The organism is Bradyrhizobium sp. SZCCHNR1002 (assembly GCF_032381435.1).
Classification (GTDB): Bacteria; Pseudomonadota; Alphaproteobacteria; order Rhizobiales; family Xanthobacteraceae; genus Bradyrhizobium; species Bradyrhizobium aeschynomenes.
This window is the reverse complement of record NZ_JAUHIS010000001.1, coordinates 1,377,334-1,433,154: the sequence shown is the minus strand read 5'-3', so window position 1 is coordinate 1,433,154 and position 55,821 is coordinate 1,377,334. Positions and strand designations below refer to the sequence as shown.

The window sequence follows — 55,821 nt, the reverse complement described above, 5'->3', positions numbered from 1 at the left end:
CAAAGACCTGGCCCAAAGACCTGGCCCGAGCGGCTGCGCCGCTCATTGAAGCTGCCGGGACGCCTGCCCACATCATGCGCATCCAAGCAGGTGCGTGCGCATGGTCCAGGGGCCTTTCAAATCCAGTTCCGGCTCGATCACCTCGCCGGATGATGGAACCGACAGCCAGCGGTTGCCTGAAACCGAGCGGTCCAGCGCCGCCGCGATCGCAGATTTCGTTGCACAGGCCCGCGCCGTGGCTGCGTCCGGAAGCCGGGGCCGCCTGGTCTTTGCCCTCGATGCGACCCTGAGCCGGCAGCCCACCTGGGACATGGCTTGTGCGCTGCAAGCCGAGATGTTCCGCGAGGCCGCGGCTCTGGGCAGTCTCGATGTGCGGCTGGTCTACTACCGGGGCTTCAACGAGTGTCGTGCGACGGGCTGGATCTCAGACAGTGCCGAGCTCGCCCGCCTGATGGGCAAGATCGATTGCCGGGGCGGCAAGACCCAGATCGGCAAGGTTCTCGCCGAGGCCCGCCGCCACGCCACCTCGGCGCGGATCCGCGCCGTCGTCTTCGTGGGCGATGCCATGGAGGAAAACGTCGACGAGCTCTGTGCGCGGGCCGGCGAGCTCGGGCTGTTGAAGGTCCCGCTCTTCCTGTTCCAGGAAGGCAACGACCCCGTTGCCGAACAGGCGTTTCGCGAGATGGCCCGGCTGTCCGGCGGGGCGTGGTGCCGGTTCGATCCGGGCGCCGCCGCTCAATTGCGGGATCTGCTGCGCGCGGCCGCAGCCTACGCCGCGGGCGGCCGTGACGCGCTGCTCCGCCTGGCGGCGTCGGAGGGCGGGGCGGCACGCCTGATCGGGCAGATGAGATGAGCATGGTATCGGACGAGCGCGGTCGGCTGGCGCGACACGCCTGTTGAAGCCATCAGCGTCACACCGGGCCGGTCATGCTTTTTGTCGCGACAGGCCCTATATTCCGCCGATGACACTGATCGCGGGCGCCGTCGCCGTCATCACCCTCTATTTGTTGCTGCAGATGTTCCGGAACGCCAATCCGGCGGCCCTGGCGCGCGCGATCAAGTTCGCCGGAGGCATCGCTTGCCTCGCAGTGGCGGCCTTCACCGGCCTTCGCGGCGAGCTGGTCGTGGCGATTCCGATCGGGTTGTTCGGGGCAGGGCTGCTGGGCTGGTCGCCGGGCGGTCTCGGCAATGTCGGCAGCATGTTCGGGCTGGGCGGAGCGCGCTCCTCCGGTCAGAGCTCGCGGGTGCGCTCGCCCGCGATCGAGATGATGCTCGACCATGACAGCGGCCAGCTGCAGGGCCGCTTCGTCGCCGGCGCTCATGCCGGCCGTGCGCTGGACGAGTTCGATCTGCCGCAGCTCGCAGCGATGCTGCCAAGCCTCGACGCCGACAGCGTCTCGCTACTTGAAACTTATCTGGACCGCCGGTTTCCCGCTTGGCGTCAGCACGCGCAGCGCGACGCGGCAGGGGGGCAGCGCCGCGCGGCGTCGAGCTCCAAAATGACGGCGGAGGAGGCCTATCAGATCCTTGGCCTGCAGCCGGGCGCGGGGCGTGACGAGATCGGGCGTGCCCACCGTGCGCTCATGAAGAAACTGCATCCCGACCAAGGGGGGTCGACGTATCTCGCCGCCCGGGTGAACGAGGCCAAGGATACTCTGCTTCGTACGCATCACGGCTAACTCCGGCAACGCCACCAACGCCACAACACCGAACCCGCTTCCACCGCAGTGAAACGACGCCTGCTGCTCTCGACTTCGTCAGGCGCGATCATTCGTCATGGTGAAAAAGTTCTAGCGGCAATTCCTTGACGAGTGGTTTTCACCGGTTGGGCCGACGCACTGCCGGGGCTGTCCGCAAAAGAAAAGGCCCGCGCGTGTGTCGCGCGGGCCTCATCGGCAGCTATGGTGATGTGCGCTAGTTGTGCACGGTCATGCAGGAGATGTCGGCGCGCTTCAGCTTCTTGCACACCGCTTCGGCCTGATCGCGATCGAGACCGGCGAAGCGGGCGCGGATCAGCGTCTTGTCACCTTTCGAGATGGTCTCGGTGAACGGATCCGCCTTGCTCAGCAGGCCCTGCGCCGAGCTGCGCGCGGCCTCGATCCGCTTCTGCGCCTCGGCCTCGCTGTCGAGCGCGCCGACCTGGATGATCCAGCCGCTACGTGCCACGGCGGAGCGAACCGGAACCTCTGCAGCAGGGCTGGCGGACGCCAACTGCGTCGGCGGCTGCGACGGCGGGGCGGGAGGCGCAGCATAGGCCATGGCCTGCGACGAGGCGGGCGGCAGGCTGGAGGCCGGCAGCACGCCGAGAATGCCGTTGCCGGTGCCGTGACCCGCAGGCTGCGGCGGCAGCTCGGGACGCGGGGCCTCGGCGCGGACGATCGGCGGCGCCGGTTCGATGGCCTCGACGCGCTGCGCGAACGGCGCGGGAGCAGGGGCAACCGGCTGCGGCGCGGCGGTGGCGAGCTTCACGGCGCCAGCCTTGACCTGAACCGTCCGGACCTTGACCGGCTTCATCGGCTCGGTCGAGCCGGGAACGAGCGACATCGGCTGGTTCTGGATCACCCCGGAGGTCATCGGGGCGGGCTCGACCCTGGCCTCCTTCGGCGCCGACGGCGGCAGCGCCGCGGTCGCTTCCGAGAGGGTCGACATCAGCTTGGCGGCGCGGCTCGGCGCCGGCGTCTCCGGCGCAGCCGAGGCGAGCTGGACGGTGCCCTGGTCGGCGCTGTCGCCGGCATCTGATCCGCCGCGCTCGCCGATCGCCGCCACGGTGCGGCGGGTCGCGCCCTTGTCGAGATTCTCGGCCAGCAGGTTGCGCATGATCGCGTCGCGCGAGCCGCCGCTGCGGCCGCCGAGCACGACGCCGACCAGATGGCGGTTGCCGCGACGGAGCGAGGTCACGATGTTGAAGCCGGAGGCGCGGGTATAGCCGGTCTTGATGCCGTCGATGCCCTCGACGCTGCCGAGCAGGTGGTTGTGGTTGCGGATCGACTGGCCGCGATAATTGAACACCACCGTCGAGAAATAGCGATAGTAGCGCGGGAAGCGGTCCTGGATCGCGCGGCCGAGGATCGACTGGTCGCGTGCCGTCGTGATCTGGGCGTCGGCCGGAAGACCGGAGGCGTTGACATAGGTGGTGCGGCTCATGCCGAGCGAGCGCGCCTTGCGCGTCATCATCTTGGCGAACTCGTCCTCGTCGCCGCCGATCGCTTCCGCGATGACCACGGCGGCGTCGTTGGCCGAGCGCGTCACCAGGCCCTTGATCGCATCCTCGACGCGGATGCTCTGTCCGGGGCGCAGGCCGAGCTTGGTCGGCGACTGCTCGGAGGCGTGCTCCGACACCGGCATCTCGGTATCGAGCTTCATCTTGCCGGACTCGAGGCGCTCGAACAGCAGATAGAGCGTCATGATCTTGGTGAGCGAGGCGGGGTGCCGCAGCGCGTCCGGATTGGTCGCGGTCAGCGTCGCGCCGGAATTGCCGTCGACGACGATCGAGGCGAATGCCGGGCTGTAGCTGCCCTCGTCATTGTGGGGGGAGTGGCGCGCATGGTGGTGCCGATGGCGCCGGCGCGCTTCCGCGCTGTCGACCGTGACCACTGCCGCCACCGTGAGCGTGAGCAGCCCGTAGACGCCAACCCGCAGCAGGCGCGAGGAAGCCAAGTTTTTGCGAAGCATGAAATCCCCGTCCAATTTCTGACGTGATCACCGGCCCGTAAGGCGAAATTGTGCCAAAACGCTCCCGTGATCTTGCCTGTCGGACCTCCAGTTTGCGCCTCGACGCGGTCATGCATCGAAGGGCCCGAACTGAGGTTTTGTTAAGACGCTGTTTTAGAACAGCTTTACGGTTCGGCCGACGCTGGCCGGGACCACAGGAGAGGTTAGGACGGTCGAGTTGCCAAAGGATTAAAGAAACCTTGCGCCGAACCCGGGGATTTCGGTCGAACTGGCCCGACGTGAAGCATCTGAGCCATTAGCAGACTTCGGCGTGAAGCAATGCCCATCATGGTGCATTGCACAAGATTCTTGCTTTCTATTGTGCGGTGCACTATATTGGGACTGCGTCAGGGAGCCGGGGCCTCCCTGCGGGCGCTAAAGTCAGGGAAAGGAATGCCACATGTTTAAGGTTGAAGACATTCAGAACTACGGCAAAGAGCAGTTCGAGACGGTCGTGAACTCCGCGACCACGGTCCAGAACGGCCTGCATGCGATCGCCACGGCCTATGGCGACTACACCAAGAAGTCGTTCGAGGACACCAAGTCGTTCGTCGAGAAGCTCTCGGGCGTGAAGTCGCTCGACAAGGTGCTCGAGGTCCAGACCGAATACGCCAAGTCGGCCTACGAGACCTTCGTCGCCGATTCGCAGAAGATCGCCGGCCTGTATTCGGACCTCGCCAAGCAGGCGTTCAAGCCGCTCGAAGGTTTCGCTGCCAAGTTCACTCCGCCGGCCGCGCATTGATCGCAGCCGTCGCGAGGTGACAGCTGAAAGCCCGGCTCGCGCCGGGCTTTTTTGTTGCTTGATGCGATCGGTGTTCCAGGCGGCGGCAGCTGCTATTTGGCGACACGCAGCTTCGACAGCGCGGTTCCGATCGAATTGAAGGTCGCCACGATCTGGCTCGAGCTCGTCAGCATGTAGAACTTGTCCGGGCTGCTGGCGCAGTTCTGCAGCACGGTCGAGGTCGCATCGGCGGGCGAGCTCGTGTTCACCTGGATCGTGTAGATCGTGTACATCGAATTGCCTTTGGCATCCTTGCTGTTCTTGAGGTTCGAGCAGAGCAGGGCCTGGCGCGCATCGATCGGATTGCCCGAGGCCTGGCTCGAGCCGTTGCCGTATTCCGGCCAGCGGTCCTCGGTGTTCAGGCCGTCCGACAGCAGGATGATGACCCGGTTGTAGGTGGTGTTGGCGTCCTCGGCAGGCGCCCCGAGCACGCCGTTCGGGATTAGCGATTGCACCGCCCAGGCCATGCCGATCGCCTGGTTGGTGCCGCCGGTCGGCTCCATGGCGTTGACGGCGCTCTTCAGCGAGCTCCAATTGTAGCTGAGCGGCACGATCTGGGCGAGCTTCGTTGAGGCGCTGCTGCTGCAGTACTGGGTGCTGTTCTCCATGTGCTGGTTGGCCGGAAACAGCGTCGTGACATCGGATGTCGCGGGCGAGACGGCGTTCGCGTCATTCGGCTGGGTGCGGTCGGCGACGCAGCCGGTCCAGGTGCTCTTGGCGTTGGCAACCCAGGTATGCGTGAAGGTGTTGACCTTGCAGACGGTGCTGGAATAGCTGCCGGTGCAGCTACAGGTGTTGTTCGGAATGTTGCTGCCGCTGGTCTGACAGCTGCAGTTGCTGCCGGTGCACCAGTTCACCCGGGTGCTGGTCTGCACGCTGGTCCAGCAGCCGTTATAGTAGCTGTGCGAGGCGGAATCGTAGCCGGGGCAGATGTACCCGTTGTAAGTCCCGCTCGATGGGATTCGGGAGGCACTGGAGCTTCCCGTTGTCGGCTCGCTGGCGCAGGAGAAGTAGGAGAAGCCGTTGCTGGACCTGAACGGACAGGACGATCCCGGTCCCACCATGTCCCACTGCGCCTGGGTGTAGCTCCCGTTCGGGATTGCGGCCTGATAGGAGCCGTTATTGGGCTGGATCGTGGGCGGATTCTGCCAATCGGTCCAGTCGATCCAGTCCTGGGCGTAGTTGTTGGCGCCGACGTTGACGACCTTGGCGAACGGAATGACGGAGATGTAGACGTCGCCCGGGGTCTTGGCGAGCGCGCTGAGCTGATCGATCAGGCCGCCGCTGCCGGCGACCGCGTTCTGCAGCGCCGTCATCTTGTTGCTGGAGGCCATCGAGCCGGTATTGTCGAGCGCGAGCGCGACGCGCATCTTCACGTCACCCCAGGTCGTGGTCGCCTTGGTGCTGAAGTCCATCGTCGGGAAGCCTGCGAGCTTCATGAACTGGGTGATGATCTGGCCGGAGGCGGTGAGCTGGATGTTGGACGCCGAGGAGCTGCTCGAAGCGGTATAGTTGGCGGTCACCGCGACGCTCTTGGCGTCCGCGCTGGTGTAGAGCGCCTTGAAATAGGCGGATGCCTTCGTTCCGATGTCGGCCGAGGTGATCGTTCCCTGGGCCAGATCGCGCGACAGCATCAGCGCGGTCGAATCCAGCGCGGCCTGCATCGACGATTTTGCGGCATTGGCGCGGCTGTAGTCGACGCCGGCGCCGACGAAGGCCAGGATCGGCAACAGTGCGATGGCAAAGGTCACCGCAATGTTGCCCCGGTTGTCGCGGGCGAAGCGTCGCACAATACGGCGGCAGAAGCGGACGAGGGTCGCAGCGGTCATGTCGCTCACCAATGATGATGTCTGCGAGCGATCTGGCGCCCCGATCCTCAAGGGTCGGTGAATCGAATCCTCGAAAAACGCTGCAAATCCCGCAGCATGGCGGCTCGTTCGCACGGCGCGCGGGTTCCCTGTCAACGCCCGGTGAATCGGCTTTGTAAAATGCCACCGGTTTGATTAACCTTTGGACTCATCGCCGGGGCAGGGAATCGGTCCTGCCGGAGCGTCGCTCCATCCATGGGGACGCGCTTGCGGCAAACCGGCCGCTGACCCATATTCCTGGGGTCGGTCCGATCGGGCCGGTCGGCAGGGACAGGCGATCTGGAACGCAGGACCGGGTGGCGGAAGCGGCCCGGAGGGGACAGTGCGGGAAACCCTTTATTGGTGTCCTCGCAACATTATCTAACGCGTGCAAGATGTCGCAGCCAAATTCCAGATTGAACCGATCCGCACCTAGGATGAGCAATAACGACAACAAGTCCGGTGGCACCGGGGGTCCGGTCACGTCCGTGATCACCAAGGTGAAACCGAAGACCAAACGCCCCAATCTCTATCGCGTTCTGATTTTGAACGACGATTACACGCCGATGGAATTCGTCGTTCACGTCCTGGAGAAGTTCTTCAACAAGGACGTCGAGGCCGCGACCAAGATCATGCTCCATGTGCACCATCATGGCATCGGGGAGTGCGGCGTTTTCACTTACGAGATCGCCGAGACCAAGGTGACGCAGGTGATGGATTTCGCCCGCAAGCACCAGCACCCGTTGCAGTGTGTGATGGAGAAAAAATAGGGCGGGTCTGCGCGGGGAGATCCGCCTGGCGCGAGCGCTCAATGGGCCGTCGCAGGTCCCTGCGGTCAGTGCCGCGAGATGGTCTGGTCCGGGGAATTACGGCCGGTGTGGCGTCTCGGTCCAAGCCGGATCCTTGCCCGGAGATCGCTCGCTGCGGCTGTCGCAGCCGGACGCGTCACAATCGGATGCGTCACAATCGGAACGGGTTTTGCATTGACGATCGAGTGAACGCGTAATCGAGCCGCCCGACCGGTCTTTTGTCGCACTCGGTTATAACTATATTTGACAAAGGTTGTTGTTGCCTGACCGGGCGGCGGCGATCATGATGGCAGGGGGCCACAGAGGACGCGCATGCCGACTTTTTCTCAAAGCCTTGAACAATCCCTGCATCGTGCGCTGGCGATTGCCAACGAGCGTCATCATCAATACGCGACATTGGAACATCTCCTCTTGTCCTTGATCGATGACAGCGATGCAGCGGCCGTGATGCGCGCGTGCAGCGTCGACCTCGACAAGCTGCGCGGCAGTCTCGTCAATTATCTCGAAACCGAGTTCGAAAATCTGGTCACGGACGGCAGCGACGACGCCAAGCCGACCGCCGGCTTCCAGCGTGTGATCCAGCGCGCGGTGATCCACGTTCAGTCGTCGGGCCGTGAAGAGGTGACCGGCGCCAATGTGCTGATCGCGATCTTCGCCGAGCGTGAGAGCCACGCCGCCTACTTCCTGCAAGAGCAGGACATGACGCGCTACGACGCCGTGAACTACATCAGCCACGGCATCGCCAAGCGCCCCGGCGTCTCCGAAGCGCGCCCCGTGCGCGGCGTCGACGAGGAGACCGAGACCAAGGGCAGTGAGGACTCCAAGAAAAAGGGCGAGGCGCTGGAAACCTATTGCGTCAATCTCAACAAGAAGGCCCGCGACGGCAAGATCGACCCGGTGATCGGCCGCAACTCCGAGATCAACCGCGCCATCCAGGTGCTCTGCCGACGCCAGAAGAACAACCCGCTGTTCGTCGGTGAAGCCGGCGTCGGCAAGACCGCGATTGCCGAAGGCCTCGCCAAGCGCATCGTCGACAGCGAGGTTCCGGAGGTGCTGTCGGCGGCAACCGTGTTCTCGCTGGACATGGGGACGCTGCTGGCCGGCACGCGCTATCGCGGCGACTTCGAGGAGCGGCTGAAGCAGGTCCTCAAGGAACTCGAGGCGCATCCGAACGCGATCCTGTTCATCGACGAGATCCACACCGTGATCGGTGCGGGTGCGACGTCGGGCGGCGCCATGGACGCCTCGAACCTGTTGAAGCCGGCGCTGGCCTCGGGCTCGATCCGCTGCATGGGATCGACGACCTACAAGGAATATCGCCAGCACTTCGAGAAGGACCGCGCGCTGGTGCGCCGGTTCCAGAAGATCGACGTCAATGAGCCCTCGGTCGAGGATGCGATTGCGATCCTCAAGGGCCTGAAGCCGTATTTCGAGGACTATCACCGCCTGAAGTACACCAACGAGGCCATCGAGGCCGCGGTGCAACTGTCGTCGCGCTACATCCACGACCGCAAGCTGCCGGACAAGGCGATCGACGTGATCGACGAGTCCGGTGCGGCGCAGATGCTGCTCGCCGAGAACAAGCGCAAGAAGACGATCGGCATCAAGGAGATCGAGACCACGATCGCCACCATGGCGCGGATCCCGCCGAAGAGCGTGTCGAAGGACGATGCCGAGGTGCTCAAGCATCTCGAGCAGACGCTCAAGCGCGTCGTATTCGGCCAGGACAAGGCGATCGAATCGCTGTCGGCCTCGATCAAGCTGGCGCGGGCCGGCCTGCGCGAGCCGGAGAAGCCGATCGGCTGCTATCTGTTCTCGGGTCCGACCGGTGTCGGCAAGACCGAGGTCGCCAAGCAGCTCGCTGCGACCTTGGGCGTCGAGCTGCTGCGTTTCGACATGTCCGAGTACATGGAGCGGCACACCGTGTCGCGTCTGATCGGCGCGCCTCCCGGCTATGTCGGCTTCGACCAGGGCGGTCTGCTGACCGATGGCGTCGACCAGCATCCGCATTGCGTGGTGCTGTTGGACGAGATCGAGAAGGCGCATCCGGATCTGTACAACGTGCTGTTGCAGATCATGGACCATGGCCGGCTCACCGACCACAACGGCAAGCAGGTCAACTTCCGCAACGTGATCCTGATCATGACCACGAATGCGGGCGCTGCCGACATGGCCAAGCAGGCCTTCGGCTTCCACCGCGCCAAGCGGGAAGGCGACGACCACGAGGCGATCAACCGGCAGTTCGCGCCGGAATTCCGCAACCGTCTCGACTCCATCGTCTCGTTCGCACACCTCAACGTCGAGGTGATCGGCATGGTCGTTGAGAAGTTCGTGCTGCAGCTCGAGGCCCAGCTGGCCGATCGCGACGTCACGATCGAGCTGTCGGAGCCGGCCAAGGCGTGGCTCATCCAGCACGGCTATGACGAGCAGATGGGCGCGCGTCCGATGGGCCGCGTGATCCAGGAGCACATCAAGAAGCCGCTGGCCGACGAGGTGCTGTTCGGCCAGCTGAAGGGCGGCGGCCATGTCCGTGTCGTCCTCGTCAAGGACGAGTCCGGCGTGGACGAGAAAATCGGCTTCGAGTTCGTCGAGGGGCCGGTCACGCCGAAGTCGGAGGTGCCGGCCGCGCGCAAGCGCAAGCCGAAGTCCGGCGGCGGCGGCCCGAAGGGGCCCGCGCCGAAGGGACCGCTGGTGAAGGCGTAACGCCCTGACGATACCATTGAATGAAAAGGCCGGCGTCTCGCCGGCCTTTTTGTTGGGCCTCTTCTCTTCAGCACTCGTCTATTTGGTCGGGAAAGCTTGGTCGAGACGCTCTCTCCCTTGGGCCGCGCCTCCGCCACGTCGTGTCGGCTTTGTTTTTCCGATCCTCGATCTGGAGGGGTGGACCGGGGCTCACGCCGCCGAATTGAGCGGCTTCGCGCGGTCGATCCGCTTGCGGTCACGTGGCGAATGCAGCGCGTTCCAAAGGTCTGTGCGGCGCTGGACGTTGAGCCAAAACTCCGCGCTGTTGCCGAACACGCGGGCGAGGATGAGGGCGGTGGCGGCGGTGACGTTGCGCTTGCCGTTGCAGAGCTCGTTGACGTGCTTGCGCTGCACACCCATCGCTGCCGCCAGCGCGGTCTGCGTCAGCCCGAGCGGCTGCATGAACTCCTCGACAATGATCTCGGCCACCGTCGCCGGCTTGCGTTTGGTCATCAGCATGGATGGGGCTCACTCGTAGCTGTGGTCATCAAGATAGAGATCGGTCGCCTCGCCGCGGCCGCCGTGCCAGCGAAACACCAGCCGCCAGCGCTTGTTGACGCGGATGCAATGAAAGCCGTCGAGATGGCCGCGCAGCTTCTCGAAATGATTGCTCGGCGGGGACCGCAAATCGCCGTCGGTGGCGGCATCGTCGATCAACTGGAGCTTCCGGAACAGCCTGTCTTCCAGATCCGCCGGGATTTTCTTGGACCTGACGTCGTCGACGAAGAACCGATGCAGCCAGTCATCCCGAAAGCTCACGATCATCGTGCCGCCCCGTTTGAGGCAATGTACCACCCTATGACACAGCCCGCAATGCTCCTCCATCTTTGCGAGGCTGAGGTGACGAACTGCGGAATGCATCTGATCCAGGATCACCCCGGCGCTGAGCATCAGGGGTGATAAGGGGCTCGCGCCTCAGGCCGGCTTGACGAAAAAGTAGACCGTCAGGCCGCAGCCGACCGCGATGACGAAGCGGCGCACGTAAGCCGGCGGGATGATCTGGCCGAGGCGTGCGCCGACGAAGCCGCCAAGCATGCCCGTGCACATCATCGTCAGCGTCTCCAGCCAATGCACGCGGCCGGAGAATGCGAAGATCGCCGAGGCCATGATGTTCATCAGCGCCGCCAACCAGATCTTCAGGCCGTTCATGGCGCGGATGTCGCGCATCCCGTAGAACACCAGAGCGGCCAGCATCAGGATGCCGATGCCGCCGCCGAAATAGCCGCCATAGATCGCGATCACGAACTGGACGGCCTGGATGGTCACCGGCCCGATCCAGCGCGCGCCGTCCTTCGGCGTGAAACGCATGCCGAATGCGAACACGGTGGTTGCGAACAGAAGCAGCCACGGCACCAGCCGGCTGAACGCATCCGATGGCGTCACCAGCAACAGCACCGCTCCCAACGTGCCGCCGATCAGGCTGATGATCGACAGCCGGACGAGGTCGCCACGCCACGATGCCTTGGGATCGTTCAGGATCTCGCGCGAGGCGAAGGCGCTGACGAACTGACCGGGGCAGAGCGCGACCGTACTCGAGGCGTTGGCGTCGATCGCGGGAATGCCGGCCGCGAGCAGGGTGGGGAAGGTCAGGAAGGCGCCGCCGCCGGCCAGCGCATTGACGATGCCCGAGCCGAACGCGGCGAGCGCGAGCAAAGCGAGCATCATCCAATCGGCCATGGCCTATTCGCCCTTCAACCGCTGGCCGTCCTGGACCCGCACATGCTCGGCGCCGCGCGCGCCGGCCGGCGAGAGGCGCAGCATGCTCAGGAATGCGCCGACCAGGGCGAAGCCGACCCCGGTCAGGAGCGACAGCCGGGTGCCGTCGACTGGATCAATCGCGAGGAACATGGCGACCAGCGCGGCGCCCGTCGTTTGACCCAGCAGGCGCGCAGTGCCGAGCATGCCGCTGGCGCCGCCGGCGCGCTCGCGCGGCGCGGCCGCGATCATGGTGCGGTTGTTCGGGGTCTGAAACAGGCCGAAGCCGCAGCCGGCCAGCGCCATCCGCCAGACGACGTCCCATGACGACGGCTCGCGCGGCAGCAGGCCGAGCGCGCCGAGCCCCAGCGCAAAGATGACGAGGCCGACGCCGCCGAGCAGGCCGGCCGGCACCCGCTCCACCAGCCGGCCGGCGATGGGGGCGGTCAGGCCGACCGCGATCGGCCAGGGCGTGATCAAGAGGCCCATCTGCACCGGCGAATAGCCGAAATGGCTTTCGAGATAGAAGGGAATGGCAACGAAGGCGAGCATCTGGCCGCAGAACGACGAGATCGAGGTCGCGATCGACAGCGCGAACACCGGGATGCGCAGCAGATCGAGCGGCAGCAGCGGCGAGGCCATGTGCGTCTGCCGGTACACCAGCCAGACGCCGGCCGTGACGGCGACGACGAACTCGATGGCGCAGGTGACCAGGGCCTCGCCGTGACCGAGGCTGTCGACGGCGGCGATGAGGAAACCGAAGGTCACCGCGCTGAGCGCCGCGCTCTGCCAGTCGAACATGTGCGACGCGCGCGGCGTGTGCGGCAGGAAGCGGAAGCCGAAGACGAAGGTGACGATGCCGAGCGGCACGTTGATCGCGAACAGCCAGGGCCAGCTGCCGACCGCGAGGATGCCGGCGGCAATGGTCGGTCCGACCGCAGCCGAGACGGCGACGACCATCGCGTTGATGCCGATGCCCCGACCGAGCAGCGCCTGCGGATAGGTGAAGCGCACCAGCGCCGAGTTGACGCTCAGGATGCCGGCGGCGCCAAACCCCTGCAGGATGCGGGCGAGCGTCAGCAGCAGCAGGTTGTCAGCCAATGCACAGAAGGCGGACGCAGCCGTGAACAGCACGAGGCCGGCGAGATAGACCCGGCGATAGCCGATGATCTCGCCGAGCGAGGCGAGCGGCAGCAGCGAGATCGTGACCGCGAGCTGATAGCCATTGACGATCCAGATCGAGAAGGCGGGGCTCGCATTGAGGTCGCGGGCAATCGTCGGCAACGCCACATTGGCAATCGCGCCGTCGACGACCGCGAGCACGATGCCGAGGGCGATGGTCACGATCGCCCAGGTCCGCTGCGGCAGCGGCAGGCCGTCGGCGTGCAGGACCCTGATCGGCGATGTCATGGCGCGGGCTCCGGCGGCAGCCGGGCCGCGGAAAGGGGACGGGAACGGGCAACCGCAACGCACAAGTCCCGTTCCAGACCGGCGGATGGCGCCGACGCGTCACCGCCGCCTGGGGCGGACCTGGATGGCCTTGAGATAATTGACGGCGGCTTCCGCGTCGGCCCGATCGAACCGGAAGCTCGGCATGTCCTTGTGGATGGTCGAGAGGCCGCTCTGCAGTCGCTGGGCAAAATCGTCGTCGTAGAGTTTGCTGTCACCAAAGGTCCGGAACGGTGGCGCGTCGGGATGCGGGCTCGCGCCGGCGGGACCTATCGCATGACATCGGCTGCAAAGGCTTTGCAAGAGCGCTTTTCCTCGCCTCTGCTCGCTGTCCAGTGCATGGCTGGCCGTGGAGGTCATGAGCAGCAGCAGGCACGCGGAGCCAATTCGTCGCATCATCAGGAACTCGTCTCAGGTCTCGGTTGCATCGGGCTACCAGCGGCCCTCCGCCTTGCCGTAGGCATAGAGCGCGATCAGCCCCAATGTCACCAGCGTCGAGCCGATCAGCACGATGCGATCCCAGCGCAGCTGCGTTTCGTCGTCCCGCTGCAGCGTCAGCAGCGAGAACAGAGCCTTCATGGCGAAGCGGCGCATCCAAGCAATCCCGGCACGGGCCGCCGCATCGCGGAGTCGGCCTTTCCGCGAGCTTAGCGCGAAGCGCTGCTGCGCCGCCACTCGCGCGGCGACACGCCGAACTGCTCGCGGAACACGCGGCCGAAATGCGAGAGGTCGTTGAAGCCCCAGGAAAACGCGATCTCGCCGATCTGACGATGCCCCAACGCCGGCGAGCCGATGTCGCGCCGGCAGTGCTTGAGGCGCTCGGCCAGAACGAAGCGTTGAAACGACAGCTGCTCGTCCGAGAACAGGTCGCTGACGTAGCGCGCCGACAGGCCGACCTCGCGCGCGATGGCCTGCAGCGACAGCTCCGAATCCGACAGCCGCGTCCGGATATGCGCCTTGATGCGATAGAGCAGGGCCGCGCGATGGCTGGAAGACGGCAAGGGCTGCGAGCTGAGCCGCTCCGTCAGAGTCATGGCCAGGAGGTCGGCGGCCTGATCCGCGAGGTGCTCGGCATGCTCGACGCCGATGTGATCGGCGCGCTCGCACAGCTTGATGATGAAGTCATAGGCGAGCGGCTGCAGCGGACTGTCGCTGCCGAAAGTGATGGCCGTGACAGCCTCGGTTGCGCCAATCCTGCGCTGCAGCATCTCGCGCGGCAGCTTGAACACGGTCTGCCGGAAGGCCGCGTCGAATTGCAGCTCATAAGGCCGCGTCGTGTCGTAGATCGCGAACTCGCCGGGACGGATCACCGTGTCGCGGCCGTCCTGGGTGACGCCGCCGGTGCCCTCGCGCCCGAGCGCGATCAGCACGTAGTCGGCATCGGCACGCGCGATGCGCTGTGTTGTCCGGCGGACGCGCTGCTGGTCCGAGGCAACCTCGGAGCAGACGGCCCGGCCCAAGGTCGTGTGCGTCACCGCACCGCGAAACGCGCTGCCGAGATCGGACGTGCAGTCGAGGCCGACATAGACGTCGCAGACGATATCCTGCCACAGCGCCAGCCGGCGGTGGCCCGGGCTTCCATCCGTCGTGAACAGCACCGGCATCGCTCCGTTTCCCTCCGCTTTCGTGTCGCGTGGATGGTCGGATCTGCAGCAAGTTCTGGGCCGGCTCGTCTGACTGGCGGCCGCAGTCGAGTTTTCGTTCCCACCAAGACGAGCGCGAATGACGGCCGAGGTCAATACTCCCCGGCGAGGCGCGGCGCCTTGCGCCGCCGATCCGGACGAGGGGAGACGAGCGATGGGACTGGCACATCCGAAATACAAGGTCGCGGTGGTGCAGGCGGCGCCTGCCTGGCTCGACCTGGACGGTTCGATCAAGAAGACGATCGCGCTGATCGAGGAGGCCGCCGACAAGGGCGCCAAGCTGATCGCATTCCCGGAGGTGTTCATCCCCGGCTATCCCTGGCACATCTGGATGGATTCGCCGGCCTGGTGCATCGGCCGCGGCTTCGTGCAGCGCTATTTCGACAATTCGCTGGCTTATGACAGCCCGCGGGCCGACGCGCTGCGCGCCGCGGTGCGCAAGGCGAAGCTGACGGCCGTGCTCGGCCTGTCCGAGCGCGACGGCGGCAGCCTCTACATCGCGCAATGGCTGATCGGTCCGGACGGCGAGACCATCGGCAAGCGCCGCAAGCTGCGGCCGACCCATGCCGAGCGCACCGTTTACGGCGAGGGCGACGGCAGCGATCTCGCCGTGCATGACCGCGCGGATATCGGCCGGATCGGCGCGCTGTGCTGTTGGGAGCATCTGCAGCCGCTGTCGAAATACGCGATGTATGCCCAAAACGAGCAAGTGCACGTCGCGTCCTGGCCGAGCTTCTCGCTGTACGATCCGTTCGCGCCGGCGCTCGGCGCCGAGGTCAACAACGCTGCCTCGCGCGTCTATGCCGTGGAGGGCTCGTGCTTCGTGCTGGCGCCCTGTGCCACGGTCTCGCAGGCGATGATCGACGAACTCTGCGACCGCCCCGACAAGCACGCGCTGCTGCATGTCGGCGGCGGCCATGCCGCGATCTTCGGGCCCGACGGCTCGATGCTGGTCGAGAAGCTGCCGCCCGAGCAGGAGGGCCTGCTGATCGCCGAGATCGATCTCGGCATGATCGGAATCGCCAAGAACGCCGCCGATCCCGCCGGGCACTATTCGCGGCCCGACGTCACGCGGCTGCTGCTCAACAAGAAGCCGTTCAATCGGGTGGAAACGTTTGCGCTTCCCGTCGACACCGTCGCGCCGGGGGAGGCCCAGGCGGCCGGGTGACCGGCCGGGGGCAACGCGGCCGCCATCGACGGATACATTGGCAAACCGTGTCACCCTGATGATGGAGATATTCAGGCTCAATTGCGTCGGTGACGGCTCAAACGGCTTGCGTTCGCCCCCAGATTGCTTCACGATTTCGTGGGCACGGGGGGAATCTATGTTCGTAGAGTGGCGCAATATCGGCCTTTTGGGCGCTCTTTTTCTTGGCGCTTTTCTTCTTGGCGCTTGTGCGTCGAGTTCGGCTGACATTACGCCGACCTACGTTTCTCCCATGATCTATCAGTCCTACAACTGCCAGCAGCTTGCAATGGAGGCTCAGAGCGTCTCTTCGCGCGCCGCTGTTCTCTCCGGGGCTCAAGACAAGCAGCGGACGAATGATACGATTGCGACCACGGCAGCCGTCGTGATCTTCTGGCCGGCAGCATTTCTCGTCGGAGGAGATAAGCAGACTGCCGCCGAGCTGGGCAACATGAAGGGGCAGATGGTGGCCATCGAGCAGGCCTCGATCGCGAAGAAGTGCAATATTCAATTTCAAAGGCCGGAGCCAAAGGCCGAAGAAAAGTAGGTCGTCGGTTTCTCGATCCTTCGATCTTTTCAGATGAGGGCGAACGAGTTCGGCGACATCTAGGTCGATGTCTCGCGAACGCCCCGTGCGATCGCCTTCTGCGCATCGAATTCGGCCCGCCGCCGCGCGAGCTCTTCGGGAGCGAGCATGGCGGTTGCTGTAGTCGCGCTTCCAGCCGTGATCGGCGCTCCACTGCAATGGTGATTGCACGGTCGTCCGTGCGGCTGGTGAACTTTCCAGAACACGCAGCGCGAGCTCGAGCGTGAAGGCTTGCGACGCGGTGTCGTGCGGCTTGCCGGCGGAATTGCCGAGCGGGAAGTCCGAGAACAGAAAGCGCGGCGCGGCCGCATGCTCGACGATGTCCTTGGCGCAGCCCATCACCACGGTGGCAATGCCATTGGCTTCGAGATGCCGTGCCACGAGGCTGACGGTCTGATGGCACACCGGGCAGTTTGGCACCAGCACGACGGCGTCGATGTCGTCGGCGCGGCAGCGCGCGAGAATCTCAGGCGCATCGGTCTCGATCGTCACACGCTGGCTGCGATTCGTCGGCGCGCCGAAGAAGCGCGGTCCGATGGCGCCGATGCGGCCCTCGCGTGCGAGCCGTATCAGTTGCGGCAGCGGAAACCAGGTGCCGGAATCGTCGGCCGAGGTGTGCGCGCGATCATAGGCGATGTGGGAGATGCGCAGATCATGCTGCGCCGAGGTGTCTCCGTCATAGACCCGGTAGAACTTGGCTGCGCCATTATAGGCCGCGCCGGGCCCCTGATCGCCTTTCGCCGGATCGTAGGGCGCGGCCGTGGTGATGAGGGTGACACGGGACTGCGCGAGCGGCTTGCGCAGTGGCTGGAACGGGGCCGACGTGTAGTGCGCCCAGCGGTAGGGCGTGTCATAGCCGATCGCGAGATAATAGTCGCGCGTCCGCGCCATGTAGGACAGCGGGGCGGCCTCCTCGGGAGCGAAACCGAGCTTGTCGTCGGTGGTTGCGGTCATTGGTTTGCGTTCCTGAAGCGATCGCCCGATTGCTAGCGGCGCGGCGGTGCGTGTCAAGGCGTCGCGTGTTGGAACCCGGGCGGCCCTGAAGCTTTGTCTGTCGGCAATTGGGCTCGCCGGCAATCGGTCCGACCGTTCTTCATCGTCTTCATGCATATTTCGATCTCGGCAGCTCTTGGTGTCGTTGTCTGCCTCATGGTCGCGACGACCGGTCACGTCGCCGCCAACGAGGGCGAGACCGTTTGGCCCTTGGCGGACGGGGCGCCGGCAGGGTCGGGGGACGGAGGCGCGACGTCCGCGGGCGCGAAGGAAGACGACAAACCGGCCGAGCCGAAGGAGAGCGGGACGCGCGAGGCGATCTGCCTGATGATCGAAGCCGCCGCCAAGGCGAACGACCTGCCGCTCGAATTCTTTGCACGGGTGATCTGGCAGGAGAGCCGCTTCCAGACCGATGCCGTCGGGCCGGTGACGCGCAATGGCCAGCGTGCCCAGGGCATTGCGCAATTCATGCCGGGCACGGCGAGCGAGCGCGAGCTGCTCGATCCGTTCGACCCGGTGCAGGCCCTGCCGAAGTCGGCGGAGTTTCTGGCCGAGCTGCGCAATCAGTTCGGTAATCTCGGTCTTGCCGCCGCGGCCTACAATGCCGGTCCCCGCCGGGTGCAGGACTGGCTTGCCGGCAAGGGACAGATGCCCTGGGAGACGCGCAACTACGTCTCGGCCATCACCGGCGCGTCGGTCGACGATTGGGCTGCCGCGGGGAAGGGCGGCAAGGCGCGACCGAACCCGCCGCCGACATCGTGTCGTCAGCTGATGGCGCTGTTGAAGCGCGCACCCAACCCGTTCGTCAGAGAGCTCGAGCAGCACGTCGCGCTGTCGGCCGCGAAGCCTTGGGGCGTGCAACTCGCCGCCGGCTTCGACCGCAACCGGGCACTCTCGATGTATTCGCGCGCCATCAAGGGGCTGGGCGCGGTGATCGGCGATCGCGACCCGAGCCTGCTTTCGTCGGTGATGCGCTCACGCGGCAACCGCGCCTTCTACCAGGTGCGGATCGGCGCCGAGACCCGGCCCGAGGCGGACGCGCTCTGCAACCGCATCCGCCGCGCCGGCGGCGCCTGCTTCGTGCTGCGCAACCGGGCCTGAGGCGGACGGCTTGCGCCGCGTGCAGAGCCGCGCGCGCGTGGTGGTGGTTGACGCGGAGCGGTTTCGCCAGCCTTATCGCGGTCCGTTCCGCTGGGCCGCCCGTGACACTTCCTCCACTCGATTCTCCGCAATGGCAAGGCTCGCTCAAGGCGTTCGGCTGGGGCCTGCGCGCGACGTCGGCCACCATCCTGTCGCTGGTGCTGTTCGTCACCTTCATCGGCATCGGCGCGCTCGCGCACGACACGCATTTCAGCATGCTCTGGGCGATCCTGAGCACGGTGCTGGTGTGGGCCGGCCCGGCGCAGATCATCCTGGTCTCGACGCTCGGCTCCGGCCAGACCATCCTGCAGTCGGCGATCGCAGTCACCATGAGCGCGATCCGGCTGTTTCCGATGGTGGTGGCGGTGCTGCCGCTGATCCGCTCGCCTGACACCAGGCGGCGGCATCTGGTGCTGATCGCGCATTTCACCGCGGTCACCTTGTGGGTCGAATGCTATCGCTTCCTGCCGCATGTGCCGCGCGAGCGCCGCATCGCTTTCGTGCATGGGCTCGGCTCCGGGCTGATGGGGGTGGCGCTGGTCGCCACCATCATCGGCTATCTCCTGGCCGCCAACCTCTCGCAGACCTTCGGCGCCGCCGTGCTGCTGCTGACGCCGCTGGCGTTCCTGTTCTCGACCTTGCGCAATGCCAAGGAGCTCGCCGACGTGCTCGCGCTCGGTCTCGGACTCGTGCTCTATCCATTGGCCGCGCAGCTCAACAGCGGCGTCGACATCCTGGTCAGCGGCGTCGTCGCGGGCACGCTCGCCTTCGGCGTCCACAAATGGCGCGAGCGACGGGAGGCGGCATGAGCGACTTCATCGGCGACTGGCACGCGCTCCTCGTGCTGCTGGTAGCGGGCGTGATCCCGAACCAGATCTGGCGCCTGCTCGGCCTGTGGTTCGGCAGCGGCCTCGACGAGGGCTCGGACCTGCTGATGTGGGTCAAAGCGGTCGCCACCGCGATCCTCGCCGGCGTCATCGCCCAGATCCTGGTGCAGCCGCCCGGCGCGCTCGCCAGCGTGCCCTGGGGCCTGCGCTATGGCGCCGTCGTCGCCGGCCTCGCCGCCTTCCTGGCGATGCGCCGCTCGATCTTCGCCGGCGTCGTCTGCGGCGAGGCGGTCATGCTGGCCGGCAAATGGTGGCTCGGCTGAATTGCGCGGCCGCAATTGCGGCGCCACCGCGTTCGGCTAGATTGCCGGAAGGCCTGAGGATTCCGGAATGACCACAGACACTGATCTACGCCCGGGCGAAGTCGCCGTCGACGTGCCGCTGCCGCGCGATGCCTCGCTGTATTTCATCGGCCGCATCCGCACGCCCTGGACCTCGCGGCTGGAGACGCCGCGTCAGGGCAGCTTCGAGGGGCCGGTGTGCCGGCTGGAGATCTTCGAGCCGTGGGTCCCGGCGCTGCAGGGCATCGACGCCTTCAGCCATCTGCAGGTGCTGTATTGGCTCAACCGCGCCCGCCGCGATCTCGTCAGGCAGAGCCCGCGCCATCACGATGGCGAGACCCGCGGCACCTTCGCGCTGCGCTCGCCGGTGCGGCCCAATCCGATCGGCGTGTCGACCGTCCGCTTCGTCGCGCTGGAGGAAAGCACCGTGCTGGTGCGCGGGCTCGATTGCCTCGACGAGACGCCGCTGATCGACCTCAAGCCGGACCATTGCGTGTTCACGCAGGCGCCGGGTTCTGGCGACAACGACAATGGCGGAGCTCGATAGCCAACGTGAACAAGCGGCCGCAGAAGACCGTGACTCCGCTGGATGCGATCACTGCTGATCTCGTTGCCGTGCTGGTCGCGGTGACCGACGGCGATCCCCGGATCATGACGATCGAGCACGCTGCGGCGCTGCCGAGCGGGCCGTTTCAGTTTGCGCACCGCTCGCTGCAGATGGGGCTGCGTGCCTGGGTCGAGGCGCAGACCGGCCATCCCCTCGGCTATGTCGAGCAGCTCTACACCTTCGCCGATCGTGGCCGCTCGGGAGATCCCGAGGCGCCGCATCGCATCTCCATCAGCTATCTCGGCCTGACGCGCGAGGAGGAGGGGCGAGAGAGCGGCGATGCGCAATGGTCGTCTTGGTACGACTACTTCCCCTGGGAGGATCATCGCGACGGACCGCCGGCTATCCTGGCGAAGATCATCGCGCCGAAGCTGAAGGCCTGGGCGCGCTCAGCCGATGAGCCGGCGCTGCAGAAGACGCGATGGCGCCGTGCCGCCATCACCTTCGGCCTCGATGGCCGCGAATGGAACGAGGAGCTGGCGCTGCAGCGCTACGAGTTGTTGTACGAGGCGGCGCTGATCCCCGAGAGCGTGCGCGAGCAGGGCGGCGAGGCTGCCGTTCCCGGCCTCGCGATGACGGGGGATCATCGCCGTATTCTCGCCACCGGCATCGCCCGGCTGCGCGCCAAGATCAAATATCGTCCGGTCGTGTTCGAGCTGATGCCGGACGAATTCACGCTGCTGCAATTGCAACGCAGCGTCGAGGCGCTGGCCGGACGGCTGGTGCACAAACAGAACTTCCGCCGCCTCATCGAGCAGCAGGAACTCGTTGAAGAAACGGGCGCAATGGCGGCCGACACGATCGGCCGACCGGCCAAGCTGTTTCGTTTCCGGCAGGGCGTGCTGGCAGAACGCGCCGTGGTCGGAACCAAGCTGCCGCTCTCGCGGTCGTGATCTCCAGCTCTTGACATGACTTATGCTCAGGATAAGTATAAGCCATCTTATGCTCATGGAGAGTATAAATGGCCGAGCTTATTCTGCCCGCGATCGCGCCGCAGTCGTCTTTCCCTGACCGCCTGCGGCGAGTGATCCCTCCGCCCGAATGGGCCGTCTTTGAAGAGGATGTCGAAGCCATCCTGGCGCTCAAGCGGCGGCGCAACGCCGTGGTGCTCGCGCACAACTATCAGACACCCGAGATCTTCCACGGCGTCGCCGACATCGTCGGCGACAGCCTGCTGCTGGCGCGCGAGGCCACCAAGATCGATGCCGAGGTGATCGTGCTCGCCGGCGTACACTTCATGGCGGAGACGGCGAAGCTGCTCAATCCCGGGAAGACGGTGCTGATTCCGGACCTCGATGCGGGCTGCTCGCTCGCGGAATCCATTACCGCCGCCGACGTCCGGCTGATGCGCGCGCGCCATCCCGGCGTGCCGGTGGTCGCCTATGTCAACACGTCGGTCGCGGTGAAGGCGGAGTCCGATGTCTGCTGCACGTCGGGGAATGCCCTGGAGATCGTGGAGTCGCTCGGCACGGATCACGTCATCATGCTGCCGGATGAGTATCTGGCCCGCAATGTCGCGGTGCAGACGAAGGTGAGGATCACGGCCTGGAACGGCCATTGCGAAGTGCATGAGCGCTTCACCGCCGAGGACGTCCGCACCTTGCGTGACGATCATCCCGGCGTCACCGTGCTCGCCCATCCGGAATGCCCGCCGGAGGTGGTGGCGGAAGCCGACTTCGCCGGCTCGACCGCGGCGATGTCCGACTATGTCGGCGCGAAGCGGCCGGCGCGGGTGGTGCTGCTGACCGAATGCTCGATGAGCGACAACGTTGCGGTCTCGTATCCGGACATCGCGTTCATCCGGCCCTGCAATCTGTGCCCGCACATGAAGCGGATCACGTTGAAGAACATCCGTCATGCGCTTGAGACCAACACGCACGAGGTGACGATCGATCCCGCGATGGCCGAGCGCGCGCGGCGCTCGGTGGAAAGGATGCTGGCGGTATGAGCATCGATCTCTCGCAACTCATGGGTTGTCCCGTGATCATCGGCGGCGGTGCCGCCGGACTGATGACCGCGCTGCAGCTCGCGCCAGAGCCCGTCGTGTTGCTGTCGAAGTCGCCGCTCGGCGCCGAGGCGTCGAGCATGTGGGCGCAGGGCGGCCTCGCCGCCGCTGTCGGCGGTGACGATGAGCCGGCGCTGCATCTGCAGGACACCCTCCTTGCCGGCGCGGGCCTGTGCGATGAAGCCGCGGCACGCCGCATCATCGAAGCGGCGCCGGCGGCGGTTGAGCGCCTTGCACAGCTCGGTGTTGCATTCGATCGCGACGCGAGCGGGCGCTGGCGCCTCGGCCTGGAGGCTGCGCACAGCCGCAACCGTATCGTCCACGCCACCGGCGACGGAACGGGGCGCGAGATCATGCGTGCGCTGATCGGGGCCGTCCGGCGCTGTCCGTCGGTGACGCTGCTGGAAGGCGTCGAAGCGCGCCGGCTGATCGTCGCTGACAATGCCATTCAGGGCGTGCTCGCGGTGCGCGGCGAGGAGCCGCTCGTGCTCGCCACGGCGCGCGTCGTGATCGCGACCGGCGGCATCGGTGGTCTCTTCCTCGACAGTACCAATCCCTCCGGCTGTTTCGGCCAGGGACTGGCGCTGGCGGCGCGGGCAGGGGCGGTGCTGTCCGATCTCGAATTCGTGCAGTTTCACCCCACCGCCTTCGACGGACCGTCGCGGCCGCTGCCGCTGCTGACCGAGGCGATCCGCGGCGATGGCGCGGTGCTGATCGACGAGACCGGCACGCGCTTCATGGCCGACGAGCCCGGCGCGGAACTCGCGCCGCGTGACGTCGTGGCGCGGGCGGTCTGGCGTCGTCGCGCGGCGGGCCATCGCACATTCCTCGATGCAAGGCAGAAGCCGGGCAGCGCCTTCGCGGCGCGCTATCCCGTGATCACCGCGTTCTGCCGCATGGCCGGGATTGATCCGGCCGTCGATCCGATCCCGGTGCGGCCGGCCGTGCACTACCATATGGGCGGCGTCGCCGTGGATGCGATGGGGCGCAGCACCGTCGATGGTCTCTGGGCCTGCGGCGAGGTCAGCCGCACCGGTTTGCACGGCGCCAACCGCCTCGCCAGCAACTCGCTGATGGAAGCCATCGTCTGCGCGCAATGGGTGGCCGAGAGCGTGGCCGGCTCGCCGTCACGCGCAGCCAAGCCCGGAGAGGCCGCAGCAATCCCCGCCGCATCCGATCCCGCAGCGGTACGCCCGCTGCTGTCGAATGCGCTCGGCGTGCTGCGCGACCGCGATCGGATGACAGTCGCGATCCGGAGCCTGCTCCCGCTGGCGCTGGGAGCAGAGGCTGCGGCCGATCCTGCCGTGGTCGGCCTGATGATGTCGGTTGCGGCCCTGGCGCGGGCGGAGAGCCGCGGCGGGCATTGCCGCACCGATTGTTCGGACACACTGCCTGTTGCGCAGCCGTCCCGCTTCACATGGGCGTCCGCGATCGCCGCCGCGCGGGAGATCGCCGAGACCGAGCGTCCCTCGTTCAGGAGCGTCGCATCATGACCCTCAATCCACTCTCGCCTTTGCTCTACGAGCCCCTGGTGCGGATGGCGCTGCTGGAGGATCTCGGGCGCGCCGGCGACGTCACCACGGATGCGATCGTGCCCGCCGAGCAGCGCGCCTCCCTGAAGCTGCGGGCGCGCCAGCAAGGCGTGATCGCCGGGCTCGAGGTTGCGCGCTGCGCGTTCCAGGCGGTCTCGCCCGAGGTCCGCATGGAGATCGTTCGGCCCGACGGCAGCGCCGTGACGGCCGGCGACGCGATCGCCACCATCAGCGGCCCGGCGCGGGCGCTGCTGACCGGTGAGCGCGTCGCGCTGAACTTCCTCTGCCACCTGAGTGGCGTCGCCACCGCGACTGCCTCGCTGGTCGCGGCGGTGAAGTGCACGCGGGCGCAGATCGTGTGCACACGCAAGACCACGCCGGGGCTGCGCGCGCTGGAGAAGTATGCGGTGCGCGCCGGCGGCGGCGGCAATCACCGGTTCGGGCTCGATGACGCGGTGCTGATCAAGGACAATCACATCGCGATTGCCGGCGGCATCGAGGCGGCGATCACGAGGGCCAAGGCTCATGCCGGCCATCTCGTGAAGATCGAGGTGGAGGTCGACAACCTCGCGCAGCTCGAGGAGGCGCTGGCGCTGGGCGTCGACGCTGTCCTGCTCGACAACATGACGCCGGCGGAGCTCGAACGCGCGGTCGCCATGGTCCGGGGCAAGGCGATCACCGAGGCGTCGGGCCGGATCACCGTCGACACCGCGCCGGCGATCGCGGCGGCCGGTGTCGACCTGATCTCGGCCGGCTGGATCACGCATTCCTCGGCCGCGCTCGACATCGGCCTCGACGACGCCTGATCAGCCCTTCAGTGCCGCGATCAGCTTCGCGGCGTTGTCCTCCAGCACCTTCGGATCCTCCTTGCGGCTCGCCGGCGGCAGCAGGGAATCCCCGTTGTGGCGCGGCATGATGTGGACGTGGAGGTGGAACACCATCTGGCCGCCGGCATGCTCGTTGAACTGCTGCACGGTGATGCCGTCGGCAGCGAACGCGGTCTTGGCGGCGCGGGCGATGGTCCGCACGGCGCGGCCGACGTGGAGGTAATCCTCCTCGGTGATATCCAGGATGTTGCGGGCCGCCGCCTTCGGGATCACCAGCGTATGGCCGGGGACGCGCGGCATGATGTCGAGGAAGGCCAGCACGTGGTCGTTCTCGTAGACCTTCACGCAGGGGAATTCGCCGCGCAGGATCTTTGCGAACGGGTTGTTGGGATCGTAGGCGGTCATCGGCAGGTCCTTGTGCGGTTCCTCGTGGTGCGCCTTACTTCCATCCGGACGCGCCGCCGGTCAAGGCTGCTCGTCCGCCTCCTTCCGGAACGGGGCCGATTCAGCCAGCTCGCGCCCGGCCTCCTCGATGTAGGCGCGCTCGCGCTTGAGGTAGTCGTCGATGGCCCGGCGCAGACCGCGGTCGGCGATGTAGTGGGCGGAGTAGGTGGTCTGCGGCAGGTAGCCGCGCGCGATCTTGTGCTCGCCCTGCGCGCCGGCCTCGACGACGGCCAGCTTGTGCTGGATCGCGAAGTCGATGGCCTGATAGTAGCAGACCTCGAAATGCAGGAACGGGTGGTGCTCGGTGGCGCCCCAGTTGCGGCCGAACAGCGTGTCCGAACCGATGAAGTTGATGGCGCCCGCGATCCATCGGCCCTCGCGCTTGGCCATCACCAGCAGCACGTCGTCCGCCATGCTCTCGCCGATCAGCGAGAAGAACTTGCGGTTCAGATACGGCCGGCCCCATTTGCGCGAGCCGGTGTCCATGTAGAAGTCGAAGAACGCATCCCAGGCGTCCTCGGTGATGTCCTTGCCGGTCAGCCAATGAATGGTGATCCCCGCGGCCAACGCATCGCGCCGCTCGCGCTTGATCGCCTTGCGGTGGCGCGAGTTCAGCGTCGCCAGGAAATCGTCGAAGCTGGAAAAGCCCTGGTTGTGCCAGTGGAACTGCTGGTCGGTGCGCTGCAGGAAGCCCTGTGCGGCCAGCAGCTCCCACTCGGCCTGACGGGCGAAGGTCACGTGCACCGAGGAGGCCTCGCTGATCCCGCACAGCGCTTTCAGGCCTTGGGCGAGAGCGTTGCCGATCATGTCCCGGTCCTGGTCGGGGCGGATCAAGAGCCGCGGCCCGGTCGCCGGCGTAAAGGGAACGGACACCTGCAGCTTCGGATAATAACGCCCGCCGGCCCGCTCATAGGCATCGGCCCAGCCGCGGTCGAAGACGTATTCGCCCTGCGAGTGGGACTTCAGATAGCAGGGCACGACGCCGAGGATCTCGTCGCCGAGCTTCGCCACCAGATGCCGCGGCGCCCAGCCGGTGCGCAGCGTGGCCGAGCTGGAGGCTTCGCAGGCCGACAAAAAAGCGTGGGAGACGAACGGGTTGTAGGACGGGCCGCAGCCAGCGGATGAGCCGGGTGCGAGGCGGCCACCGGGATTGGCGCAGGCGTCCCAGGCGGCGGCCGGGATCTCGGACATCCCGGGAACGGCTTCGAGCGTGATCTCAGGTGAGGCCATCGAACCCTTGAACAAGAGGCTGGCTGGGAACGCTCAGAAGCGACCCCCGGATTGCCATGTCTTCAAGATCGTGCATCGCAGCACCGAGTTCAAGGCCAGCCTCACGTCTCCGGCGTAAACCCTTCGAAGATCATCTGATCCGCGTAGCGCGCCGCAGTGGCGCGCTGCTCGGGGGTACGGACGGTCCAGGTCAGGAGCGGACATCCGAACACGTTGCGCGCGACCCACGGCGCCGCCGCGGGAAGCTGCTGCACCCAATAGGCGACGAAATGCGGCTGCGTGCTCATGCCGTGCTTGAGGTGCAGCATGCCGTCGCGCTGCTCCTGCGTGAGCTTGGCCCAATAGCCGTCCTCATAGGTGCGCTGGGCGACGATCCCGCGGGTCAGGTTCGGCATGGTCTCGCGCAAGGCGCGGACCTGGTCGGGATCGAACGACATGCCGACGACCGGGCCGGAGTAGGAGGCGAGAACCTCGGCCATGCGCCGGACCAGGCGATGATCGCCCTGGAAGGTGCTCTTGACCTCGACCACCAGCGGCACGCGTCCGCCGATCAGGTCGCAGAGGTCCTTGAGCGTCATCATCCGCTCGTCCGTCTGCTTGAAGCGGATAGCCTTAAGCTCGGCGACGGTCTTCTCGATCAGCAGCCCGGAGCCCTCGGTGAGACGGCCGAGCTCGTAGTCGTGATGCACCATCGCCTCGCCATCGGCCGACAGCTGGATGTCGCATTCGATCGCGAAATTGCCGGCGACGGCGCCACGCGCGGCGGCCGGCATGTTCTCGATGATGCCGCTGGCCGCATCATGCAGGCCGCGATGGGCGACGGGGCGGGCCGTCAGCCAGTCAGGTGCGCGCATTCGCCCCGTCCATTCTTCCCAGTTTCGAGCTCACTCGACCTCGAACACGCCTTCGACCTCCACCGCCGCGTCCGACGGCAGTGCCGACACGCCGACGGTGGTGCGAGCGTGACGGCCCTTGTCGCCGAAGGCGGCGACCATCAGGTCGGAGGCGCCGTTGAGCACCTTGGGGCCGTCGAGGAAGTCGGGCGCCGAATTGACGAAGCCGCCGAGCCGGACCACGCGCACGACCTTGTCGAGATCGCCGATGGCCGCCTTCACCTGCGCCAGCAGGTTGATGCCGCAGCCCTTCGCCGCCGCATAGCCATCCTCCAGCGAGACTCCGCCGCCGAGCTTGCCGGATGCGATCATCTTGCCGTCACCGCCGAGGCAGACCTGCCCGGAGACGAACAGCAGATTGCCCGTGCGCACGAACGGAACATAATTGGCCACCGGTGCCTTCGGTGCCGGCAGCGTGATGCCCTGTGCCGTCAGATTTTGTTCGACCGTACCCGCCATCTCAAATCCCTGTCCTGTCGCCTGAGAACCGGTCCCGTGCCGGACCGCCGCCCTGTTTGGCGCAGTTGCCAGTGACATGCAAGCAGCCGGCACCGGCGCGATTCCGGCGCATGCAGCGCACGTATCCGTGAGACAGCCGCAGTTGCGACGTATTGCAGCGGTCTCTAATGTGACGCTTTAACGATACGTCCCCCGAGGAAAACTCATGGCTCATTCGTTTCGACTGTCGATGGGAGCGCTCGCCCTCGCGGCGATGACGTTCGGTCCGGCGCAGGCCGGGGCGGGCGTGCCGTTCCTGCCGCACCAGGCGCTCTATGATCTCAGCCTCGTGAAGTCGCGCGGATCGAGTCCGGTCAACAGCGCGCGGGGCCGCATCCTCTACAATTTCACCGGCAATGCCTGTACCGGCTACACCTCGGAATTCCGCCAGGTCTCGGAGCTCGATCTCGGCGAGGGCAAGGTGACGTTGAGCGATCTGCGCTCGACGGCGTGGGAGGACGGTGCGGGCAAGAGCTATCGCTTCAAGATCGACTCGCGAATGAACGACCAGGCCTCGAGCCCTGTTGACGGCATGGCCGAGCGCACCGGCGATCACATCACCGTCAAGCTCAAGCAGCCCGAGGCGAAGACCTTCACGCTCGACGGCTCCACCGTGTTTCCGACCGAGCAGATCCAGCGCATCATTGCTGCCGCGCGCGAAGGCAAGTCGCTGCTCGAGCTGTCGGTCTATGACGGCTCCGACAATGGCGAGAAGGTCTACAACACGCTGACCGTCATCGGCGCGGCCGTGCCGGGCGACAAGGCCGCCGCCAAGCCGGATGCCTCGACCGACAACAACGAGATGAAGACGATGACGCGCTGGCCGGTGACGGTCAGCTATTACGACCGCGATGCCAAGCGGACTGAGGGCGAGCAGACGCCGGTCTATGCGATGTCGTTCGAGCTCTACGAGAACGGCGTCTCGCGCGCGCTCGTGCTGGACTACAACGACTTCGTCATTTCCGGCGCGCTCGGCAAGTTCGACGTCAAGGACGCCAAGGATTCCAAGTCCTGCAGCAACTGACCGCGTCGTCATTCGGTCGGCTCCGGGCCGTCATAGGCGATGCCGCGGATGACCGCGGCTTGGCCGAATTTCTTTCGCAAGGCATCCATCGCGCGCTCGGCCGAGGCCGAGCGGCGGTCGAGCATATCGGTGTCGGACGCCTCCGAGCCCGGGCGTAGCGCGCTGACGCCGGCGCCCATCAGCCGAAACGCGGTGCCGTCGGTCTCCCGCGCCAGCATCTCCTTGCAGATGGCGAAGATCTTGCCGGCGAGCTGCGTCGGCGCCGCGATCGACTGCGAGCGGGTGCGCTGGCGGAAATCCGCCGTCTTCAGCTTCAAGGTGATGGTGGAGCCGGCGAGCTGGCTCGATTTGAGGCGCGCGGACACCTTCTCCGACAATCGCCACAGCATCTTTTCCAGGGTCGCATAGTCGCGGATGTCGGTGTCGAAGGTGGTCTCGCTGGAGATCGTCTTGGCGCCGCGATCGGCCTCGACCTTGCGATAGTCGATGCCGCGCGCCAGCCGCCACAGCCTGCGGCCGTCGCCGCCGAACTGCTTCATCAGCTCGATCTCGTCGGCCCGCTGCAGGTCGGCGATGGTGCGGAAGCCCTGGTTCGCCAGCCGCTGCTGGGTCGCCGGACCGACGCCGAAGATGAAGCCGACCGGCTTGCTGGCCAGCATCATCACGGCCTCGTCCTGGTCGAGCGCGGCGAAGCCGCGCGGCTTGTCGAGGTCGGAGGCGATCTTGGCCAGGAACTTGTTGCAGGACAGCCCGACCGAGACGGTGATGCCGATGGTCCGTTCGATCTCGCGGGCGAAGCGCGCCAGCACCTTGGCCGCGATCATGCCGTGGACGCGCTCGGTGCCGGCGAGATCCAGGAACGCCTCGTCGATCGACAGCGGCTCGACCAATGGCGTCAGCGCCTGCATCGCCTGGCGAACCTCGCGGCCGACGCGAACATATTTGGCCATATCCGGGCGAATCACCGCCGCCGACGGGCACAGCTCCAGCGCCTTGAACATCGGCATGGCCGAGCGTACGCCATAGGTGCGGGCGATATAGCAGGCGGCCGACACCACGCCGCGCTTGCCGCCGCCGATGATGACGGGCCGGTCGGCCACTTCGGGATTGTCGCGCTTCTCGACGGTCGCATAGAAGGCGTCGCAGTCGATATGCGCCAGCGTCAGCTGGGGCAAAGCGCGGTGCCGGACGAGGCGCGGCGAGCCACAGGCGGTGCAGCGGCGCGCGCTGGAGGCGAGATCCGACAGGCAGTCGCGGCAGAAGCAGGTCGGCCCGCTGACCGCGTGCGACGCTCCCTCTGGCGCTGGCGGCATCACGGCACGTCGCGCTCCCACTGCCGGTCGCCCAATACCTGCCTTGCTGCCATGATATTGGTCGGATGTAACTTGGAGTGGGCGGCAAAAGCCTTTACCGTCTCGTCGTCGCGCAGCACGAAATCGAGCACGCTGACCAGGAATTGCGGGTCGGCGGCCGAGGATCGCAGCGTTTCCGGCCCAATCCCGGTCTCGGCCAGGAACCGGCCCAGCCGCTCCGGTTCCCCGGCGAGGAAAGAGAGGGCCTGAACTGCAACGATTTCAGCGACTTCGCGCGGATTTCGAACGGGCTTTTTCAACGGCGCATTTGCCTTTCCATTAACTTGTCGTCTCTACTTTGCGCGCATCATGCCCGAGTCTTCGAAGCGGGTTCAAGCAAGTGGAAACCATCTCGGGCAAAGATGGAATGCCGCCTTAACAGCTTTGAACGAATCTGGGGCTAGTTTGAATTAGATCAGGTGCGGTGGACAGAGGTCCACCGGAGGACATGCCGGTGTCAGTGATTCGGAGGGGCGGATGGGCAAGACCGTCCTGATCGTGGAAGACAATGAGCTCAACATGAAGCTCTTCCGCGATCTGTTGGAGGCCCACGGTTACCAGACGTCCGGCACCTCCAGCGGCGTGGAGGCGCTCGACATCGTGCGCCGGACCCGGCCCGATCTGATCCTGATGGACATCCAGTTGCCGCAGGTCTCGGGCCTGGAGGTGACGAAATGGATCAAGGACGATCCCGATCTGCGCGCGATCCCGGTGGTCGCGGTGACCGCTTTTGCCATGAAGGGCGACGAGGAGCGCATCCGCGAGGGTGGCTGCGAAGCCTATCTTTCCAAGCCGATCTCGGTCGGAAAATTCATTGAAACCGTGCGACGTTTTATCGGCTGAGGAGTTTTTGCAGTGTCCGCGCGCATCCTTGTGGTCGACGACGTCCCCGCCAACGTCAAGCTGTTGGAGGCGCGGCTGTCGGCCGAGTATTTCGACGTGCTGACCGCCTCGAACGGCGCCGAGGCGCTGCAGATCTGCCAGCGCGCCGAATGCGACATCATCCTGCTCGACGTCATGATGCCGGACATGGACGGCTTCGAGGTCTGCCGGCGGCTGAAGTCGAATCCGGCGACGCATTTCATTCCCGTGGTGATGGTGACGGCGCTGGACAGCCCGTCCGACCGCGTGCGCGGCCTGGAGGCCGGCGCCGACGATTTTCTCACCAAGCCGGTGTCGGACGTGGTGCTGATCGCGCGCGTGCGTTCGCTGACGCGGCTGAAGATGATGACCGACGAGCTGCGCATGCGTGCGCTCACCTCGCTCGAGATCGGCGTCCAGGCGCCGGAGCGCAGCGCGGTCGCCGACGCCGGCCGGGGCGGCAAGGTCCTGCTGGTCGACGACCGGCCGTCGTCCTACGAGCGGCTCGGGCCGATGCTGGCGACCGAGCATTCCGTCGACGTCGAGCCGAATCCGTCGGAGGCGGTGTTCAACGCCGCCGAGGGCAATTACGACCTCGTCATCGTCTCGCTCGACCTCAATGATTTCGACGGCCTGCGGCTGTGCAGCCAGTTGCGCTCGCTGGAGCGCACGCGTCACGTGCCGATCCTGGCCATCGCCGAGGCCGAGAACAATTCGCGGCTGCTGCGCGGGCTGGAGATCGGCGTCAACGACTACCTGTTGCGCCCGGTCGACAAGAACGAGCTGCTGGCCCGCGCCCGCACCCAGATCCGCAAGCGCCGCTACACCGATCATCTGCGCGACAACGTCCAGAACTCGATCGAGATGGCGATCACCGACGCGCTGACGGGCCTGCACAACCGCCGCTACATGGAGACGCATCTGGCGACGCTCGCCGACCAGGCGGCGAGCCGCGGCAAGCCGCTGGCGCTGATGATGCTCGACATCGACTACTTCAAGTCGATCAACGACAATTACGGCCATGATGCCGGCGACGACGTGCTGCGCGAGTTCGCGATGCGGGTGCGCAAGTCGATCCGCGGCATCGATCTCGCGTGCCGCTATGGCGGCGAGGAGTTCGTGATCGTGATGCCGGAGACCGACCTGCACGTCGCCGGCATGGTTGCCGAGCGCCTGCGCCGCTCCGTCGCCAACGAGCCGTTCTCGGTGCACAAGGGCGAGAAGCGCATCGAGGTCACGGTCTCGATCGGGCTGTCCACCCTGGAGCAGAAGGGTGAGCCGATCGCCGACGTCATGAAGCGCGCCGACACTGCGCTGTACCGTGCCAAGAACGAAGGCCGCAACCGTGCCGTTGCGATCGCCCCGGTGCATCCGCCGGCGCCGTTCCTGCCGCAGGCCGCGGGTCGCGGCCGATAGAGGGCAGGGCGGGTCCGCTCTTAAGCCAAATAGCCAATGGGCGTGAGTTTCTCCGCTGTCATCACCCGCGAAAGCGGGTGATCCAGTATTCCAGAGACATCGTGGTTCACCGAGCCGCCGCGGCGTACTGGATCGTCCGCCTTCGCGGACGATGACGGTTGTGGGTGTCGCAGGCAACGTCGCATCGATCATCAAGCCGAACTCATGCAGACGAGTTCTTCCATCCTCGCCGCGCCTCCGCGCCCGAGCTGTGCCATTCAAAGCCCTCTTCGAGAACAGAGGGCGCAGGGAAGGCCGGGTGCGGGTCGCACCCATGGTCCGCGTGCAGCAAAAAAAGCACGCGGCAGAACCACAGGTACGGACCGGACATCCGGCCCTCCCTGCGCGATGGCTTTACGGCTTACTCCGTGCTCTCCCCGGGGACCGGCTGTCTTGCCCCCGTCACCAGCGCGCTCGTCGCAGCGCCCGCTTGGCCTCAGCGTCGGGAGGCCAGGACCACACGGCTTCACCGTGCGCACCAGGATGTTCGTCCGCGCGGACAAGCCACGCTGCAACCCGAAACGCCCACCGCACCCCACCTCACGCTCGTGACGATCGCGATGCGCCCCTCATGGCGAGGTGGGATGGACGGTATGTAGCATATCTTTCGGAAAAACGAAAGATGAAAATTGCGGTTGGAGTGCCCGTCACGGCGATCATGTTGAGATCATTTGAAAAGTTGGTTTTTTGGAGCGGCGCTCTCCCGGAGGCTGCCGGGCGCCGGGTCGATTTCTGAGCGCGCGAAGCTTCAGGATGGCTGATGATGGTCACGCCAGGATTGATCGGCCTGCGAGCTTCGTTGATCTCGTGCTAGCATGCGCTCCCAGGACGGTTCGTGATCTCTGGAGACTGCCATGAAGGCGCTTCGTATCGGTGCTCTGAGTGGTGGGCTGATGGTGTGCGGACTCCTGATCCTCTACGCCTTCGGTGTCGAGACCAATACCGTGGTGTTGGGACTCTTGGGAGGTGTTGCCGCATGGTTGGCTGGCTTCATCGAGGACCGTTTCATGGCCGCTCGGCCGGTGCGGTAGCGCGGATCAGCGCCAGTGCCGTAGAGCGGATGAGCGGAGCGTAATCCGCCGCTTGTCCGGCCGTGAAATGGCGGATTACGCTGGCGCTCATCCGCCCTACGACACGTCGCAAAGTCATCAGCTCGAAATACTCCCGTCAGAGATGTGCCGTCATGCGGAACATCTCTTGATTTCATTCGATGTCGGTGGTATCCAGGTCTCATGAGCACATCGATCCGCATCGTCAACTTCGATCACATGACCCGCTTCGGCTGGGCCGTGGAAGGAGTCGCGCGCTAGGAGATCGACGACGCGATGTTCTCACCAGGCCCCGCCGGCATCGGACGGGGCCTTTTCGTTTGGCCTTTGCTCGCTGCCGGCACAACAGCAGGAGCGGAGCATGCCACCCCACCAGACCAACTCGACGATCGACGTAGGGCACGTGTCAGGGCTCATGGTCGATCTCTCGATCGCGTCAGTTACCGATGCGATCAGCAGCGTGCAGCCATCGACGCAGTCCGAGACGTCCCTCGCAGCGTTGCGAGAGGTGTTGTCGGAGAAGGACGCGGCCGGCCCGCCGGCCACGCCGACCTGGCTGATCATCCGCCTGATCGGCCGATGCTGGCGCGCCGTTCAAGCATGGCAACGCCGCGAGTACGTGCGGGTAAGCCTCTACGAGCTGAGCGAACGCGAACTCACCGACATCGGCGTCACGCGTGCCGAGATCGAGCACATCGCCGCGCTGCAGACGCTCGACGGGTTGAGGGACAACCCGCGATATCTGATCTCGCGCAGGGGGATGTAATGGGGCGCGGACCCTGACGACGCAGAAAGCGGTTGGCCAATAGCGCGAGATTCCCGCCACGACGTCATTGCGAGCGCCAGCGAAGCAATCCAGGGGCCCGCCCACGACTCTGGATTGCTTCGCTGCGCTCGCAATGACGGAGGTGAGATCACGCCGTTCTCTCGGCACTCTTCTGCTGGAAAGATGGTCGGCGCATAGCTCGGCGGGACACGAGCCTCGCATGGCTGCCCATCTGCAGACGCCGGAACTACATGCCTTGATCTCGATCAATCACCGTGGTACTCACCAACCATGATCAACGTCGTGCGCCATTCCTACCGCAAAAATACGACCCGCTGCAGCCGGGCCGTGGGAGGAGTCGTGCGCTAGAATTTCGACGACACGATCATTCCACCAGGCCCCGCCGGCATCGGACGGGGCCTTTTGTTTGGTCACGCGTCCTGCCGGCATCACGCAGCAGGAGCGACCGATGCCACCTCAGACCCAACTCACCGCCGAGATCGCGCGCGATGCCGCCACGCGCAATCGTCCCCTCACATTGGTGAAGAACGCGGCGCACCAGGCGCCAGCCGCGTCGCGCTCAGAGGCATCCGCCACGGTGCTGCGCGATGTGGTGTCGGAAAAGAATGCAGCCGGGCCGCCGGGCGGCGCGGCTTCCTGGCTGTTCAGAGGGATTGCACGCTCTTGGCATGCGTTTCAGGACAGCTGCCGGCGCCGGAGAATGAGACTCCACTTGCGTGACCTAAGCGAGGCACAGCTGATCGACATCGGGCTCTCGCAAGGCGACCTCGACCATCTCGCAGCCCACCGCGCCCTCGAGCGCCTCAGATACGACATGGCGAATACCCTGATGTCCCGCGGCGTGATGTAGTCGTGGAGGAGACGCGGTGCTTGTCGGCAGGGCGGATCTGTGGAGGTCTGCCCTGACGTGCCGCCGCTTGTCCCAGGTGACGCGCCTCATGGATGAGCCGTGCTGCTTGCGACACCGTCATTGCGAGCGCAGCGAAGCAATCCAGGGCCGAGCAAGGACTCTGGATTGCTTCGCTGCGCTCGCAATGACGGAGTACTGGTCACGCGTCTCATTCCATGTGGTGCTCACGTGCAATCGCCTTTCGCGCTATCATCGCCCGTAACGATGGACAAACGAGACGACCCATGACGCAACATATCGGCATCGTCGGCTGCTCGGCCGAGGGCGCGGCGCTGTGTTACCGCACGATCTGCAAGGAGGGCGCCGACCGGCTCGGACCGCACGCGCATCCCGAGGTGTCGATGCACACGCCGTCGCTGGCCGACTATGTCAGATGCCTCGATCGCGGCGATCTCGCTGGTGTGGCCGAACTCATGCTGGCCTCCGCGCGCAAACTCGCCGCGGCCGGCGCGGATTTCCTGATCTGCCCGGACAACACCATCCACCAGGCATTGCCGCTGGTGCTGCCACGCTCACCCCTGCCATGGCTTGATATCGCCGACGAGGTGGCGAAGGAGGCCGTCAGGCGGGGCTATCGGCACGTCGGGATCACCGGCACGCGATGGCTCGTCGACAGCAACGTCTATCCCGACCGACTGAGTGCTCATGGCCTGAGATTCGAGCGTCCGGATGAGGCCGACCGTATCACCGCGAATCGCATCATCATGGACGAGCTGGTCAACGGCCGCGTCGAGCCTGGATCCATCGCGGCGTTTCAGGCGATCATCGCGCGGCTGAAGGCGAGAGGCTGCGATGCCGTCGCGCTCGGCTGCACCGAAATCCCGCTGATCATCGACGACAACAATTCGCCATTGCCGACGCTGGACTCGACGCGGCTGCTGGCCCGCGCCGCATTGGCGCGGGCGCTCGCCTAGGTCTCGGGCGGTCGGCGCCGCGGAGGCGTCGGCTGCTACCAGAGTTCCGCCGGAACCGCCCGGCGCTGCGGACGTTTGTCTGGGCCCCAAGGAGGAGCCCCAATGACAAAGCTGATGTTCGCGGTTGCCGTATTGTCTGTCCTGCCGTCCTTTGCCATGGCGCAGGGCCATATGGGCACGCCGCAGGAGCAGAAGGCGTGCGCGCCCGACGCCAAGCGCCTCTGTCGCGCTCAGCTCGGCGACGATTTCGGCGTGCAGAATTGTCTGATGCAGAACCGCGCCAAGCTGAGCAAGCGCTGCTCGGCGGTGTTCCAGAGCCACGGCATGTAGTCGCCGCGCAGCTTACGCGGCGCGCACCTTCCGCAAGAACTTCTCCAACTCGTCCTTCAGCCGATCGCTCTCGCGTGACAGCGAGTGCGCTGATGTGAGCACCTGCGAGGAGGCGGAGCCGGTGGCGTCGGCCCCCTTGCTGACGTCGCCGATGTTGCCGGCGACGCGGGCGGTGCCGCCGGCGACCTCCTGGACGTTGCGCGAGATCTGTCCCGTCGCCGCGCCCTGCTGCTCGACGGCCGCGGCGATGCCGGCCGCGATCTCCGAGATGTGCTGGATGGTGCCGCCGATCTGCTTGATCGAGGCGACCGAAGACTGCGTCGCGTTCTGGATGCCTTCGATCTGCTGGCCGATCTCCTCGGTGGCCTTGGCGGTCTGCGACGCCAGCGCCTTGACCTCGGAGGCGACCACGGCAAAGCCGCGGCCGGCATCACCGGCGCGCGCCGCCTCGATGGTGGCGTTCAAGGCGAGCAAATTGGTCTGGGCGGCGATCGAGGTGATCAACTTCAGCACGTCGCCGATGCGCTCGGCCGTGCGCGACAATTCGCTGATCCCGACATCGGTCTGCTCGATCTGGCGCACCGCTTCCTTGGCGATGCTGGTCGATTCGGTGACGCGGCGGCCGATCTCGTGGACGGAGGACGTCATCTCTCCCGCCGCCGATGCGACCGACTGCACGGTGGCCGAGACCTGGCCGGAGGCGGCGGCGGCGCTGGTCGACAGCTGCTGGGTCTGCTCGGCGGTCTTGCTCAGCGTATTGGCGGAGACCTCGAGGCTGCGCGCGTCCGCGTGAACCTTGTTGATGATCTGGCCGACGGTCGACTCGAACTCATCGGCCATGCGCTGCATGGCGACGTGCTGCTCGGTCTTGGCGGCGTCGAGATAGACCGAGATCGCGAGGTCCATGTCGATCATGGCTGCCTTGGTGATCGCGGCCTGCAACGCGGCCTTCTTCTCGCGGGCGGCCTGGCCGCCGAACCAGCCGTCGGAGAGCTCGGTCTCGATCGCCTTCTGCAGGCCGGTGACGATCAGCGAGTAGCCGGCGATGTACCAGCGGGGCTCCAGCCCCATCCGGTTGTGGGCGAGGCCGATCCGGGTGACGGACTTCACATAGGCGTCGTCGAACTTGGCCGTCGCCAGCGACATCCAATGGTCGAACTGGGCCTTGGAGGCATGCCGCATGGCAGCCTGGCTGGAGAACATCTTGGCGAGCGACGGCACCTTGCCGACATGGGCGTAGAACTGATCGAGCAGTCCGGGCAGCACCTTGCCGATCAGGGGCCGCAACTCGCGCAAGTGCTCTCTGGTGGCGTTGTCGATGCCGATGAAATCGAGACGGGATTGGAGAGTCGTCAGATCGGTCATCGGTGGTCCGCCCGTCAATCGATACGCAAGGGAGAAGCCCCGCTGCCGGGTGCCTCGTTACCCCAGAATTGCACGGGTTTGGTTGATGGTTCCTTACGACCGGAACCCGGATTTCAACTGATCGGGGAATGTGACCGGGATGCAGCGGGCAGGGCAGTCAGCCGCGACGGGTCCAGCGCGGAATGCGCAATAAAAAACGGGGCCGAAACGGCCCCGTCGAAGTCGTAAGCAGATCCGCGATCTTACTTGATCTTGGCTTCGCGGAATTCGACGTGCTTGCGCGCGACCGGGTCGTACTTCTTCTTGACCATCTTGTCGGTCATGGTGCGCGAATTCTTCTTGGCGACGTAATAGAAGCCGGTGTCGGCGGTCGACACGAGCTTGACCTTGATGGTGACCGCTTTGGCCATGTCTTGAACCTCTGGTATCGGGATCGGGGGTGGGCACCGGCCAAAGAGGGGGCGCCGTTGGCCGGCAACCTACCCAGCCAGCCCTCAAAGTCAAGGTTCGCCGGGCAGAATCTGCGCCTCTAGGCCGGGAAGAACCGGTTTTTCGGCCGTGGCAGGCCGAGATTGTCGCGCAAAGTGGGGCCTTCATACTCCGTCCGGAAGATCCCGCGGCGCTGCAGCTCGGGAATCACCTTGTCGACGAAGTCGTCCAGCCCGGCCGGGAGGAACGGGAACATGATGTTGAAGCCGTCAGAACCGCGGCTTTCCAGCCAGTCCTGCATCTGATCGGCGATCGTCTTGGCCGTGCCGACGAAGGCGAGCCCGCCATAGCCGCCGACCCGCTGCGCCAGCTGCCGCACGGTGAGCTTGTCGCGGGCGGCGACGTCGACCAGGCGCTGGCGGCCGCTCTTGGAGGCGTTGGTCTCGGGGATCTCGGGCAGCGGGCCGTCCGGATCGAAGCCGGAGGCATCGGTGCCGAGGATGACCGAGAGCGAGGCGATCGCGCTGTCGTAGTGCACCTTGCTGTCGAGCAGAGCGCGCTTCTCCTTCGCTTCATCGACGCTGTCGCCGACCACGACGAAGGCGCCGGGCAGGATCTTCAGATGCTCCGGATTGCGGCCGATCGTCTCCATGCGGCCCTTGATGTCGGCATAGAGCTTCTGTGCGTCCGCGAGGCTGCCGCCGCCGGTGAACACGGCCTCCGCCGTCTCGGCGGCGAGCTGCTTGCCATCCTCGGAGGCGCCGGCCTGCACGATGACCGGCCAGCCCTGCACCGGGCGGGCGATGTTCAGCGGCCCGCGAACCTTGAGGTATTTGCCCTTGTGGTCGAGCACATGCATCTTCTGGGGATCGAAGAACAGCCCACTCTCGACATCGCGCACGAAGGCGTCGTCGGCGAAGGAATCCCACAGGCCGGTGACGACGTCGTAGAACTCGCGGGCGCGCTTGTAGCGCTCGGCATGCTCCATGTGATCGTCGAGGCCGAAATTCAGCGCCGCATCGGGGTTCGACGTCGTCACGATATTCCAGCCGGCACGGCCGCCGGAGATGTGGTCGAGCGAGGCGAAGCGGCGGGCGACGTGATAGGGCTCGTCGAACGTGGTGGAGCCCGTCGCGATCAGGCCGATGTGCTCGGTGACGGCCGACAACGCTGAAAGCAGCGTGAACGGCTCGAACGAGGTCACGGTGTGGCTGCGCTTGAGCGCATCGATCGGCATGTTCAGCACGGCGAGATGATCGGCCATGAAGAAGGCGTCGAACTTGCCGGCCTCGAGCTTGCGGATCAGCTGCTTGAGATGGCCGAAATTGAAATTGGCATCCGGCCAGGCGCCGGGATAGCGCCACGCGCCGGTGTGGATCGAGACCGGGCGCATGAACGCGCCGAGCTTGAGTTGACGAGGGGCCATGAGGGCGTCCGAGGATGGTTGCTGTCTTTGAGGAGATAGGAACCTCGTGACCGCATGTCAGCAACTCGCCGCAGAACACGATTTCGTTTTTCATCTCGCGCGTAGCACGCGCATGCCAATGTTGGCCGACCAGCCAATCCAAATAGCGCTGTCGTCCCGGCGAACGCCGGGATCAATACCCACCAGGGAGGAGTTCGAGGCCGGCTGGTCATTGGCATTGGTGCCCATCACGTCCGCCGCGGGATATGGGTCCTGGATCGGCGCCGCGTCGCGCGACGCGCGTCACGGCTTGTCCGGGACGACACTTCTTATGGGCAGGACCTCCATCTCAACTCAAGGCACGCGGCGATCAGAAGCCTTTGCCCGGCTGCTCAGCCTAATTCCCCCGTGCCCGTTCGTCGAACGCCGAGAGTACGGCGAGCGTCATGGCCGTGACGCCGGTCTCGATGGTCGGCTTCGGCACCGGCGCGAATTGCGGGGAGTGGTTCGGCGGCAGCGGCGGGCCGCTGCCGTTGCGGGCGGCGGCGACGCGCTCGGGTTCGTAGACCCCGATGCCGAAGAACATGGAGGGCACGCCGGCCGCCACGAACTCGGAATAGTCCTCGCTGGTGGTGGTCGGCGGAACCAGCATCAGCTTGTCGCCGAAGGCCGCCCGCAGCGCCTTCTCGCCCGTCGCGACGACAGCTGAATCGTTCATGACGCCCTTGGCGCCCTCGGTGATCTCGATCTGCGGCGGCGGCGCGTCCGCCATGGTCGCCACGGCTTTCGCCGTGCGCTCGATGCCCGCCACGATCCTTGCACGCACCTGCGGCTTGAAAGTTCTGATGGTGCCGACCACGAATGCGTTGTCGGGAATGATGTTGCCGGCGGTGCCGCCATGGATCGCGCCGACCGTGACGAGCCCGAACTCGGTCGGATTCTTTTCGCGGCTGATCACGCTCTGCACGTCGACCACGAAGCGCGCAGCCATCATCACCGGATCGATCGTCTGATGGGGCGCCGCGCCGTGGCCGCCCCGGCCGTGGAAACGAATGAACAGCCCATCCACGTTGGAGGAGCCGATCCCGACGCGATAGGTCAGCGAGCCGTAGGCGAAGTCGCCATCATGGAGGGCGAAGCCGACATCGGGTTTCGGGAAGCGCGTAAACAGGCCGTCCGCCAGCATCGCCTTGGCGCCCGCGACGATCTCTTCCGCCGGCTGCGCGATGAACATCAGCGTGCCCTTCCACTTGTCCTTCAGGCCGACCAGCGTCCTGGCCGTGCCGACCCAGCTCGCCATGTGGACGTCGTGGCCGCAACTATGCGCGACGAAGGTCTCGCGTCCGTCCCAATTGGCCCTGTCGCGGCTTGCATAGGGCAGGCCGGTCTTCTCCTCCATCGGCAGCGCGTCGAGCTCGGTGCGCACCATGATCGTCGGGCCGTCGCCATTGCGGTAGAGCGCGACGAGCCCGGTCTTGCCGACCTTCTCGGTCACCTCGAAGCCGAGCGCGCGCATCTGCTCCGCGAGCTTCGCCGCGGTCTTGACTTCCTGGAAGGCCAGCTCCGGGTGGGCGTGCAGGTCCTTGTAGAGCACGTCGAGCGCGGGGTAGTCGCGTTCGAGCGAGGCGGCGATGGTGCTCTTCAGCGCTGAGACGTCCAGCTCGGCATGCGCCGGCGCGGAGGCAAGGGCGATCAGTACGGTGGAGGCGAGCAAAAGGCGGCGGGACTGCGTCATGGATCGGCTCTCCGATGAACGCAGTCAGTCTAGTCCCGTTCAGCTCACCCGCCCAGCACGTCCTTCTGCATCCTGCCGCCGTAGAAGTGAAAGAACGGCACGGGCGCGTCGTGGCGCAGCGGGCCGGTGGCCAAGCGCTTGTCGAGCTCGTGGAGGACGTTCCTGGTCATCGGGTGCAGATCGGCCAGCGGCTTGGAGCCGAGCTCGACCCAGACCAGCTCGACCAGCTCGGCATCGGCATGGATGACACCGTCGACGCGATGGGTGATGGCGGAGGCGTCGGCGGTGAAGAAGCGGGTGTCGAAACGCTTGATGCGGCCGGGCGGGGTGATGGCGCGGGCGATCAGGAACAGGCCGGAGGGATCGGGCAGGAGGCCGGCTTCCGAGAAAGGCGCCCACGGACCTTCGAGCTTCGGCGCGGGGCCGTCGACCTTGCGGCCGAGGCAGAGACCGGTTTCCTCGCAGGCCTCGCGGATCGCGGCGACGGCCAGCGACTTCGCGCGCGAGGCCGTGGTCTGCGGCTTGCCCTTGAACAGATTGGCTTCGAGCTCGGCCGGCATCGGAGCGGCGACCGGAATGCGGTGATCGGTCTTGTCGACGCGGCCGCCGGGGAAGACGAACTTGCCGGGCATGAACACGACCTTGTCGTGGCGCTTGCCGACCAGCACTTTCGGCACCGCGCCGCTGCGGTCGACCAGGATCAAGGTCGCGGCGTCGCGTGGCTTGGTGTAGGGATGATGATCCGCTTCCTTCTCGGCGGGCTTGCCCGCCGGCGCGCTCGTCGCCTGTACCGTCTCGCTCATATCCTCCCCTTCTTCTTATTAGTTCTTAAAGTCGCTCACACCGGCGGAATGCCTTCCACCGGATTGTCGTCGAAGCCGTGCATGCGGAACGCCCATTGCAGCCCGACGACGGCGCCCTTGACCGGCTGCAGCAGTGCGAGCGAGGCGATCAACGTCACCGGAAGATAGATCGCGAGTTGCAGCGCGACCGGCGGTGCGTAGTTGGTCTCGACCGACAGCACCAGCGGCACGATGATATGGCCGACGATGACGATCACGAGATAGGCGGGAAGATCATCGGCGCGATGGCCGGAGAAGTCCTGGCCGCAGCGGTCGCAGTTGTCGGCGACCTTCAGGAAGGCGCGGAACAGCTTGCCTTCGCCACAGCGCGGACAGCGGCCGCGGAGGCCATGCTTCATCGCCGTCCAGACGTCGCGCTTCTCGACGGCGCCGGCGTCGCGCGTCCAAGTCTGTGGCAAAGTCTGCGGCAATGCGCGGGGCGTTGAACTCATGGCGTCCATGATCTGCCTTTCTTCGATGTGCCGGGCTTGCGTTTTGCCCCTGCCTTTTGGCTTTTCTTACGGCTCTTTTCTTTACGCTTTGGATGAGCCTCGGACTTGCCCCGTTTGCTCGCCTTGGCGTTCGCCCCGACGGTATTCTTGCGCCTGGGACCCGCGCCGCGCGAATGCCGCGACACCAGGACGTCGGCCTGCGTCAGCAGCTCGAAGCGCAGCGCGCCAGCCACCGGTTGAGCTTCTACCAGACGCACGTCGACGACGTCACCCAGCCGGTGCATGGCACCGCTGCGCTGGCCGATCAGCGCGTGGCGGGTCTCGTCGTAATCGAAATATTCCGTGCCGAGGGTCCGGATCGGAACCAGGCCGTCGGCGCCGGTGTCGTCGAGCTTGATGAAAAGACCGGCGCGGGTGACGCCGGAAATGCGGCCCTGGAAGGTGGCGCCGACGCGATCGGCGAGGTGGTGTGCGATCAGCCGGTCGGCGGTCTCGCGCTCGGCCTTCATCGCCCGTCGCTCGGTCACCGAGATCTGCGCCGCGACCTCGGCCAGATGATCCGGCGTCTCGCTGTCGGGCAGGGCGCCGTCGCCGAGCCCCAGCGCGCGCAGCAGGCCGCGATGCACGACGAGGTCGGCGTAGCGGCGGATCGGCGAGGTGAAGTGGGCGTAGCGGCGCAGGTTCAGGCCGAAATGCCCATAATTCTCCGAGGAGTACTCGGCTTGCGCCTGCGAGCGCAGCACGACCTCGTTGACGAGTTTTTCGTAATCCTGGCCGGCGACCAGCGTCAGCACGCGGTTGAACAGCGACGGCCGCAGCGCGCCCGATTTGGCGAAGGGCACGTCGAGCGTCTTCAGGAACTCCTGCAGCGCATGCACCTTCTCCACCGTCGGCTCGTCATGCACGCGGTAGATCAGCGGCAGCGCCTTCTTCTCCAGCGCTTCCGCCGCGGCGACGTTGGCGAGGATCATGAACTCCTCGATCAGCCTGTGCGCGTCGAGGCGCTCGGGCACGACGACGCGGTCGACGGTGCCGTCCTTCTTCAGCAGGATCTTGCGCTCGGGAAGGTCGAGGTCGAGCGGATCGCGCGCGTCGCGGCCGCGCTTGGCGACCTCATAGGCGGCGTAGAGCGGCTTCAGGATCGGCTCGAGCAGGGGACCCGTGACGTCATCCGGCTTGCCGTCAACAGCGGCCTGCGCCTGCGCGTAGGACAGCTTTGCCGCCGAGCGCATCAGCACGCGGTGGAACGAGTGCGAGCGCTTGCGGCCGTCGGCGCCGATCACCATGCGCACCGCGAGCGCGCCGCGCGCCTCGCCCGGCACCAGCGAGCACAGATTGTTGGAGATGCGCTCGGGCAGCATCGGCACGACGCGGTCGGGGAAGTAGACCGAGTTGCCGCGGATCAGCGCGTCGCGATCGAGCGCCGAGCCGGGACGCACGTAGTAGGCGACGTCGGCGATCGCGACGTGGAGAATGAAGCCGCCGACATTGTTCGGATCGGGATCCGGCTCGGCGTGAACGGCGTCGTCGTGATCCTTGGCGTCGGGCGGATCGATCGTGACCAGCGGCAGCTCACGCCAATCCTCGCGGCCCTTCAGGGTCGCGGGCTGCGCCGCTTCGGCTTCCGCAACGGCAGCAGCCGAGAAGTCCATCGGAATCTCGTGGGCGTGGATCGCGATCAGGCTGATCGCCTTCTCGGTCGCGACCGAGCCATAGCGCTCCTTCACCCGGCCCGACGGCAGGCCGTAGCCGCGGCCACGCAGCAGATCGACGCTGATGAGGTCGCCGTCCCTGGCATCCTTGGTATCGCCTGGCGCGATCGACAGCTCGCGTCCCGCCTGCTTCTTGTCGACGGGGATCAGGCGGCCGCCGCCGCCACCGGGATTGCTCTTGAAGATGCCGAGCACGCGGTTGCGCGCCTGGTCGAGCACCTTCAGCACGCGGCCGCGATAGGCGATCCCGTCGGCATCATTGATCGGTTCGACGCGGAGCAAAGCGCGATCACCGACGCCGGCGGTGGCGCCTGGCTTGGCGAGGCGAGAGGCGTAGATGCGGATGCGCGGCGGCTCGGACTGCTCGGCCTCGTCCCATTCGGCGGGCTTGGCGATCAGCTCGCCGTCGCTGTCTCGCCCGGTGATGTCGGCCACCAGTGTGGCCGGCAATGTCGCGGGCTCGATGATCGTCTTGCGGCCGCCCTTCTTGACGGTGCCGTCGGCCACGAGCTCGCGCAGCAGCTGCTTGAGGGCGGCGCGATCGGCGTTCTTCAGGCCGAACTCACGCGCAATGTCCTTGGTGCCAACCTTGCCCGGGTTGGCGCGGATGAAGGCGACGATGGCCTCCCGCGGAGGGAAGCCGATGTCGCGCTTTTTGGTCATTTTCTCATCCGCGGGCCTTGCCGGCGCTCTTCTTGGGCGTGGCCTTGGTCGCGGGCTTGGCCGATGTCTTGGCGGCCTTGGCAACCGGCGCACGCGCCTTGCTGGTGGAGTCTGATTTCGGCTTGGCCGCGGCCTTCTTCGCAACCGCCTTCTTCGCCGGCTTCGGCGTGTCGTCGTCGCCGCCGGCCTTCGGCTTGGCGGCCGCCTTGGGCTTTGCAGCCTTCTTCGGAGCCTTGGCCTTGCCGCCGCCCTTGGCGGCGCGCTCGTCGATCAGGGCGATCGCCTCCGCAAGCGTGATCGTGTCCTTTTCCTTGTCGCCGGGAATGGTGGCGTTGACTCCACCAGCGGTGACATAGGCGCCGTAGCGGCCGGCCTTCACGGCAACGGGGCCGAGCGACGGATGATCGCCCAGCGCCTTGCCGGGATCGGCACCGAAACGCTTGCTCGGACCCTTGGCGACCTTCTCGGCGATCAGGGTGACGGCGCGATTGAGGCCGATGTCGAACACCTCGTCGCCGGCTTCCAGGCTCGCATAGGTCTTGTCGTGCTTCACGAACGGCCCGAAGCGGCCGAGGCCCGCCGTGATCGGAAGACCCGTCTCCGGATGCTTGCCGATCTCACGCGGCAGCGACAGCAGTTTCAGCGCCAGGTCGAGATCGACGTCGGACGGCTGCGTGCCCTTCGGAATGCCGGCGCGCTTCGGCTTCTCGCCTTCGGCATAGTCCTTCTGCTCGCCGAGCTGGATGTACGGCCCGAACCGGCCTGCCTTGACGGCGACCTCGAGGCCCGAGTCCGGATCCTGACCGAGCATGCGATCGGCCGCGGCCTCGCTGTCGGCCGCGAGCGGACGGGTGTAGCGGCATTCCGGGTAGTTCGAGCAGCCGACGAAGGCGCCGAACTTGCCGGCCTTCAGATTGAGCCGGCCGGTGCCGCAGGTCGGGCACTGCCGGACGTCGCCGCCATCCTCGCGCGGCGGATAGATGTGGGGCCCGAGCATCTCGTCGAGCGCGTCCAGCACCTGCGCCACGCGCAGGTCCTTGATGTCGTCGACGGCGCCGATGAAGCCGGTCCAGAAGTCCTTCAGCACCTGCTGCCAGGCGATCTCGTTGTTGGAGATGCGGTCGAGCTGCTCCTCGAGGTCCGCCGTGAAATCATACTCGACGTAGCGGCGGAAGAAGTTCTCCAGGAACGCGATGACGACGCGGCCCTTGTCCTCGCCGTGCAGGCGCTTCTTCTCCAGCTTCACGTAGCCGCGGGCCTTCAGCACATCGAGGATCGAGGCATAGGTCGAGGGCCGGCCGATGCCGAGCTCCTCCATGCGCTTGACCAGCGACGCCTCCGAGAAGCGCGGCGGCGGCTCGGTGAAATGCTGGGTGACCGCGAGGTTCTGGCGCCTGAGCGGATCGTTCGGGCTCATCTGCGGCAGGCGGCGGCTGTCCTCGTCCTCCTCGTCGTCGCGGCCTTCCTGATAGAGCGCGAGGAAGCCGTCGAACTTGACGACCTGGCCGGTGGCGCGCAGCTCGAGCGTGCGCGCGCCCGCCTTGGCGATGATGTCGACCGTGGTGCGTTCCAGCTCGGCGGATTCCATTTGGCTCGCGATGGTCCGGGTCCAGATCAGCTCGTAGAGCTTGGCCTGGTCGTCATCGAGCCGCTTGCGCAGGTCGGCGGGCTTGCGCGACAGGTCGGTCGGACGGATCGCCTCGTGCGCCTCCTGGGCGTTCTTGGCCTTGGTCTGGTACTGGCGCGGGCTGTCCGGCACATATTTGTTGCCGTAGATCTCGCCGATCACCTTGCGGGCCTGGGTGATCGCCGAGCCGTCGATCTGCACGCCGTCGGTTCGCATATAAGTAATGAGACCGGTGGTCTCGCCGCCGATGTCGATGCCCTCATAGAGACGCTGTGCGATGCGCATGGTGTGCGCCGGCGCGAAGCCGAGCTTGCGGCTCGCTTCCTGCTGCAGGGTGGAGGTGGTGAAGGGCGCCTGCGGATTGCGCCGCGCCGGCTTGGCGTCGACGGTCGCGACCGTGAAACTCGCGGCGTTCAGCGCGTTCTTGAAGTCCTCGGCCTCCGCTCCGGTGCCGATGTCGAGCCGCTGGATCTTCTTGCCGTCGGCGCCGACCAGGCGCGCCTCGAAGCTGTCGCCGCGCGGCGTCGCCAGAGTGGCGATCAGCGACCAGTATTCGCGCGGGACGAACTTCTCGATCTCGAGCTCGCGGTCGCAGACGAGGCGCAGCGCCACGGACTGCACGCGGCCGGCCGAGCGCGCGCCCGGCAGCTTGCGCCACAGCACGGGAGAGAGCGTGAAGCCGACGAGGTAATCGAGAGCGCGGCGCGCCATGTAGGCGTCGACCAGCGCGCCGTCGATCTGGCGCGGATTCTTCATCGCCTCCGAGACGGCCTGCTTGGTGATGGCGTTGAAGACGACGCGCTCGATCTTCTGATCCTTGAGCGCGCGTTTCTCCTTCAGGACTTCCAGCACGTGCCAGGAGATCGCCTCACCTTCGCGATCAGGGTCGGTGGCGAGAATCAGACGGTCTGCACCCTTCAGGGACTTGGCGATGTCATTGAGCCGGCCTGCCGCTTTGGGATCGACTTCCCAGATCATCCGAAAATTTTCGTCCGGATCGACGGAACCATTCTTGGCGGGGAGGTCGCGGACATGGCCGAACGAGGCCAGAACCTCGTAGGAGGAGCCCAGATACTTATTGATCGTCTTGGCCTTTGCAGGCGACTCCACGATGACGATGTTCATGTATTTCCAATGACTTAGTGGAAGGATTGAAGCCGGTTTCGCGGGATTCGCGCTCGGGCCGCTGATCCGAACATGGGTGGTGAGGAGGTTCCTGTCAAATCGAGGGGTGTTGAAAGCCGATTGCGTTGAATCGGCGAAGTACCTATCAGGTTGTAGAGAGCGCTGCAGGAACCATGCGCTTTTTATGATGTTTTTCGTCAGAATCTCGACGTTGGATAGAGTCGTTGGCCAAGGCAGCGGACAAACGCGACCCGGACGTCGAGGCGACGGTAGAGGATGCCGACGCGGCGGCGGCGCTGATCGCCGAGCTGACGGCCGGCCTCGCGCAGCTGGCACAGCGCCACAATCTCGACATGCTCGACTACCTGCTGCGGATGGCGAACCTGGAAGCCGAAGAGCATCTCAGGCTTCGGAGCAAGCACCGGCTCTGCTGACCCCGGCCCGCGCTCATCGCGGCGCCAGCGTGGTCTCGCCAGGCGCCAGCGGTGTGCCGTCATCCGCGCATAGCAGCAGCTTGCGCACCGGCCGCCGGTGAGCCCGGTCCACCAGCACGGTGGCGATCTCGTCCGGATGCTCGTCGAATTCCTCGCTCCACTGCCGCAGCGCGACCAGGATCGGAAACAGCCCGCGGCCTTTCGGAGTCAGCACGTAGTCGCGATAGGCGCTGCCATCGGCGGCCGGCTCGGTGGCGAGGATGCCGCGATCGACCAGCGCGCGCAGCCGCACCGTCAGAATGTTCTTGGCCAGCCCGAGGCTACGCTGGAAGGCACTGAACCGGCGGATACCGAGAAATGCATCGCGGATGATGAGGAGAGACCACCAGTCGCCGATCGCGTCCAGTGACCGGGCGATCGGGCAGGGATTTCCCTCGAGGCTCGTGCGTTTGACCATCATGCCGTCCTTATTCTTCCTCCCGGCGCCCGAACCTTCGTCCTGTCGGCACCCGTCAAGGCGTGAGTTGATCACGCGCTTGTGTGGTTGCATTATAAAACTAATCCGCTATCTCGTCCATGAAGTTTAATAATGGAACCATATGGAGGCGGGCGTGAGGCTTGCAAACAAGACGGCACTGATTACCGGCGGCAGCAGCGGCATCGGGCTGGCGACAGCCCGCAGGTTCGTCGCGGAGGGGGCCAACGTCGCGATCACCGGGCGCGATGCGGGGCGGCTGGAGAGCGTGGCGCGGGAGCTCGGTCCGAAGGCGCTGGCGCTCGTGGCCGACGCGACCGACATTGCAGCAACGGAGGCGGCGGTCGCGCGCGCCGCGGAGCGCTTCGGCAAGCTCGACACTCTGTTCGCGAATGCCGGCATTCCCGGCGCGACGCCGGCTGGAGCATCCAGGCTGGAGGTGTTCGAGCAGGTGATCCGCACCAACCTCACCGGCGTGTTCTTCACCGTGCAGGCGGCGCTGCCTCATCTCAAGGACGGCGCGTCGATCATCCTCAACGGTTCGGTGATCTCGGTGCTGGGCAATCCCGGCTACTCGGCCTACGCCGCCAGCAAGGCCGGCGTCCGCGCCATGGCGCGGGTGCTGGCCTCCGAGCTGTCGCCGCGCGGCATCCGAGTCAACGTGGTCGCTCCGGGCGCCATCCGGACACCGATCTGGGGCGCGGCGGTCGCCACACCAGACGCCGAGAAGATGTTCGAGGCCAGGATTGCTGCCACCACGCCGCTCGGCCGCATCGGCGAGCCCGACCATATCGCCGGCACCGTGCTGTTCCTGGCGTCGGACGATGCTGCGCACATCCAGGGACAGGAGCTGTTCGTCGATGGCGGCGCCACCAGCTCGCCCGCCGGCGCGCCGATCTATCGGGGTTAACCGGCCGGGTCGGTGGGCGGTTTGGGACCTGTCCGAGGGTTTGAGAGCGGTGGCTGCCGGCGGCAGCCACCGAGGGACTCAAGAGGCGAGAGCGCCGGCCGTCTGAATCGCCTTCGCTAGCGCCTGCTCGCGATGCTCCGGGCCGATCTGGACACCATCGGCCGCAACGAATTCGAGATCTGTGACGCCGATGAAGCTGAAGACGCTGCGCAAATAGGTCTCCAGGTGTTCGAATGCCGCCATCGGCGTGTCCGCGCCGTAATGGCCCCCGCGTGAGACCGCTACGATAATGCGCTTGCCGCCGGCCAAACCCTGCGGGCCGTTCGGGCCATAGCTGAAGGTCTTGCCCTTGACAGCGATGCGGTCGATCCAGGCCTTAAGCTGGCTCGGGATGGAGAAGTTGTACATCGGAGCGCCGATCACGACGATATCGGCGGCCAGGAACTCTTCCAGAACGGCCTGTCCAACAGCGACATCAGCTTCCACCGCGGGATCCTCAACGGGCGCTCCGTAAGCGACGGCGACATGCGTTCCGGACAGATGCGACAGCGGCTCGGCTGCGACATCTCGGTAAATCACCTGCAGCCCCGGCATGATCTGGCAAAGCCGCGCGACGATCGCGGCGGACACCTGACGGCTGACCGAGTTGGGGCCGAGCACGCTGGAGTCGATGTGGAGGAGTCGGGTCATGGGACAGTCACCTTGGTATTGGTTTGTAACTGGCGCACTATGAGTGACTGTGATGTAACCCCACAAGAACGCACATTCTTGAAACCCGAGCACAGTCGTGACACCTGCGAACAGCGATGATCCTGACCTTCCGGCGCAGCCGGACCACAATGATTGCCGGGGTGTGGCTGCGATCCTGGCGCGCGTCGGCGACAAATGGAGCGTGTTCGTCATCATGATGCTGCAGGACGGGCCGAAGCGCTTCAATGAGCTGAAGCGGCTCGTTGGCGGCATCTCGCAGCGGATGCTGACCTTGACCCTGCGCGGCCTCGAGCGCGACGGGCTGGTGACGCGGACGGTGTTTCCGACCATCCCGCCGCGGGTCGACTATGAGCTGACCGACCTCGGCCGCGGCCTGTCGCAACCGGTGCAGGCGCTCGGGCAATGGGCCACTCAGCACCAGGAGCAGATCGAGCAGGCGCGCTCGCGGTTCGACGCGCGCAAAGACGCGGGCTAAATCAGCGACACCATCCCGCCGCCGTGGCGCTCCAGCCGGCCGGCCAGCTCGAGCTCCAGCAGCACCATGCGCAGCACGGCCGGTGACAGGCCGCTGATCCGGATCAGGTCGTCGATCGACACCGGCGTCGGGCCGAGCAAAGCAACGATCTGCGCACGGTCGTGGTTCTCTGGATCGGGCGCGAACAGGTCCTCGTCCGGCTCGCGCAACGGCAAGGGCTGCGGCCGCTCCATGATCGGGCCGACGGCCTGGATGATGTCGGCGGCTTCGGTGACCAGGGTGGCGCCCTGCTTGATCAAATCGTTGGTGCCGGCCGAGCGCGGGTCGAGCGGCGAGCCGGGGACGGCAAAGACCTCGCGGCCCTGCTCGCCGGCCATGCGCGCCGTGATCAGCGAGCCCGAGCGATACGCGGCCTCGACGACCACGACGCCGAGTGACGCGCCCGATATCAGCCGGTTGCGGCGGGGGAAGTCGCGGGCGCGCGGCTCGTGGCCGAGCGGCATCTCGGAGATCGCGGCGCCGCTGCCGCCAATGATGGCGCCGAGCAGATCGACATGCTCCGGCGGATAGATCCGGTCGTGGCCGCCGGCGAGCACGGCGACGGTGCCGCTCGACAGGCTCGCGCGATGGGCGGCCTGATCGATGCCGCGGGCCAGGCCGGAGATGATGACGAAGCCGGCCTCGCCGAGCTCATGGGCGAGCTGGCCGGCGAATTTGAGTCCCGCGGCGGAGGCGTTGCGCGAGCCGACGATGGCGATCATCGGGCGCATCAATGTCGTGCGGGCGCCGCGCACGGCGAGCAGGGGAGGTGCGTCGTCGCAGGTGGCAAGGCGGGGCGGATAGCCGTCCTCCTGCGGCGCCCGGAGCTGGACGCCGTATCGCCGGCAGGCATCGAGCTCGGCGTCGGCTTCGTCGATCGTGCAGATGCGGCCGGCCCGCGCGGCTCCGCCGCGACGTGCCAGATCGGGCAGACGGTCCAGGGCGATCCGCGCGGTGCCGAAATGGTCGAGCAGCGAGCGGAAGGTGCGCGGCCCGACATTGTCGGAGCGGATCAGGCGCAGCCGATCGCGCCGCTCGGTCTCGCTCAGCTCGATCGTCGTGTTGATTGCATCCACGCGAAGCCCCCGCACCATGGCAGGCCAGCATGGAGCAACCCGAGAGCGCAGGGAAGAGGGGGCGCTACGCCGGCGCGACGTCGCGGAGGGTCTCGGGAGCCGGCGCTGCCGGTGCCGAAGGAGACACCGGCTGCTCGTCCTGAACGGCCGGTGTGGTGCCGACGGGAGCCTCGCGCAGCCAGCGGTCGGCGGCGGCGCGCCCGCGCTGATGCAGCATGTCGATGAAGTCGCTGCCGAGGTCGGTCGCATCGCGCTGAGCCAGCGCCTCGATCTCGTCGTCGGCTGCGAGCCGATGCACGCGCGGCGGATGCAGGCCGTCGCTGCGGGCCCATTCGAGCGCCGCGAGCTCGGCGTTGAGAACGGCGTTGGCGGCGATCTGGTCGAGGCGGCGGTCGATCGCAGCCGAGGTCACCGGGACGTAGCCGTCCCGCGCGGGGGTGACCTGGATCACCAGCAGGTCGGCCGCGCTGGAGTCGTGGGCGATCTGGATCAGCGGCGGGTTGGCGACGTAGCCGCCATCCCAATAGGTCTCATCGGCGATCTCGACGGCGGCGTGCAGCTGGGCCGGGCAGGTGGAGGCGAGCAGAACGTCGGGCGTGATGTCGCCGTTCCGGAAGATCTGCGGCAGGCCGTCACGGACACGCGTCGCCGCCACCAGCAGGCGCGGTGCGGCTGCGCTTTGCACGGCCTCGAAATCGATCGTCTCCGCGAGGATGTCGCGGAGCGGGTCGAGATCGAGCGGGTCGGCGCGTCTGCCGCGCAGTCCCGCGCCGAACGAGACGGCGCTGCTTGCCGGAGAGTATCCGCCGATCACCATCAGCGAGCGGAACGAGACCTCCTCGGTGAGGCGGGTCCAGAACAGCGCGAGCCGGCTGCGCGCCTCGTCGCGGCCGCTCCTGGCAAGTCCGCTGGCCAGCAGGGCAGCGTTGACCGCGCCCGCGCTCGCGCCGCTGATCGTGTCGAAATCGCAGCCGGGCTCCTCCAGCAGGCGATCGAGCACGCCCCAGGTGAAGGCGGAGAAGGTTCCGCCGCCCTGCAGCGCCAGCGAGAGCTTGCGCGGCGGCCACGTCCGCGGCGGTGGCGGCAAGGTGGCGCTGGCGATGGTCTCTGCCAGCGAGCGCTCCACCGCTTCGGCCGGTGCGGGCTTCGGCTCGGTGGTGGTGTCGACGACCGTCGTGGTCTCATCCGACGGCGCGCTCGCCGAGTGCGCCATCGCGATGCGGACGTCGTCGGCCATCGGACCGTCGACAGAAGCTGCGGGGACGGGTGTCGCAGGCTCGCTCGCTGCCGGTTGGGCAACGCGGCCGCTGGCGCCGAACGGATCATCCGTCGACCAGATTTGAGCCGCGGAGAGGAGGACGCTGGCGCTCGAGCGGACCGGATTGGACATTGGCTGCGCCGACTCCTCATCAGTGCGATCATCGCGCGTCGCCGATGAACCGCTCGAATTGGTCTTGCGTAATCAGATGCCGGAATCATGACAGGCAATCATGATTCACACCAGAGTCCGACGTTAACTTATTAGCTGTTCACGCAGCGGTGTTGCAGCGCTGCCTCTGTGGGTTCAGCGTGCAACACGAGTTTTCCGTAATTGTCCGGGGCAACTACTTCTTCGCGCCGATCTTGCTCTCGGTGCCGGCCTGCAATCGCTTGATGTTCTCGCGATGCATGTAAATGAGCAACAAGGTGAGCAGCGCAAACAGGGCAGCCATCGCAGTGTGACCGAAAGCCCACAACACGATCGGGGTCAGCACGCTCGCGACGAGTGCAGCGAGTGATGAGTAGCGGAACGCGAACGCGGTCGCGAGCCACACCAAGCAGAAGAAGATCGCACCCGGCCAGAACAGGCCGATCAGAATACCGATATAGACCGCGACGCCTTTGCCGCCGCGGAATTTCAGCCACACCGGGAACAAATGGCCGAGGAAGGCGCCGAGGCCCGCGATCATCGCGGCATTCGGGCCGCCGAAATGACCGCAGAGGATCACGGCCGCGGTGCCCTTGAGCGCATCGCCGAGCAGGGTGGCCGCGGCCAGTCCCTTGCGCCCGGTGCGCAGCACGTTGGTGGCGCCGATGTTGCCCGAGCCGATGCTGCGCAGATCCTGGGTGCCGGCGAGCTTGGTCAGGATCAATCCGAAGGGGATCGAGCCGAACAGATAGCCGATGATGAGGGCGACGGGCAGGAAGGCTTCGGGTCCCATCACACAACTCCTTGGGCGCGGTGGCGCGCGTCAGACATGTTCGAACACGGTGCGGCCGCCGACGATGGTGCGAACCACGCGGCCCGTGAAGCGGGCCTCGTCGAACGGCGTGTTCTTGCACAATGATTTCAGATCGGCCGGATCGAGGATCCAGGGCACGTCCGGATCGATCACGATGATGTCGGCCGGCGCGCCCGCGCGCAATGTGCCGCCGGGCAGGCCGAGCAGCTCCGCGGGCCGCGTCGACATCGCGCGGATCAGCGCCGTCCAGCTCAGCTCGCCATTGTGCACGAGGCGCAATGCCGCCGGCAGCATGGTCTCCAGGCCGACGGCGCCGCTGGCGGCCTCCGCGAATGGCAGCCGCTTGACCTCGACGTCCTGCGGCGTGTGGTCCGACATGATGACGTCGATCAGGCCGGAGGCCAGCGCCTCGACCAGCGCGCGGCGGTCGACCTCGGTGCGCAGCGGCGGCGTCAGCTTGAGGAAGGTGCGGTAGGGGCCGATGTCGTTCTCGTTCAAGGTGACATGGTTGATCGAGACCGATGCGCTCACCGCAAGCCCTGCGTCTCGCGCGCGATTGAGAATGTCGAGCGAGTCGACCGAGCTCAGCGCGGCCGCATGATAGCGGCCCTTGGTGAGTGCGGCGAGGCGCATGTCGCGCTCGAGCACAACGGCCTCGGCGGCCGGAGGAATGCCGTGGAGGCCGAGCCGCGAGGCGAACTCGCCCTCGTTCATGACGCCTTCGCCGACGAGGTTGGGATCCTCGGTGTGATGCACGATCAGCGCGTCGAAATCGCGCGCATAGGTCAGCGCGCGGCGCATCACCTGCGCGTTCATCACGCTGCTGTGGCCGTTGGAGAAGGCGACCGCTCCGGCGGCGCGCAACAGCCCGATCTCCGTCATCTCCTCGCCGCGCAGGCCCTTGGTCAGGGCCGCCATCGGCTGGATGTTGACGATGGCGGTGTCGCGGGCGCGGCGCAGCACGAAGTCGACGGTCGCCGAATTGTCGATCACCGGCTCGGTGCCGGGCTGGCAGATGATCGTGGTGATGCCGCCGGTCGCGGCCGCCTGGCTGGCACTGGCGAAGGTTTCGCGATGGCCGAGACCCGGCTCGCCGACGAAGGCGCAGATGTCGATCAGTCCGGGCGCGACGATCTTGCCGGCGCAGTTGACGACGTCAGTGCCCTCGGGGACGCCGGCGGCGCCGATGCCGCGCTTGAGGTCGCGGATGACGCCGTCGGCGATCAGCACGTCACCGGGACCGTCGAAGTCGCGGGAGGGATCAATGACGCGCGCATTGGCGAGCAGGATCGGGCGGCGGTCGGTCAGCATGGCGTTTGGTCCCGACTTCTCTCTCACGCGTTGGGCAGGTTGCGGGCCAGCGCCTCGAGCACGGCCATGCGCACGGCAACACCCATTTCGACCTGTTCCCGGATCAGCGACTGCGCGCCGTCGGCCACGATGGACTCGATCTCGACGCCGCGGTTCATCGGCCCCGGATGCATCACCAGCGCGTCGGGCTTGGCATAAGCCAGCTTCTTCTGGTCGAGCCCGAAATACTGGAAATATTCCGACGAGGACGGCACGAACGAGCCGTTCATGCGCTCGCGCTGCAGCCGCAGCATCATCACGATGTCGGCGCCGTTGAGCCCCTCGCGCATGTCGCGCGCGACCTCG

The 55,821-nt window shown here is 66.2% G+C and carries 56 protein-coding genes and 1 pseudogene (1 of these 57 only partly in view); 26 read left to right on the top strand and 31 right to left on the bottom strand.

The window, feature by feature from the left end; genetic code table 11:
- Nucleotides 1-100 precede the first annotated feature (100 nt).
- Nucleotides 101-853 (top strand): VWA domain-containing protein, encoded by a 753-nt coding sequence (locus QX108_RS06450; protein ID WP_315780359.1) that lies wholly within the window; start codon nt 101-103, stop codon nt 851-853.
- A 109-nt stretch (nt 854-962) separates the two neighbouring features.
- On the top strand, nt 963-1,679 hold the full coding sequence (locus tag QX108_RS06445) for a DnaJ domain-containing protein (RefSeq protein WP_315780361.1): 717 nt from the start codon (nt 963-965) through the stop codon (nt 1,677-1,679).
- 235 nt (nt 1,680-1,914) lie between these two features.
- Here the strand turns inward: QX108_RS06445 and QX108_RS06440 are convergent, their stop codons facing one another.
- The gene (locus QX108_RS06440) at nt 1,915-3,672 is read right to left on the bottom strand and encodes a serine hydrolase (RefSeq protein ID WP_315720609.1); all 1,758 of its coding nucleotides are present in this window, start codon (nt 3,670-3,672) and stop codon (nt 1,915-1,917) included.
- Between the two features lie 439 nt (nt 3,673-4,111).
- Between QX108_RS06440 and QX108_RS06435 the strand changes: the two genes are divergently transcribed.
- The gene (locus QX108_RS06435; protein ID WP_172113956.1) at nt 4,112-4,453 is read left to right on the top strand and encodes a phasin family protein; all 342 of its coding nucleotides are present in this window, start codon (nt 4,112-4,114) and stop codon (nt 4,451-4,453) included.
- A gap of 92 nt (nt 4,454-4,545) precedes the next feature.
- Here QX108_RS06435 and QX108_RS06430 read toward each other — a convergent pair whose 3' ends face one another.
- Nucleotides 4,546-6,321 (bottom strand): pilus assembly protein, encoded by a 1,776-nt coding sequence (locus QX108_RS06430; RefSeq protein ID WP_315720608.1) that lies wholly within the window; start codon nt 6,319-6,321, stop codon nt 4,546-4,548.
- Between the two features lie 455 nt (nt 6,322-6,776).
- On the opposite strand from QX108_RS06430, the gene clpS reads away from it, so the two are divergent.
- Complete coding sequence (gene clpS, locus QX108_RS06425; RefSeq protein ID WP_008960690.1) at nt 6,777-7,109, top strand: ATP-dependent Clp protease adapter ClpS; 333 nt, start codon at nt 6,777-6,779, stop codon at nt 7,107-7,109.
- A 351-nt stretch (nt 7,110-7,460) separates the two neighbouring features.
- Nucleotides 7,461-9,851, top strand: coding sequence for an ATP-dependent Clp protease ATP-binding subunit ClpA (gene clpA / locus QX108_RS06420; RefSeq protein ID WP_315720607.1), 2,391 nt, complete (start codon nt 7,461-7,463; stop codon nt 9,849-9,851).
- Nucleotides 9,852-10,040: 189 nt separating this feature from the next.
- Here the strand turns inward: clpA and QX108_RS06415 are convergent, their stop codons facing one another.
- The 7 genes from QX108_RS06415 to QX108_RS06385 form a co-directional block, all read right to left on the bottom strand.
- On the bottom strand, nt 10,041-10,349 hold the full coding sequence (locus QX108_RS06415; protein WP_315780364.1) for a HigA family addiction module antitoxin: 309 nt from the start codon (nt 10,347-10,349) through the stop codon (nt 10,041-10,043).
- A gap of 9 nt (nt 10,350-10,358) precedes the next feature.
- Entirely contained in the window at nt 10,359-10,655 is a 297-nt protein-coding gene (locus tag QX108_RS06410) for a type II toxin-antitoxin system RelE/ParE family toxin (RefSeq protein ID WP_315780366.1), read from the bottom strand.
- A gap of 150 nt (nt 10,656-10,805) precedes the next feature.
- Entirely contained in the window at nt 10,806-11,567 is a 762-nt protein-coding gene (locus QX108_RS06405; RefSeq protein WP_315720604.1) for a sulfite exporter TauE/SafE family protein, read from the bottom strand.
- Nucleotides 11,568-11,570: 3 nt separating this feature from the next.
- Entirely contained in the window at nt 11,571-12,995 is a 1,425-nt protein-coding gene (locus QX108_RS06400; protein WP_315780368.1) for an MFS transporter, read from the bottom strand.
- A gap of 99 nt (nt 12,996-13,094) precedes the next feature.
- Nucleotides 13,095-13,430, bottom strand: coding sequence for a cytochrome c (locus QX108_RS06395; RefSeq protein ID WP_315729268.1), 336 nt, complete (start codon nt 13,428-13,430; stop codon nt 13,095-13,097).
- 36 nt (nt 13,431-13,466) lie between these two features.
- Nucleotides 13,467-13,628, bottom strand: coding sequence for a hypothetical protein (locus tag QX108_RS06390; protein ID WP_172113964.1), 162 nt, complete (start codon nt 13,626-13,628; stop codon nt 13,467-13,469).
- 53 nt (nt 13,629-13,681) lie between these two features.
- Nucleotides 13,682-14,638, bottom strand: a complete 957-nt coding sequence (locus tag QX108_RS06385; RefSeq protein ID WP_315780371.1) for a helix-turn-helix domain-containing protein — start codon at nt 14,636-14,638, stop codon at nt 13,682-13,684.
- A 193-nt stretch (nt 14,639-14,831) separates the two neighbouring features.
- On the opposite strand from QX108_RS06385, the gene QX108_RS06380 reads away from it, so the two are divergent.
- Together QX108_RS06380 and QX108_RS06375 are read left to right on the top strand one after the other, a co-directional pair.
- Complete coding sequence (locus QX108_RS06380; RefSeq protein ID WP_315780373.1) at nt 14,832-15,845, top strand: carbon-nitrogen hydrolase family protein; 1,014 nt, start codon at nt 14,832-14,834, stop codon at nt 15,843-15,845.
- Between the two features lie 37 nt (nt 15,846-15,882).
- The gene (locus QX108_RS06375) at nt 15,883-16,410 is read left to right on the top strand and encodes a hypothetical protein (RefSeq protein WP_315780375.1); all 528 of its coding nucleotides are present in this window, start codon (nt 15,883-15,885) and stop codon (nt 16,408-16,410) included.
- Nucleotides 16,411-16,469: 59 nt separating this feature from the next.
- Here QX108_RS06375 and QX108_RS06370 read toward each other — a convergent pair.
- A pseudogene (locus QX108_RS06370) lies at nt 16,470-17,403 on the bottom strand (glycine reductase).
- Nucleotides 17,404-17,598: 195 nt separating this feature from the next.
- Between QX108_RS06370 and QX108_RS06365 the strand changes: the two are divergent.
- The 8 genes from QX108_RS06365 (at nt 17,599) to nadC (ending at nt 24,700) form a co-directional block, all read left to right on the top strand.
- Nucleotides 17,599-18,543: a lytic transglycosylase domain-containing protein gene (locus QX108_RS06365; RefSeq protein WP_315780377.1), complete on the top strand. Its 945-nt coding sequence runs from the start codon at nt 17,599-17,601 to the stop codon at nt 18,541-18,543.
- Nucleotides 18,544-18,644: 101 nt separating this feature from the next.
- Nucleotides 18,645-19,391 (top strand): AzlC family ABC transporter permease, encoded by a 747-nt coding sequence (locus QX108_RS06360; RefSeq protein ID WP_315780379.1) that lies wholly within the window; start codon nt 18,645-18,647, stop codon nt 19,389-19,391.
- Nucleotides 19,388-19,732: an AzlD domain-containing protein gene (locus tag QX108_RS06355; protein ID WP_315780381.1), complete on the top strand. Its 345-nt coding sequence runs from the start codon at nt 19,388-19,390 to the stop codon at nt 19,730-19,732. Before QX108_RS06360 ends, QX108_RS06355 begins: the two co-directional genes overlap by 4 nt.
- Before the next feature lie 67 nt (nt 19,733-19,799).
- Nucleotides 19,800-20,297 carry a tRNA (N6-threonylcarbamoyladenosine(37)-N6)-methyltransferase TrmO gene (tsaA, locus tag QX108_RS06350; protein WP_315780384.1) on the top strand — a complete coding sequence of 166 codons (498 nt, stop codon included), beginning with the start codon at nt 19,800-19,802 and terminating at the stop codon, nt 20,295-20,297.
- On the top strand, nt 20,294-21,250 hold the full coding sequence (locus QX108_RS06345; protein ID WP_315780576.1) for an NrtR DNA-binding winged helix domain-containing protein: 957 nt from the start codon (nt 20,294-20,296) through the stop codon (nt 21,248-21,250). Before tsaA ends, QX108_RS06345 begins: the two co-directional genes overlap by 4 nt.
- Nucleotides 21,251-21,318: 68 nt before the next feature.
- Nucleotides 21,319-22,305 carry a quinolinate synthase NadA gene (nadA, locus tag QX108_RS06340; protein ID WP_315780386.1) on the top strand — a complete coding sequence of 329 codons (987 nt, stop codon included), beginning with the start codon at nt 21,319-21,321 and terminating at the stop codon, nt 22,303-22,305.
- The gene (locus tag QX108_RS06335) at nt 22,302-23,855 is read left to right on the top strand and encodes an L-aspartate oxidase (RefSeq protein WP_315780388.1); all 1,554 of its coding nucleotides are present in this window, start codon (nt 22,302-22,304) and stop codon (nt 23,853-23,855) included. The genes nadA and QX108_RS06335 overlap by 4 nt, the downstream gene beginning before the upstream one ends.
- Nucleotides 23,852-24,700: a carboxylating nicotinate-nucleotide diphosphorylase gene (nadC, locus tag QX108_RS06330; protein WP_315780390.1), complete on the top strand. Its 849-nt coding sequence runs from the start codon at nt 23,852-23,854 to the stop codon at nt 24,698-24,700. Before QX108_RS06335 ends, nadC begins: the two co-directional genes overlap by 4 nt.
- Here nadC and QX108_RS06325 read toward each other — a convergent pair whose 3' ends face one another.
- From QX108_RS06325 to QX108_RS06310, 4 genes are all read right to left on the bottom strand, one after another.
- Nucleotides 24,701-25,126 carry an HIT family protein gene (locus QX108_RS06325; RefSeq protein WP_315780392.1) on the bottom strand — a complete coding sequence of 142 codons (426 nt, stop codon included), beginning with the start codon at nt 25,124-25,126 and terminating at the stop codon, nt 24,701-24,703.
- 60 nt (nt 25,127-25,186) lie between these two features.
- Complete coding sequence (locus QX108_RS06320; protein ID WP_315780393.1) at nt 25,187-26,395, bottom strand: GNAT family N-acetyltransferase; 1,209 nt, start codon at nt 26,393-26,395, stop codon at nt 25,187-25,189.
- Nucleotides 26,396-26,496: 101 nt separating this feature from the next.
- On the bottom strand, nt 26,497-27,249 hold the full coding sequence (locus QX108_RS06315; protein ID WP_315780394.1) for a glycerophosphodiester phosphodiesterase: 753 nt from the start codon (nt 27,247-27,249) through the stop codon (nt 26,497-26,499).
- A gap of 30 nt (nt 27,250-27,279) precedes the next feature.
- On the bottom strand, nt 27,280-27,747 hold the full coding sequence (locus QX108_RS06310; RefSeq protein WP_315720586.1) for a RidA family protein: 468 nt from the start codon (nt 27,745-27,747) through the stop codon (nt 27,280-27,282).
- A gap of 205 nt (nt 27,748-27,952) precedes the next feature.
- On the opposite strand from QX108_RS06310, the gene QX108_RS06305 reads away from it, so the two are divergent.
- Nucleotides 27,953-28,810 (top strand): cell envelope integrity EipB family protein, encoded by an 858-nt coding sequence (locus QX108_RS06305; RefSeq protein WP_315720585.1) that lies wholly within the window; start codon nt 27,953-27,955, stop codon nt 28,808-28,810.
- A gap of 8 nt (nt 28,811-28,818) precedes the next feature.
- Here the strand turns inward: QX108_RS06305 and QX108_RS06300 are convergent, their stop codons facing one another.
- A complete protein-coding gene (locus tag QX108_RS06300; RefSeq protein WP_315780397.1) occupies nt 28,819-30,123 on the bottom strand; it encodes a DNA polymerase IV in 1,305 nt (434 codons plus the stop codon).
- Nucleotides 30,123-30,422 carry a DUF3572 domain-containing protein gene (locus tag QX108_RS06295; RefSeq protein ID WP_172113982.1) on the bottom strand — a complete coding sequence of 100 codons (300 nt, stop codon included), beginning with the start codon at nt 30,420-30,422 and terminating at the stop codon, nt 30,123-30,125. Before QX108_RS06295 ends, QX108_RS06300 begins: the two co-directional genes overlap by 1 nt.
- Nucleotides 30,423-30,639: 217 nt before the next feature.
- Between QX108_RS06295 and QX108_RS06290 the strand changes: the two genes are divergently transcribed.
- The 7 genes from QX108_RS06290 to QX108_RS06260 all read left to right on the top strand — a co-directional run bounded on the left by QX108_RS06290 (nt 30,640) and on the right by QX108_RS06260 (nt 36,468).
- Nucleotides 30,640-31,005 carry a response regulator gene (locus QX108_RS06290; protein ID WP_008964019.1) on the top strand — a complete coding sequence of 122 codons (366 nt, stop codon included), beginning with the start codon at nt 30,640-30,642 and terminating at the stop codon, nt 31,003-31,005.
- 12 nt (nt 31,006-31,017) lie between these two features.
- Nucleotides 31,018-32,439: a PleD family two-component system response regulator gene (locus QX108_RS06285; RefSeq protein WP_315780399.1), complete on the top strand. Its 1,422-nt coding sequence runs from the start codon at nt 31,018-31,020 to the stop codon at nt 32,437-32,439.
- A gap of 893 nt (nt 32,440-33,332) precedes the next feature.
- Nucleotides 33,333-33,509, top strand: coding sequence for a hypothetical protein (locus QX108_RS06280; RefSeq protein ID WP_315780401.1), 177 nt, complete (start codon nt 33,333-33,335; stop codon nt 33,507-33,509).
- A 379-nt stretch (nt 33,510-33,888) separates the two neighbouring features.
- Nucleotides 33,889-34,293, top strand: coding sequence for a DUF1127 domain-containing protein (locus QX108_RS06275; protein WP_315780404.1), 405 nt, complete (start codon nt 33,889-33,891; stop codon nt 34,291-34,293).
- A gap of 469 nt (nt 34,294-34,762) precedes the next feature.
- Nucleotides 34,763-35,164, top strand: a complete 402-nt coding sequence (locus QX108_RS06270; protein ID WP_315780406.1) for a DUF1127 domain-containing protein — start codon at nt 34,763-34,765, stop codon at nt 35,162-35,164.
- Between the two features lie 284 nt (nt 35,165-35,448).
- Complete coding sequence (locus tag QX108_RS06265; protein ID WP_315780408.1) at nt 35,449-36,138, top strand: aspartate/glutamate racemase family protein; 690 nt, start codon at nt 35,449-35,451, stop codon at nt 36,136-36,138.
- 102 nt (nt 36,139-36,240) lie between these two features.
- Nucleotides 36,241-36,468 (top strand): hypothetical protein, encoded by a 228-nt coding sequence (locus QX108_RS06260; protein ID WP_315720578.1) that lies wholly within the window; start codon nt 36,241-36,243, stop codon nt 36,466-36,468.
- 12 nt (nt 36,469-36,480) lie between these two features.
- Here QX108_RS06260 and QX108_RS06255 read toward each other — a convergent pair whose 3' ends face one another.
- From QX108_RS06255 to topA, 8 genes are all read right to left on the bottom strand, one after another.
- Nucleotides 36,481-37,833 carry a globin-coupled sensor protein gene (locus QX108_RS06255; protein WP_315780410.1) on the bottom strand — a complete coding sequence of 451 codons (1,353 nt, stop codon included), beginning with the start codon at nt 37,831-37,833 and terminating at the stop codon, nt 36,481-36,483.
- Nucleotides 37,834-38,075: 242 nt separating this feature from the next.
- Entirely contained in the window at nt 38,076-38,243 is a 168-nt protein-coding gene (gene rpmG / locus QX108_RS06250; protein WP_015666342.1) for a 50S ribosomal protein L33, read from the bottom strand.
- A gap of 119 nt (nt 38,244-38,362) precedes the next feature.
- Nucleotides 38,363-39,688, bottom strand: coding sequence for an LLM class flavin-dependent oxidoreductase (locus QX108_RS06245; RefSeq protein WP_315780412.1), 1,326 nt, complete (start codon nt 39,686-39,688; stop codon nt 38,363-38,365).
- 376 nt (nt 39,689-40,064) lie between these two features.
- Nucleotides 40,065-41,402: an amidohydrolase gene (locus QX108_RS06240; RefSeq protein WP_315780414.1), complete on the bottom strand. Its 1,338-nt coding sequence runs from the start codon at nt 41,400-41,402 to the stop codon at nt 40,065-40,067.
- Nucleotides 41,403-41,446: 44 nt separating this feature from the next.
- On the bottom strand, nt 41,447-42,205 hold the full coding sequence (locus QX108_RS06235) for an NUDIX domain-containing protein (RefSeq protein WP_315720573.1): 759 nt from the start codon (nt 42,203-42,205) through the stop codon (nt 41,447-41,449).
- Between the two features lie 35 nt (nt 42,206-42,240).
- Nucleotides 42,241-42,696: a DUF983 domain-containing protein gene (locus tag QX108_RS06230; RefSeq protein WP_315720572.1), complete on the bottom strand. Its 456-nt coding sequence runs from the start codon at nt 42,694-42,696 to the stop codon at nt 42,241-42,243.
- The gene (gene rnr / locus QX108_RS06225; RefSeq protein ID WP_315780416.1) at nt 42,693-45,071 is read right to left on the bottom strand and encodes a ribonuclease R; all 2,379 of its coding nucleotides are present in this window, start codon (nt 45,069-45,071) and stop codon (nt 42,693-42,695) included. The genes QX108_RS06230 and rnr overlap by 4 nt, the downstream gene beginning before the upstream one ends.
- Nucleotides 45,072-45,075: 4 nt before the next feature.
- Nucleotides 45,076-47,823, bottom strand: a complete 2,748-nt coding sequence (gene topA, locus QX108_RS06220; RefSeq protein WP_315780418.1) for a type I DNA topoisomerase — start codon at nt 47,821-47,823, stop codon at nt 45,076-45,078.
- Between the two features lie 224 nt (nt 47,824-48,047).
- Between topA and QX108_RS06215 the strand changes: the two genes are divergently transcribed.
- Nucleotides 48,048-48,257 carry a hypothetical protein gene (locus tag QX108_RS06215; RefSeq protein ID WP_315720569.1) on the top strand — a complete coding sequence of 70 codons (210 nt, stop codon included), beginning with the start codon at nt 48,048-48,050 and terminating at the stop codon, nt 48,255-48,257.
- 13 nt (nt 48,258-48,270) lie between these two features.
- Here the strand turns inward: QX108_RS06215 and QX108_RS06210 are convergent, their stop codons facing one another.
- On the bottom strand, nt 48,271-48,714 hold the full coding sequence (locus tag QX108_RS06210) for a helix-turn-helix domain-containing protein (RefSeq protein WP_315780420.1): 444 nt from the start codon (nt 48,712-48,714) through the stop codon (nt 48,271-48,273).
- Between the two features lie 154 nt (nt 48,715-48,868).
- On the opposite strand from QX108_RS06210, the gene QX108_RS06205 reads away from it, so the two are divergent.
- A complete protein-coding gene (locus QX108_RS06205) occupies nt 48,869-49,642 on the top strand; it encodes a glucose 1-dehydrogenase (protein ID WP_315720568.1) in 774 nt (257 codons plus the stop codon).
- A gap of 78 nt (nt 49,643-49,720) precedes the next feature.
- Here QX108_RS06205 and QX108_RS06200 read toward each other — a convergent pair whose 3' ends face one another.
- A complete protein-coding gene (locus tag QX108_RS06200; protein ID WP_315780422.1) occupies nt 49,721-50,332 on the bottom strand; it encodes an FMN-dependent NADH-azoreductase in 612 nt (203 codons plus the stop codon).
- A gap of 97 nt (nt 50,333-50,429) precedes the next feature.
- On the opposite strand from QX108_RS06200, the gene QX108_RS06195 reads away from it, so the two are divergent.
- A complete protein-coding gene (locus QX108_RS06195) occupies nt 50,430-50,828 on the top strand; it encodes a helix-turn-helix domain-containing protein (RefSeq protein ID WP_315720566.1) in 399 nt (132 codons plus the stop codon).
- Here QX108_RS06195 and dprA read toward each other — a convergent pair.
- From dprA to QX108_RS06170, 5 genes are all read right to left on the bottom strand, one after another.
- Nucleotides 50,825-51,943: a DNA-processing protein DprA gene (gene dprA, locus QX108_RS06190; RefSeq protein WP_315780424.1), complete on the bottom strand. Its 1,119-nt coding sequence runs from the start codon at nt 51,941-51,943 to the stop codon at nt 50,825-50,827. The two genes, QX108_RS06195 and dprA, sit on opposite strands and share 4 nt — an antisense overlap.
- Nucleotides 51,944-52,007: 64 nt before the next feature.
- The gene (locus tag QX108_RS06185) at nt 52,008-53,333 is read right to left on the bottom strand and encodes a patatin-like phospholipase family protein (RefSeq protein ID WP_315720564.1); all 1,326 of its coding nucleotides are present in this window, start codon (nt 53,331-53,333) and stop codon (nt 52,008-52,010) included.
- Nucleotides 53,334-53,547: 214 nt separating this feature from the next.
- Nucleotides 53,548-54,144, bottom strand: a complete 597-nt coding sequence (gene plsY, locus QX108_RS06180; RefSeq protein WP_315720563.1) for a glycerol-3-phosphate 1-O-acyltransferase PlsY — start codon at nt 54,142-54,144, stop codon at nt 53,548-53,550.
- A gap of 30 nt (nt 54,145-54,174) precedes the next feature.
- The gene (locus QX108_RS06175; protein WP_315780427.1) at nt 54,175-55,476 is read right to left on the bottom strand and encodes a dihydroorotase; all 1,302 of its coding nucleotides are present in this window, start codon (nt 55,474-55,476) and stop codon (nt 54,175-54,177) included.
- 23 nt (nt 55,477-55,499) lie between these two features.
- Nucleotides 55,500-55,821 carry the final stretch of an aspartate carbamoyltransferase catalytic subunit gene (locus tag QX108_RS06170; RefSeq protein WP_315720561.1) on the bottom strand. The gene runs 632 nt beyond the window's last position, so 322 of the gene's 954 nt are visible here — the last part of the coding sequence; the start codon falls outside the window, past its right edge — the gene reads right to left on this strand; it ends in the stop codon at nt 55,500-55,502.

Coding starts and splice junctions, on each gene's coding strand:
- QX108_RS06450 (WP_315780359.1), top strand. CDS start 101: ATGGTCCAGGGGCCTTTCAAATCCAGTTCCGGCTCGATCACCTCGCCG.
- QX108_RS06445 (WP_315780361.1), top strand. CDS start 963: ATGACACTGATCGCGGGCGCCGTCGCCGTCATCACCCTCTATTTGTTG.
- QX108_RS06440 (WP_315720609.1), bottom strand. CDS start 3,672: ATGCTTCGCAAAAACTTGGCTTCCTCGCGCCTGCTGCGGGTTGGCGTC.
- QX108_RS06435 (WP_172113956.1), top strand. CDS start 4,112: ATGTTTAAGGTTGAAGACATTCAGAACTACGGCAAAGAGCAGTTCGAG.
- QX108_RS06430 (WP_315720608.1), bottom strand. CDS start 6,321: ATGACCGCTGCGACCCTCGTCCGCTTCTGCCGCCGTATTGTGCGACGC.
- clpS (WP_008960690.1), top strand. CDS start 6,777: ATGAGCAATAACGACAACAAGTCCGGTGGCACCGGGGGTCCGGTCACG.
- clpA (WP_315720607.1), top strand. CDS start 7,461: ATGCCGACTTTTTCTCAAAGCCTTGAACAATCCCTGCATCGTGCGCTG.
- QX108_RS06415 (WP_315780364.1), bottom strand. CDS start 10,349: ATGCTGATGACCAAACGCAAGCCGGCGACGGTGGCCGAGATCATTGTC.
- QX108_RS06410 (WP_315780366.1), bottom strand. CDS start 10,655: ATGATCGTGAGCTTTCGGGATGACTGGCTGCATCGGTTCTTCGTCGAC.
- QX108_RS06405 (WP_315720604.1), bottom strand. CDS start 11,567: ATGGCCGATTGGATGATGCTCGCTTTGCTCGCGCTCGCCGCGTTCGGC.
- QX108_RS06400 (WP_315780368.1), bottom strand. CDS start 12,995: ATGACATCGCCGATCAGGGTCCTGCACGCCGACGGCCTGCCGCTGCCG.
- QX108_RS06395 (WP_315729268.1), bottom strand. CDS start 13,430: ATGCGACGAATTGGCTCCGCGTGCCTGCTGCTGCTCATGACCTCCACG.
- QX108_RS06390 (WP_172113964.1), bottom strand. CDS start 13,628: ATGCGCCGCTTCGCCATGAAGGCTCTGTTCTCGCTGCTGACGCTGCAG.
- QX108_RS06385 (WP_315780371.1), bottom strand. CDS start 14,638: ATGCCGGTGCTGTTCACGACGGATGGAAGCCCGGGCCACCGCCGGCTG.
- QX108_RS06380 (WP_315780373.1), top strand. CDS start 14,832: ATGGGACTGGCACATCCGAAATACAAGGTCGCGGTGGTGCAGGCGGCG.
- QX108_RS06365 (WP_315780377.1), top strand. CDS start 17,599: ATGGTCGCGACGACCGGTCACGTCGCCGCCAACGAGGGCGAGACCGTT.
- QX108_RS06355 (WP_315780381.1), top strand. CDS start 19,388: ATGAGCGACTTCATCGGCGACTGGCACGCGCTCCTCGTGCTGCTGGTA.
- tsaA (WP_315780384.1), top strand. CDS start 19,800: ATGACCACAGACACTGATCTACGCCCGGGCGAAGTCGCCGTCGACGTG.
- nadA (WP_315780386.1), top strand. CDS start 21,319: ATGGCCGAGCTTATTCTGCCCGCGATCGCGCCGCAGTCGTCTTTCCCT.
- QX108_RS06335 (WP_315780388.1), top strand. CDS start 22,302: ATGAGCATCGATCTCTCGCAACTCATGGGTTGTCCCGTGATCATCGGC.
- nadC (WP_315780390.1), top strand. CDS start 23,852: ATGACCCTCAATCCACTCTCGCCTTTGCTCTACGAGCCCCTGGTGCGG.
- QX108_RS06325 (WP_315780392.1), bottom strand. CDS start 25,126: ATGACCGCCTACGATCCCAACAACCCGTTCGCAAAGATCCTGCGCGGC.
- QX108_RS06320 (WP_315780393.1), bottom strand. CDS start 26,395: ATGGCCTCACCTGAGATCACGCTCGAAGCCGTTCCCGGGATGTCCGAG.
- QX108_RS06315 (WP_315780394.1), bottom strand. CDS start 27,249: ATGCGCGCACCTGACTGGCTGACGGCCCGCCCCGTCGCCCATCGCGGC.
- QX108_RS06310 (WP_315720586.1), bottom strand. CDS start 27,747: ATGGCGGGTACGGTCGAACAAAATCTGACGGCACAGGGCATCACGCTG.
- QX108_RS06305 (WP_315720585.1), top strand. CDS start 27,953: ATGGCTCATTCGTTTCGACTGTCGATGGGAGCGCTCGCCCTCGCGGCG.
- QX108_RS06300 (WP_315780397.1), bottom strand. CDS start 30,123: ATGCCGCCAGCGCCAGAGGGAGCGTCGCACGCGGTCAGCGGGCCGACC.
- QX108_RS06290 (WP_008964019.1), top strand. CDS start 30,640: ATGGGCAAGACCGTCCTGATCGTGGAAGACAATGAGCTCAACATGAAG.
- QX108_RS06280 (WP_315780401.1), top strand. CDS start 33,333: ATGAAGGCGCTTCGTATCGGTGCTCTGAGTGGTGGGCTGATGGTGTGC.
- QX108_RS06275 (WP_315780404.1), top strand. CDS start 33,889: ATGCCACCCCACCAGACCAACTCGACGATCGACGTAGGGCACGTGTCA.
- QX108_RS06270 (WP_315780406.1), top strand. CDS start 34,763: ATGCCACCTCAGACCCAACTCACCGCCGAGATCGCGCGCGATGCCGCC.
- QX108_RS06265 (WP_315780408.1), top strand. CDS start 35,449: ATGACGCAACATATCGGCATCGTCGGCTGCTCGGCCGAGGGCGCGGCG.
- QX108_RS06260 (WP_315720578.1), top strand. CDS start 36,241: ATGACAAAGCTGATGTTCGCGGTTGCCGTATTGTCTGTCCTGCCGTCC.
- QX108_RS06255 (WP_315780410.1), bottom strand. CDS start 37,833: ATGACCGATCTGACGACTCTCCAATCCCGTCTCGATTTCATCGGCATC.
- rpmG (WP_015666342.1), bottom strand. CDS start 38,243: ATGGCCAAAGCGGTCACCATCAAGGTCAAGCTCGTGTCGACCGCCGAC.
- QX108_RS06245 (WP_315780412.1), bottom strand. CDS start 39,688: ATGGCCCCTCGTCAACTCAAGCTCGGCGCGTTCATGCGCCCGGTCTCG.
- QX108_RS06240 (WP_315780414.1), bottom strand. CDS start 41,402: ATGACGCAGTCCCGCCGCCTTTTGCTCGCCTCCACCGTACTGATCGCC.
- QX108_RS06235 (WP_315720573.1), bottom strand. CDS start 42,205: ATGAGCGAGACGGTACAGGCGACGAGCGCGCCGGCGGGCAAGCCCGCC.
- QX108_RS06230 (WP_315720572.1), bottom strand. CDS start 42,696: ATGAGTTCAACGCCCCGCGCATTGCCGCAGACTTTGCCACAGACTTGG.
- rnr (WP_315780416.1), bottom strand. CDS start 45,071: ATGACCAAAAAGCGCGACATCGGCTTCCCTCCGCGGGAGGCCATCGTC.
- topA (WP_315780418.1), bottom strand. CDS start 47,823: ATGAACATCGTCATCGTGGAGTCGCCTGCAAAGGCCAAGACGATCAAT.
- QX108_RS06210 (WP_315780420.1), bottom strand. CDS start 48,714: ATGGTCAAACGCACGAGCCTCGAGGGAAATCCCTGCCCGATCGCCCGG.
- QX108_RS06200 (WP_315780422.1), bottom strand. CDS start 50,332: ATGACCCGACTCCTCCACATCGACTCCAGCGTGCTCGGCCCCAACTCG.
- QX108_RS06185 (WP_315720564.1), bottom strand. CDS start 53,333: ATGTCCAATCCGGTCCGCTCGAGCGCCAGCGTCCTCCTCTCCGCGGCT.
- plsY (WP_315720563.1), bottom strand. CDS start 54,144: ATGGGACCCGAAGCCTTCCTGCCCGTCGCCCTCATCATCGGCTATCTG.
- QX108_RS06175 (WP_315780427.1), bottom strand. CDS start 55,476: ATGCTGACCGACCGCCGCCCGATCCTGCTCGCCAATGCGCGCGTCATT.